Source organism: Pseudomonas sp. CFBP 13710, from assembly GCF_014842235.1.
In the GTDB taxonomy this organism is placed as follows: domain Bacteria; phylum Pseudomonadota; class Gammaproteobacteria; order Pseudomonadales; family Pseudomonadaceae; genus Aquipseudomonas; species Aquipseudomonas baltica.
Genome location: NZ_JACYVJ010000005.1, coordinates 55,301 through 111,917 on the forward strand (window position 1 = coordinate 55,301; position 56,617 = coordinate 111,917).

Consider the following 56,617-nt stretch of genomic DNA (forward strand, 5'->3'; position numbering starts at 1 on the left):
TGGCGCAGGTCCGGTTGTGGCTCGTCGAGTACCACTCGCACTTCCAGCCAGGGGTAGCCCAGGAGGTCGGCCAACAGATCCACGTCCGGCAGTTGCTGTAACTGTTCGCGCACCTGCGGCAAGGGCGCCGGGCCGATGCGCAGCAGGTCGACGGCGCGTGGGATGAGGATCGGTTCCACGCTCACCAGTTGCTCGCCAGCGCATTCGATCTCGAGGATCTGATGCGGGTATTCGATTTCGGAAAATGACAGCGGGATGGGTGAACCGCTGTAGCGAATGCGCGATTCGCCGTTGACCTTCTGCGGCTTGTGCAGATGGCCCAAGGCAACGTAGCTGATGCTGGCATCGAACAGGCTGGCCGGCAGGGCCTCGGCGCTGCCGATCACCAGGCTGCGCTCGGACTCCATCGACACCGAACCGCCGGCCATGTGCGCATGGCTGATGGCAATCAGCGCCTGCCCCGACGAGCGTCGGGCATTGGCGGCGGCAATCAGCATTTCGTGCACACGGGCGATGCCCTGCAGGTAATCCTCGCCCAGGGCTGCGCCGGTCACCTCGGCAGGGCGCAGGAAGGGCAGGGCCAGGCACCAGGCTTGCACTTCGCCCTTGGCATCGGGCAGCGGCAGCAACAGCCGTTCGCTGTCGAGGCGGCCATCCTCGAGCCACATCACCCGGCCCAGCGCATGGGTGCGCAGGCGGCGCATCAACGGCCCAGGCAGTTCAATGCGCGAACCCGAGTCATGGTTGCCGGCGATCATCACGATGGTCAGCTGCGGCTGCTGCTCGTGGGCGCTGACGATAAAGTTGTACAAGCGCTCCTGGGCGCGCACGGGCGGGTTGACCGTGTCGAAGATATCGCCTGCCACCAGCAGCACGTCGGGTTGGCGCTCGGCGAGCTGGCGCAGCAACCAGCGCAGGAAGCTTGCGTGTTCGAAGTCGCGCTCCTGACCGTGCAGGCTTTGGCCGAGGTGCCAGTCGGAGGTGTGGAACAGGCGCATGAAGGCTCCAGGGGGCAGGGAAGGCCGCCATGATAGCCGTTCGGCCCCGGCGTTCCCATGCGCCGCGCTGGGCAGGATGTGACCCACCGATCTTTACGCGTTCTTTACGGCGCCGCCTGGGTATCGATCTCGCGCCTTTACGCCCAGGCCTTGGAGAATGTCGACAAGCGGCGCCCGCCGTGCCTGGAGATATTGCTCATGTCTGTTCTGGACGGCCTGTTCCTGCTGCTGGCCATCGGCTTGTTCGTGTACCTGCTCGTCGCCCTCTTGCGCGCCAGTGGAGGCTAGTCGGTCATGCACAGTCACGATTTCGCATTGATAGCGGCCTTCCTCGCCCTGGTATTGCTGCCCGCGCCCTGGCTCGGACGGTTCTACTACAAAGTCATGGAAGGCCAGCGCACCTGGCTCAGCGTACCGCTGCAGCCAGTGGAAAGGCTTTGCTACCGGTTCGCCGGTATCGACCCGCAACAGCAGCAGAGTTGGCAGCGCTACGCCCTGGCTCTGCTCGCCTTCAATCTGGCCGGGTTCGGCGTGTTGTTCGCCCTGCTCATGCTGCAAGGCTACCTGCCGCTCAATCCCCAGCACCTGCCTGGCCAGGAGTGGACCTTGGCGTTCAACACCGCCGTCAGCTTCATGGCCAACACCAACTGGCAGGCCTACAGCGGCGAAACCTCGCTCAGCTACCTCAGCCAGATGGCCGGGCTGGGTGTGCAGAATTTCCTCAGCGCCGCAACCGGCCTGGCCGTGCTGGTAGCGCTGTGTCGCGGCATCAGCCGGCGCTCGGCCAGTACCCTTGGCAACTTCTGGGTCGATGTGACCCGCGCTACTTTGTATGGCCTGCTGCCGCTGGCGTTGCTGCTGGCCGTTTTCCTCCTATGGCAGGGCGTGCCGCAGACGTTCGCCCCGTACGTGGACGCGCTGACCCTGCAAGGCAACGCGCAGACCATCCCGCTCGGCCCGGCTGCAAGCCAGATCGCCATCAAGCAGTTGGGCACCAACGGCGGCGGATTCTTCGGGGTCAACTCGGCGCATCCGTTCGAGAATCCCACGGCGTGGAGCAACCTGTTCGAATTGGCAGCCATTCTGACCATCCCGGCCGCCCTGGTCTTCACCTTCGGTCATTACGTCAAGGACCTGCGCCAGAGCCGGGCGATTCTGGCCTGCATGCTGACCCTGTTACTGCTGGGCATCGGCTTGTCGCTGTATGCCGAGCAGCAACCCAACCCGCTGCTGGCCAGCGCCATGGTCGAGCAGGCCGCCCCGCTGGAAGGCAAGGAAAGCCGCTTCGGCACCACCGCCAGTGTGCTCTGGTCGGTGACCACCACGGCCGCCTCGAACGGTTCGGTCAACGCCATGCACGACAGCCTCAACCCGCTCTCCGGGATGGTCGCTCTGGTCAACATGATGCTCGGCGAGGTGATTTTCGGCGGTGTCGGCGCCGGTCTCTACGGCATGCTGCTCAACGTGCTGCTGACCGTGTTCCTGGCCGGACTGATGATCGGTCGAACCCCCGAGTACCTGGGCAAGAAGCTGCAGGCACGCGAGGTCCGCTGGCTGGTGGCGAGCCTGCTGGTGATGCCGGTCGGCGTGCTGGTGCTCAGCGCCATCGCCGTCAGCCTGCCGGAGCCGGCGAGCGCCGTGAGCAACCCGGGGCCCCATGGCTTCACGCAGTTGCTGTATGCCTACACCTCGGCCAGCGCCAACAACGGTTCGGCCTTCGCCGGCCTGTCCGCCAACACCGCCTTTCACAACCTGATGCTGGGCCTGGGCATGCTGATCGGGCGCTTCGGCTACATCCTGCCGGTACTTGCCCTGGCCGGGGCGCTGGCCAGCAAGAACGCCAGTGCGCCCAGCGCCGACAGCTTCGCCACCCATGGCCTGCTGTTCATCACCCTGCTGACCGTGACCCTGCTGATAGTGGGCGGCCTGACTTTCCTGCCGGTGCTGGCCCTGGGGCCGATCGCCGAGCACTTGAACCTGCATTTCTGAGGCCTGGACAATGAACCGATCGACCGTTGCCGCTGCCACGCAACCATCACCGCCCGCCGGGGCCACCCTGAGTGCCTTGTGGCGACCGGCGCTGCTGCAGGCCTTCGTCAAGCTCGACCCGCGGCGACTGCTGCGCAGCCCCGTGCTGTTGGTGGTGGAGTTGTGCGCTGTATTGACCACCGGCCTGTGCCTGCTGCCTGACCCAGCGGTGCCGGCCGCGGTCGCCGTACAGATCGCCGTGTGGCTGTGGTTTACCCTGCTGTTTGCCAATTTTGCCGAAGCCTTGGCCGAGGGTCGCGGCAGGGCGCGCGCCGACAGCCTGAAAGCGGGCAGCCAGGGCTTGCAGGCACGCCGACAGTGCGCCGACGGCAGTTTCGAAAACGTCGCCGCCACTGTGCTGCGCAAGGGCGATGTGGTGCGCGTCGAAGCCGGGCAGATGATTCCCGGCGACGGCGAGGTGCGCGAGGGCATCGCTGCGGTCAACGAGGCCGCCATCACGGGCGAATCGGCGCCGGTGATCCGCGAGTCGGGCGGCGATCGCTCGGCGGTCACCGGCAACACCCTGGTGGTGTCCGACTGGCTGGTTATCGAGATCAGCACCGACCCCGGTGAATCGACCCTGGACCGGATGATCGCGCTGGTGGAAGGTGCGAAGCGCCAGAAGACCCCCAACGAAGTGGCGCTGGACATCCTGCTCATCGGCCTGACCATGGTCTTCCTGCTGGTGGTGGTGACCCTGCAGCCCTTTGCCCGCTTCTCCGGGCACAGCTTGCCCCTGGTGTTCCTCCTGGCGCTGCTGGTGACGCTGATTCCGACCACCATCGCCGGCCTGCTGTCGGCCATCGGCATCGCCGGCATGGACCGCCTGGTGCGCCTCAACGTCGTGGCCAAGTCCGGGCGCGCCGTGGAAGCGGCCGGCGACGTCCACGTGCTGCTGCTCGACAAGACCGGCACCATCACCTTCGGCAACCGCCGCTGCAGCGCTTTGTACGCCGCCCCCGGCGTCGGCGCTGCGCAAATGGCCGAAGGAGCGCTGTTGGCGTCGCTGGGCGACGAGACGGCGGAAGGGCGTTCGGTGGTCGAGTTCATCCGTCCGTTGTTCAGCGTCGACGAGCCGTCCGCCGAGCGCTGGCAGTCGGTGCCGTTCAGCGCGCAGACACGCCTGTCCGGCGTCGACCTCGACCAGCAGTGCTACCGCAAAGGCGCAGTCGACTCGCTGCTGGCATACATCGGCCAGTCCAGGGCGCAGCTTCCGGCCGCACTGGCCGACCACATCGAGCGCATCGCGCAAAGTGGCGGCACGCCCCTGCTGGTGTGCCGCGACCGGCAATTGCTGGGCGCAATCCACCTCAAGGACGTGGTCAAGCCGGGCATTCGCGAGCGCTTCGAGCAATTGCGCAAGCTGGGTATCCGCACCGTCATGGTGACCGGCGACAACCCACTGACCGCGGCGGCCATCGCCGCCGAAGCCGGCGTCGACGATGTGCTGGCCGAGGCCACGCCGCAAAAGAAACTGGCGCGCATTCGCCAGGAACAGGCCGATGGGCGGCTGGTGGCAATGTGTGGCGATGGCGCCAACGACGCACCCGCGCTGGCCCAGGCCGACGTCGGCGTGGCAATGAATGACGGTACCCAGGCTGCACGCGAGGCGGCCAACATGGTCGATCTGGACAGCGACCCGACCAAGTTGCTGGACATCGTGCGCATCGGCAAGGAACTGCTGGTCACCCGCGGCGCGCTGACCACCTTTTCCATCGCCAACGACGTCGCCAAGTATTTCGCCATCCTGCCGGCACTCTTTGCCGCGGTGTATCCGTCCCTGGGCGTGCTCAACGTGATGAACCTGGCCAGCCCGCAAAGCGCGATCCTTTCGGCCATCGTCTTCAACGCCTTGATCATCATCGTGTTGATTCCCCTGGCCCTGCGCGGTGTGCGGGTGCAGGCCAACAGCGCTGCGCAGTTGTTGCGGCGCAACGTGCTGATCTATGGCCTGGGTGGCCTGGTGGTGCCCTTCATTGGCATCAAGGCCATCGATATCGTCCTCACCGCTTTACACCTGGTCTGACCCTGGAGCTTGAACGATGAACAGTTTGTTGCGTCCGGCCTTGAGCCTGATTCTGCTGATGACCCTGCTCACCGGCGGGGCCTATCCACTGTTGGTATGGGCCGTGGGCCAGTGGGTGTTTTCCGCTCAGGCCAACGGTAGCCTGGTGCGCGATGCGCAGGGCGAGGTGCGCGGTTCCGCTTTGCTCGCCCAGGCCTTTACCGATGAGCGTTGGTTTCATTCACGGCCTTCGGCGGCGGACTACGGCACACTGGCCAGCGGTGCGAGCAACCTGGCGCCGAGCAATCCCGCACTGGGCACTCGCGTGCTGGCGCAGGCCGATCAACAGTTCGATGCGCAGCAAGGTCCGGTTCCGCTGGCGCTGTTGACCACCTCGGCCAGCGGCCTGGACCCTCATCTGCCACCGGCGGCGGTGAACTACCAGGTGCCACGGGTGGCGCGCGAGCGCGGCCTGGCCGAGTCGACCCTGCGCGCGCTAGTGCAGGCACATACCGAATCTCCCCTCATCGGGCCGGCCGTGGTCAACGTACTGGCTTTGAACCAAGCGCTGGATCGGCTACCGTCGCAGTCCCGATGATGACGAGCCTGCGCCATGAGTGATTCCGGCCGCGCCGATGCCTTGCTGGCCGCCTTGCCCAGCGCTGGGCGTGGGCGTTTGAAAGTGTTCCTGGGGGCCGCCCCCGGCGTCGGCAAGACCTACGCCATGCTGCAGGCCGCCCATGCCCGTCAGCGTCAGGGCATCACCGTACTGGCCGCGGTGGTACAGACCCACGGTCGTGCAGAAACCGAAGCGCTGCTGGTCGGCCTGCCTCAGCAGGCGCTGCTGCGTTGCCAGTACCGCGACGTGATGCTGGAGGAAATGGACCTGGACGCGGTGCTCGCTGCCCGCCCGGCCCTGGTGCTGGTCGACGAACTGGCGCACAGCAATGCCCCCGGCAGCCGCCACGCCAAGCGCTGGCAGGACGTGCAGGAGCTGCTCGCCGCCGGTATCGACGTCTACACCACGGTCAACGTGCAACACCTGGAAAGCCTGAACGACCAGGTCCAGACCATCACCGGCGTGCAGGTGCGAGAAACCCTGCCCGATTGGGTGGTGCAGGAAGCCGACGATCTGCTGCTGATCGACCTGCCGCCGCGCGAGCTGCTCGAACGCCTGCGCGAGGGCAAGGTATACGTGCCCGAGCAGGCGCGGGCGGCCATCGACGCGTTCTTCACCCAGACCAATCTCAGCGCCCTGCGCGAGCTGGCCATGCAAACAGCGGCGGCCCAGGTCGACGACGATCTGCACGAAGGTTATCGCAGCCTCGGCCAGCAGGCTCCCAGCGTCCGGGGACGGCTGCTGGTGGGCATTGCCGGCGACGAGCAGGCCGAGCGCCTGGTGCGCCACGCCAGCCGCGTCGCGCGTCGCCGCCATCTGCCCTGGTCGGTGGTCCATGTGGACAACGGCGCGCTGCTCGACGAAGCGGCGCGCCAGCGCCTGCAGCTGGCCCAGCAGATGGCCGAGCGCCTGGGCGGCGAGGTGGTGGAGCTGCGCGATGCGGAAGTGGCCAGGACCTTGCTGCAGCATGCCGCCGACCGCCGCGCCAATCTGGTGCTGGTCGGCCAGTCACGTCGACGCCGCTTCGGCGCGGGCCTGGCCGAGCGCTTGCTGCGCCAGCCCAGCGGCATCGAGATCAACGTACTGGCGCGCACTCAAGAACATGCGCCGCAACCACGGCGTGCACGGCCTGTTGGACGCTGGCGCGAATATGCCCTGGCGCTGACCGCCACGCTGCTGGCCAGCGGACTGGCCTGGGCGGTGGCGCAGGTGTTGGACCTGCCCAATATCTCTCTGGTATTTCTCGCCGCAGTGCTGCTGGTGGCGGTACGCAGCAGCCCGGGGCCGGCGCTGAGCTGCGCGGCGCTGTCGTTCCTGGCGTACGACTTTCTGTTCATTCCGCCCAACTTCTCCCTGAGCATCCAGCGTCAGGAAGACGTCTTGACCCTGCTGTTCTTTCTGTTGATGGCGGCGCTCACGGGCAATCTGGCGGCCCGCCAGCTTCAGCAGCTCAGTGCCCTGCGCGAAACCCAGGCACACACCGCGCAACTGCTGGAGCTGTCCCGGCTGCTGGCGGCGGCGACCGACCGCCAGGCGGTGTTCAGCGCGGCCGCGCAGCACCTGCACGGTTGGCCTGGGCTGGACATCTGTCTACTCGAGCGCGGCGAGCAGGGCTGGAAGGTGGCCCACAGCAGCACAGCGCAGTTCTCGACCACCGAACTGGCCGCCGCGCAGTGGGCCGGCAACCACGCCCAGCCGGCTGGGCTGGGCACGGCGACGTTGCCGGCCGGGCGCTGGTGGTGGTTGCCGCTGACCCTGGAAGGGCAGGTACTGGCGCTGCTGGCGGTGAGCGAACGGCAGGCCGGGCGGCTCGACGGCCATGGCCGACGCTTGCTCGAGGCGCTGGTGCAGCCGGTGGCCCAGGCACTGGCGCGGGCCAACCTGGCCCAGGATCTGGAGGCGGCGCGCCTGCACGGTGAAACCGAACAGTTGCGCAGTGCCTTGCTGGCCTCGGTGTCCCATGACTTGCGCACGCCGCTGACGGCCATGCGCGGCAGCATCGACAGCCTGCTGGCCCTGGGCACGGCGCTGGCGCCGGACGATCGCCAGGCCTTGCTCGAAGTCACCCGTGACGAAGCCGAGCGCCTGGACCGCTACATTCAGAACCTGCTGGACATGACGCGCCTGGGCCACGGCGCCCTCAAGCTGGCTCGGGACTGGGTGGCAGCCGGCGATATCGTCGCCAGCGCCGTGGCTCGGCTGCGCGCACCCCTGGCGCCGTTGCAGGTCCAGGTGCAGGTGCCTGCGCAACTGCCCTTGCTGCATGTGCATGCGGCGCTGATCGAGCAGGCCTTGGTCAATGTGCTGGAGAATGCCGCTCGGTTCTCGCCGCTCGGCGGGCGCCTGCAGGTGTCGGCCAGCGTGCGCGACGACAGCCTGGTGCTGGCGGTCAGCGACGAGGGCCCCGGCATTCCCGAAGCCGAGCGGGCGAAGATATTCGACATGTTCTACACCGCGGCCCGGGGTGATCGGGGCGGGCAGGGCACGGGGCTGGGCCTGGCGATCTGTCAGGGCATGGTTGGCGCCCATGGCGGTCGTGTCGAAGTGACCAGCGGCATCGATGGCCAAGGCACCTGCATCGCCTTATGCTTGCCACTGCGCGCTCAACCGGGCGCAGACCCGGACACCTGAGCATGAACCTTTCCAGCACCTCTGGGGCCAGCAACGCCCTGGCCAACACGCTTCTGGTCATCGACGACGAGCCGCAGATTCGCAAGTTCCTGCGCATCAGCCTGGCATCACAGGGCTACAAGGTGATCGAAGCGGGCACTGGCGCCGAGGGCCTGAGCCAGGCCGCGCTGATGCGCCCCGACCTGGTGGTGCTGGACCTCGGTCTGCCGGACATGGACGGCCAGCAGGTGCTCGAGCAATTGCGCCAGTGGAGTGCCGTGCCGGTACTGGTGCTTTCGGTCCGCGCCAGCGAGGCGCAGAAGGTCCAGGCCCTGGACGGTGGCGCCAACGACTACGTGACCAAGCCCTTCGGCATTCAGGAGTTCCTCGCCAGAGTCCGTGCGCTGTTGCGTCAGTCCAGCGGCAGCGAAACCTTGGAGTCTGCCTTGCAATTGGGGCCTCTGCAGGTCGACCTGGCGTTGCGCCGAGTCATCCTCAACGACGCGCCGGTGGCCCTGACCCGCAAGGAATATGCAGTGCTGGCACAACTGGCGCGCCATCCAGGGCGCGTCATCACCCAGCAGCAGCTGCTCAAGGATATCTGGGGCCCCACCCATGTCGACGACACCCACTACCTGCGCATCGTCGTCGGCCACCTGCGCCAGAAGCTGGACGACGACCCAGCCGCGCCGCGCTTCATCGTCACCGAGCCGGGCGTAGGCTACCGACTGGCAAGCCCGGACTGACCTGCGCGCCGTTGTACCTGCCCACAATGGCAAGCCATGGACCTGGCAACGGCACTTTTTAGATGGCATACCGTCTGACCCAGCATTACCCTGATGTTTTTCCCGAGGTGTCATCGATGAAAGCCTGGATCTGTGTGCCACTGGTGGCACTGGCCTTGAGTGGTTGTGCTGGCAAGACCGCCTACCGCGACAGCTGCGCCACCCAGCTCGATGGTGCCTGGCATGAACTCGATCTGGCCAAGGCCGAGGGCCTGGCCGGAACCGTCAGCTATTCCAAGGCCCTGTCACTGCTCACCGGGGCCAAGACCCAGCAACAGTTCGAAGCCTTCGAAGGCTGCACCAGCAAGGCCGAGAAGGCGCGTTTCTACATTCGCGAGTCACGCGCCGGACGTTGAAGCACGGTAGTCGCCCAAGGTCGCCGCAAGGCGCCGGGCGCGTTCTGCAGACGTAGTATCGACAAGGAGTGTCTGCCATGCGCAGTCGACTGGATGAGTGCCTGCAAACGGTCAACGAAGTCCTGCTGGGCAAGGAAACCCAGGTTCGCCTGGCGATGACCTGCCTGATCGCCGACGGTCATCTGCTCATCGAGGACCTGCCCGGCATGGGCAAGACCACCCTGAGCCACACCCTGGCCAAGGTGCTGGGCCTGAGTTTTCAGCGCATCCAGTTCACTTCCGATCTGTTGCCCAGCGACATCCTCGGCACTTCGGTGTTCGACAAGGACAGCGGCCGCTTCGTGTTCCACCCCGGGCCGATCTTCGCCGAACTGGTGCTGGCGGACGAAATCAACCGCGCCACCCCGAAAAGCCAGAGTGCCTTGCTCGAGGCGATGGAAGAAGGCCAGGTCACCATCGAAGGCGCCACCCGGCCACTGCCTCAGCCCTTTTTCGTGATCGCCACGCAGAACCCCACGACCCAGGGCGGCACGTTCGCGCTGCCCGAATCGCAGCTGGACCGCTTTCTCATGCGCCTCTCGCTCGGCTACCCGGCCAAGGCCGCAGAGAAAGCCCTGCTGATGGGCGAAGCGCGACGCGATCTGCTGCCGCGCATGAACGCGGTGCTCGATCATGCGCAGTTGGCCGCGCTGCAAGCCCAGGCGCGTGCGGTACGCGCCAGCGACGCTTTGGTGGATTACGTGCTGCGCCTGGTGGAAGCTACCCGCAGCCAGCCCCAGTTTGCCTACGGGCTGTCGCCGCGCGGCAGCCTGGCGCTGCTCGCTGCCGCCAAGGCCTGGGCGTTGCTGATCGGCCGCGACTACGTGATTCCCGAGGACGTGCAAGCCGTGCTGCCGTCGGTGGCCAGTCATCGCCTGCGCGAGCGCGCCGACCCCGCCGGACAAGGGGGAGGGGCGCTGGTTCAGTGGCTGCTGCGGGAGGTGCCTGCGCTGTGAAGCGTCTGCTGGGCGAGCGCTGGCGGCGCTGGCAGGTGCGTCGGCTGCCAGCGGCGCCGCGCATCGAGCTGGATCAGCGCCGAATCTTCATCGTCCCCAGCCGCAGCGGAACGGGCTTCATCGTCGTCTTGCTGCTGATATTCCTCGCCGCGATCAACTACCAGAACAGCCTGGCCTACGCCTTGGTGTTCCTGCTGGGTTCGGTGTTCGTCGTGGCCATCCTGCACACCTATCGCAACCTCAGTGGGTTGCTCGTCAGTGGCAACGGCGCCACTTCGGTGTTCGTCGGCGAGCAGGCACGCTTTGGCTTGCGCCTGGAAAGCGGCGGCAAGGAGCACCAGGCCATTGGCGTTGGCTGGGATGCCCGGCAATTGCAACGCAGCGACGTTGCCCCCGATCATGTACAGGCGCTGGAATTGAGCCTGCCTACCGAGCGCCGCGGCTGGCTGGTAGCACCGCGCATGCGCGTGGAAACCAGCTTTCCGTTGGGGGTGCTGATGGCCTGGACCTGGGTCGATCTGGGCCAGCGCGTGCTGGTGTATCCCCAGCCCCTGCAAGGCGAAGTGCCAACGCTGCACAGCGAATCGGCCGACATCGAAGACCAGGCGCAGCGTTTGCACGGCCAGGGCGTGGATGATTTCCAGGGCCTCAAGCCATACCAGCCCGGTGATTCCTGGCGGCGCATGCACTGGAAGGCCTGGTCGCGCGGTGAAGGACTGTTGGTCAAGGACTTCGCCGACCTTCGCGGCCAGGAGCTGTGCCTGGATTTCGTGGCCCTGGGCGGCGATGTCGAACAGCGCTTGTCGCGGCTCTGCTACTGGGTACTGGCCCTGTCCCGCGAGCAGCGACCGTTCGCCTTGCAGCTGCCCGGCAATCGCCTCGACACCGACAGCGGCGATGCTCATCGCGAAGCGTGCCTGCGGGCGCTGGCGCTGTTTGGAGAGCAGCCATGAGTACGCCCGCCGCCATTCCGCGTGTCAGCCTGACCTGGCTGCTGCTGGCACAATCGCTGGTACTGGTACCGCTGTGGTTGCACGTGCCGTTGTGGCTGCTGGGCTTGTGGTTGGGTTGCACGCTGTGGCGCGTGCAGGTGTTTCGCATGCGTGCGCGCTATCCGGGGCGGCTGATCAAGGTGGCGCTGATGCTCGCGGTGGCCGCCGGCGTCTATCTGTCCAGCGGCACCTGGGTGGGCCTGGAGGCCACCGCCGCGCTGCTGGTGGCCGCGTTCCTGCTCAAGCTGCTGGAGATGCAGACCGCCCGCGACGCCCGCGTGGTGATTTTCCTCGGCCTGTTCTGTCTGGCAGTGGCCTATCTGTTCGATGCCAGCCTGGGCTGGGCGCTCTACAGCGTATTGCCGCTGCTGGCCTTGTTGGCGGCCCTGATCGGTCTGCAGCAGACCCAGCTGATTGCCCGGCCCATGGCGACCTTGAAACTGGCGGGCAGCCTGGTGTTGCAGGCACTGCCGCTGATGCTGCTGTTGTTCGTGTTCTTCCCACGCCTGGAACCGCTCTGGTCGCTGCCGCTGCCCAAGCCGGGCCAGGGCGTGACCGGCCTGTCGGAAAGCATGAGCCCGGCCGACGTCGCCCGTCTCAGCCAGTCCGGCGAAGTAGCCTTTCGTGCCAGCTTCGACGGCGCCATACCGGCCAAGCGCGACCTCTATTGGCGTGCCCTGAGCCTGGATGTCTACGACGGCCGGACCTGGAGCCAGTCGCCGTGGATCCAGACCCAACTGGCAGCGGATTGGCAGCCAACGGGTCCGTCCCTGGATTATCAGATCATCCAGCAGCCCAGCGGCAAGCCCTGGTTGTTTGCGCTGGACGTGGCACGTACCGCGCTGCCCGGCGTGCGCCAGTTGAGCGATGGCCGCCTGCAGCGCCGGCGCCCGGTCGACCAGCCACTGATGTACGCAGTGACGTCGTGGCCGCAGGTGATTCGCGAGCCGCAGTTGGCCGCCCCGGCGCTGCGCACCGCGCTGCAACTGCCGGCCCAGGGCGATCCGCGCACGCGCCAGTGGGCACAGGGTCTGCGTGCCCGTTTCGACACGCCTCAGGCACTGGTGGATGAAATGCTGCGGCAGTTTCGCGAACTGCCTTTTCACTACACGCTCAATCCGCCAGTACTGGGCCGCGACAGTATCGACGAATTCATGTTCGACAGCCGGCGCGGCTTCTGCGCCCACTACGCCGGGGCCATGGTCTATGCCTTGCGTGTGGCAGGGGTGCCCGCGCGGGTGGTGGCCGGCTACCAGGGCGGCGAACTCAACCCGGCGGGCAATTACCTGACCGTGCGCCAGTTCGAAGCCCATGCCTGGGTCGAATACTGGCAGGCAGGCACGGGCTGGCAACGGGCCGATCCCACTGCGGCGGTGGCCCCGGCGCGGGTCGAGCAGGGCCTGCAGCAGGCGCTGTCGGCCGACGAGGAATTCCTTGCCGGCTCACCCTTTTCGCCGCTGCGCTACCCTCATTTGACCTGGCTCAACGACCTGCGCCTGCAATGGGACAACCTCAACTACGGATGGCAGCGCTGGGTGCTGGAGTATCAGGGCGAGCGCCAGATCGAATTTCTCGCTCGCTGGTTCCAGGGCCTGCAACGCTGGGCGCTGCCGATCGGCGGGCTGTCGTTCATGCTGCTGGCCAGTGTCTGGCTGCTCAAGCCCTGGCGCCGGCGGGTCGATCCGCAGCTCAAGGAGTTCGCAGCGTTCGAGCGCCTGTTGCGCCGTCGTGGCCTGGTGCGCCATGCCGGCGAGGGCGCCATGGCCTTCGCCGAGCGCGCAGCCGTTCATTTGCCCGCGCAAAGCGAGGCCATCCTGACCTTCGCCTACGCCTTCATGGCCCAGCGCTATGGTGGTCGACCGGTTTCGCGCGAGCAATTGCTTGCTGCGCTGACCCGCTTGCGCCGGCAACTGGGCCGTACGGCTGGGCGCGTGACTTCGTAGCGCGGCATGCCTGGACGACCGCTTGAACTGGAAATTGGCCGATATGAAAGCTGCGCGCTGACGCCGAGCTGTCTACCATCAAGCCCATCGACAACCACCCCAAGGCCGGCCCATGAACCTTCGCGACTTGCTGGCAAGCGCACGACGTCCACCCCACAGCGTTACCGTACCTCGCGAATGGAGCCAGGGTCGCGCCTGCTACGGCGGGCTCATGGCCGCTTTGCTGCACGAGGCCATGGCGGCGCAGGTCCCTGGCCGGCCGGTGCGTTCGATGGCAATCACGTTCGTGGGGCCAGCCGAACTGGAAGTCCCCATGGATCTACAGGTGGAAATATTGCGCGAGGGCAGTGCGGTGACCTCGGTGCTGGCGCGGGCAGTGCAGAACGGACGCACCATGACCGTGGTCCAGGCCAGCTTCGGTCTACCGCGCGAATCGGCGATCACCCTCAGCGCGATGCCGGTGCCGGCCATGAAAACGCTGGAACAGTCCACCGCGCTGCCATATCTGCCTGGGGTCACGCCCGAGTACATTCGCCATCTGGACATGCGCTGGGGAATCGGCGCGCTGCCATTCAGCAATACGCCGGTCGCCGGGATCGGCGGATGGATGCAGCTGCGTGAGCATGATCGCGATGAGCCGATCACCGAAGCGTTGTTATTGGTATTGGGCGACGCCTGGCCGCCTGCATTGCTGCCCTATTTGAGCAAGCCTGCACCTGGCAGCAGCCTGACCTGGACTATCGAGTTCATTCAACCGATGCCTGCAATGCGCAGCGGCGACTGGTGCCGCTACCAGGCCCTGATCGAGCATGCCCGCGATGGCTACGGGCACACCTCTGCGGCCATGTGGAACCCCGAGGGGGAGCTGCTGGCTATCAGCCGGCAGACGGTGACAGTTTTTGGCTGAGCTCGGCCTGGCTGGGTTCACGCTGGCCGCGGCCCAGGGCGAACGCGGCAACCAGGCCAATGACACCGATGGCCGCTTCGCCAATGCTGGCACAGGCGGCGGCATCGACCAGCATCAAGGCTGAAAGAGCCAGCAATGGCAGGGCAATGGCGCGCGACACACGCAGGCCGTTGTTCGGGTCGTTGACGATCTTCAATGCGGTGGTGTCGTTCATGGCTCAATGCTCCCTGGGCGCGGTGCAACGGGACCTGGATCAACAAGACGATGTCGCTTGAGCCATTTCTGGATGGCATGACCTGTAGAGTCCTGCCACCGGCGAATTGTTCAGCGCTATCCTGGTCCGGATCAGTTGAGAACGATAATAGTCAGCCCTGGCATTGGCCGCGAATCAAGCTTCGCTATCGGCGCCATAGAGGCCAGCTGCGGCGCCGGGGATTTCAGGCAGGGCGAAAAACGCCCGCGCGCAGGCCGTCGTGCTCAGCGCCAGTTCGGCCACGCTTTCACCGCGATGCAGGGCCACTTCACGCAGGACCTCAGTGAGGAAGGCCGGCTCGTTGCGGCCGCTCTTGGGCTTGGGGCGCAAGGTGCGCGGCAGCAGGTACGGGGCATCGCTCTCGAGCATCAACCGCGCGGCAGGAATGCTGCCCACCAGCGGGTGCAGGTGGGTGCCGCGACGCTCGTCGCAGATCCAGCCGGTGATACCGATGTGCAGGTCCAGGTCCAGATAGCCGAACAACGCCTGGCGCTCGCCGGTAAAGCAGTGCACCACGGCAGCAGGCAGGTGGTCGCGGTAGTCCTTGAGAATGTCCAGCAGGCGCTGGTGGGCGTCGCGCTCGTGGAGGAATACCGGCAGCTGCAGCTCTACGGCCAGGGCCAGATGCTCCTGCAGCACCTTTTCCTGCTGTGGGCGCGGCGAGAAATCTCGATTGAAATCCAGGCCGCATTCGCCTACGGCCTTCACCTGCGGCAGGCGCAGCAGGTCGCGCAGGCGTGCGGCGCTGTCGCCGTTCCACTCGCTGGCGCTGTGTGGATGAATGCCCGCAGTGCTGAACAGCCGCTCGCCCGACTCATCCCACCGCTGGCACAGTTGCAGCGCCTGTTCGCTGCCTTCGACGCTGGTCCCGGTGAGCACCAGCTGACAGACGCCCGCCTCGTAGGCCCTCTGCAGGACCGCCTCGTGCTTCTGCGCGAAGCTGTTGTTGGTAAGGTTGACGCCGATATCGATGAGTTGCATGGTGCTACCTCGAAGCAGGAGGCGAAAAGCATACCAGAGCTTGGCGATTGGCAAGAAAGCCAAGAACTTCAAAAGGTTGTGGCGGTCCGTGAGGGGCTGCTCAGGACATTGCCGGGGAACCATGGGCCTTAGATCACTGATTGTCATGCTCTGTCTGGCCCTCGGGCTGCCCTCGGCTGCCGCCGCTCGTCCGGCGGGGCCTCCCCTGGCGGCGCACCCGGCCAAGGTCCGCGACCTGGCGCAGATCCAGTCGAGCAAGGTATTGCGCGTGCTGGTCAACCAGAGCCGCAACAGCTCTGGTCAGGTTCGCGGTCAGGCCATTGGCGTCGAATACCACCGCCTGCAGGCTTTTCAAGGTTATCTCAATGCTCACGCCGGCAAAGGCCAGGCGCTGCAGCTCAAGATCATCCCGCGCGCCAAGGAGCAACTGCTCGGCGCCCTGCAGCGCGGCGAAGGCGACCTGGTCGCGCCGGGCGAGTTGATGGAGCTGCATCCTTCCAGCAAGGTCGCGGCCAGCGATGCGGTGGTCGCCAATGTGCCTTTCGTGCTGGTGGGCGGCAAAGGCGGACGGCGTTACGTACGGGTCGAACAATTGGCCGGCAAGACCCTGGCCCTGTCCAACGGCAGCGCCGCAGGCGCTGCAATCGAACGCTTGAACCAGAAACTGGCGTTGCGCAAGCTGGCGCCCATCGACATCGAATGGGTCGACCCAAGCCTGGCCGCAGAAGACGTACTGGAGATGGTTCAAGCCGGGATCTACCCGTTGACCGTAGTCGAACTGCCCATCGCCGAGCGTTGGGCCAAGGTCATGCCGCGACTGCGGGTAGACCGTCGCGTGGTGCTCAGCGCACCGGGCTCGGTCAGCTGGTACGTGCGCCGCGACGCACCGCAGCTGGGCGCCAGCGTCGATCGCTTCCTGGCCTCTTACAAGGCGCCGAGCGACCAGGATGCCGCCTTCGTCAAGGTCTACCGCGGCTTGTACAAGGTTCACTATCCACTGGCCCGCAGCGACCGCCAGCGCCTCGAAAAGCTGCGCCCGGTGCTTCAGCGGCACGCCCGCGAGCAGCACATGGACTGGCTCAACCTCGCGGCGCTGGCCTTCAAGGAATCCAAGCTCGATCCGGCCGCCCGCGGTGGTGGCGGCGCGACCGGCCTGCTGCAGATCACCCCCTCGGCGGCGCGGCGGGTGGGCGTGGGCAATATCCAGAACCTCGACAACAACGTGCAGGCCGGGGCCAAATACCTGGCGATGATTCGCCGCAAGTTCTTTTCCAGCAACAAACTCAACGAACGTGAACGCATGGCCTTCACCCTGGCCGCCTACAACATGGGCCCTGAGCGGGTGCAGGCAATGCGCAAGGAGGCCCGCCGCCGCGGCCTCAACCCCGATCAATGGTTTTTCCAGACCGAACGCATCGCCATGGAGCAGATGGGCATGGCCTCGGTGAGCTATGTCAACAGTGTGAACAAGTACTACTTGGCATTCGCCCGCGAACGCGACTCACTGGAGCCCGGCGCCCGCAAGCTGGCGTCTGCTCGCTGAACGCCCGGCGTACTGGCAGGGCAGGGCGTTTGCTGTAGGCTACGGCTTTGAGCCTGGCTGGAGACCGTGTTGGCAACGAACATCATTACCCGTGAAGGGCACGAGGCGTTGAGGGCCGAACTCGATCATCTGTGGCGCGTCTATCGTCCGGAGATTACGCAGAAGGTCGCCTGGGCAGCATCGCTGGGCGATCGCAGTGAGAACGCCGACTACCAGTACAACAAGAAACTGCTGCGCGAGATCGATCGCCGGGTGCGCTACCTGCGCAAGCGCCTGGAAGACGTCAAGGTCGTCGATTATTCGCGCGAACAGGAAGGGCGGGTATTCTTCGGTGCCTGGGTCGAGATCGAGAACGATGAGGGCGCGCGCAAGACATTCCGCATCGTTGGCTATGACGAGATCTATGGCCGCAATGACTATATCTCCATTGACTCACCCATGGCCCGTGCCCTGCTGAAGAAGCAGGAGGGCGACGACATCGTCGTGCAGATCCCCGATGGCGAAGCGCTTTGGTACGTAAACCAGATTTCCTACAAACCTGCCTGAATCCGGTGCGCATCCGTCGCAAGCCCTGCGAGTCAGGCGGTTGACTCGTGCCTGCCCGTTCACTAGGATTACCGCTCATGCGCCGATTTAGACAGCTACTTGCGGGGCGCCTGGGGGTTTTCACGAGCCCTCGAAATACCGCTAAAGCGCTGGTTCGGTGATGCCTCCCACCGCTGCCCAGCTCTCCCACATGAAGCGGTCGAGGCTGAGAACACCATCATGAACTGTCCCCGTCCCATCGTTTGCCTTGCGCCGATCCCGGCCAGCCCGTCCCTGCGCAATCCCCGTATCCTGCTGGTTGGCCAGCATCAGCCGAACCTGCTGCGCAGCCTCGATGGCTGGCCGCGTCGCCGTGGCAAGCCCGGTGCGTTCGTAGCGCGTTTCATCGACCAGCACAGCGCCTTGAAGAGCCTGCCCGACAACAGCTTCGAGCTGGCCGTGATCCAGGCACCGTCGGCCCGCGACGCCCACGAAGTGATTGCCCATGCCGTGCGCATCGCCCGGCAGGGGCTCATCACGCTGCGCTGAATCTTCCGCGGCGTTTCAGCCTTCCCTGAGCACCTGCAACGGGCTTGCGTTGAGGGCTCGACGAGTGCCGAACACCCCGGCGCCACCCACCAGCAGCGCGCCGATCAGTGGCAAGCAGAGCAGCCAGGGGTGCGGCGTCCAGACCAGGTCGAAGGCGTAGCGATACAGCACGAAGCTGATCAACTCGCTGCCCAGTGCTGCCAGCACACCACTGGCGGCGCCCAGCAGTCCGAACTCGATGCGCCGCGCCTTGACCAGCAGCTTGCGCTCGGCACCCAGCGCACGAAGCAGCGCCCCTTGGCGGATGCGTTCGTCCAGCGTGGCCTGCAGCCCGGAAAACAACACCGCCATGCCCGCTGCCAGCACGAACAGCAGCACGTACTCCACCGCCAGGGTGACCTGGGCGAGGATGCTGCGCAGCTGTTCCAGCAGCGCCTCGACCCCCAGAATGGTGGCCGCCGGGAATGCCCTGGACAGTTCGACCACCTGTGAATCATGACCAGGCGCAATATAGAAGCTGGTCAGGTAGGTGGTCGGCAGGTCGTCGAACGTGCCGGGCTGGAAGATCATGAAGAAGTTGGGCTGGAAGTTGTTCCAGTCCACCGTGCGCAGGCTGGTTACCACGGCATCGCGGTTGGAGCCGCCGATATTGAACGTCAGACGGTCGCCAAGCTTGAGATGCAGACTCTGCGCCAACCCTTCTTCGACCGACACGCCAGGTACGTCAGAGCGCTGGGCCGCATTCCACCATTGCCCGGCGGTTATCCGGTTGCCATTGGGCAGGTGCTCTGCCCAGGTCAGGCTCAGGTCCCGCTGCACCGCGCGTTCACCGCGTGAGTCTTTTTCGACCAGCTCCTGCACTGGTGCATCGTTGATGTCGACCAGACGCCCCGGCATGACCGGGTACAGCGGCGCCGAGCGGGCGCCGGCCTGCTGCAGGTGGCCGGCAAAGGCATCGCGCTCGTCCGGCAGGATGTTCAGGGCGAAATAGTTCGGCGCGTCCTTGGGTAGCTGGTTCTGCCAGTTGTCCAGCAGCTCGCCGCGCAGCAGTGCGATCAGTGTCATTGCCAGCAGGATCAGGCCGAAGGCCAACGCCTGCCCGGCAGCCGCCAGGGGATGGCGCAGCAGTTGCCCGAGCCCCAGGCGCCATGGCAGGGGTGAACGCGCCAGCAAGCGGCGCAGGCTTTTCAAAGCCAGCAACAACAGGCCACCCAGGATCAGCGCCGCCAACAGGCCGCCGGCGAGCAGGGCGAACGTCAGCACCAGGTCCAGGCTCAACCGCCACATGATCAAGCCCAGCGCCAGCAGCGCGGTGCCATACACCAGCCAGGTGCTTGGCGGCACTGGCAGCAAATCACGACGCAGCACGCGCAAGGGCGGCACCGCGCCCAAGGCCGCCAGGGGCGGCAGGGCGAAACCGGCCAGCGCCACCAGCCCGGTGCCGATGCCGGCCAGCGCAGGAAACAGCCCTCCGGCCGGTACCACGGCTGGCAGCAGTCCGTGCAGCATCTGGAACAGCACCAGCTGCGCCAGCCAGCCGATCAGCGCGCCGCTCAGGCACGCCAGCAGCCCCAGCAGGGCCAGCTGCACGCAGAACATCAGCATCACCTCGCGCCGCGACAGGCCGAGGCAGCGCAGCAGGGCGCTGGCATCGAAACGTCGCGCGGCGAAGCGGCTGGCCGACATGGCCACTGCCACGCCGGCCAACAGCACTGCCACCAGGCTCGCCATGTTCAGGTAGCGCTCGGCCTTGCCCAGGGCGCCGCCGATCTGCTGGTTGCTGTCCCTGGCATCACGCAGGCGCTGGTTGGGTTCGAGTCCCGGCTCCAGCTGCTTCTGATAACCGGCCAACCGTTCGGGAGCGCCGCGCCACAGTTCACGGTAGGTCACCCGGCTGCCCGGTTGCACTACATTGGTCGCAGCCAGGTCCTGCAGGTTGATCATCACCCGGGGCGTGAGGCTGTAGAAATTGCCGGCACGGTCCGGCTCGTAAGTCAGCACCCGTGCCAGGCGCAAGGTCTTGCTGCCTACATCCAGGGTATCGCCCACTTTCAGGTTCAGCGCGGCCAGCAGCCGCGACTCGGCCCAGGCCTCGCCGGGCTTGGGCCCGTCCCCGGCGGTTTCCTCGCCATACGGCTGCGCTGCGCTCTTGAGCTCGCCGCGCAAGGGGTAAGCCTCATCGACCGCCTTGACGCTGGACAGCTGGATACCACTGTCGGCGGCAATCACGCTGGCGAATTCCACCACCCGCGCATGATCCAGGCCAGCGTTGATGCCTGCATCGATCTGCTCCTGACGCGCCGGGCTGCTGCCCTGCAGGATCAGGTCGGCGCCGAGAAACTCGGTGGCGCGCAACTGCATCGCGCCGTTGAGGCGTGCTCCGAAGTAGCCGATTGCGGTACTGGCAGCAACCGCCACCAGCAAGGCGAAGAACAGCACGCGCAGCTCGCCGGAACGCGCATCACGCAACAGCTGACGGGCAGCAAGGGCCACCAGTCGCAACATCGGCAGGCCGGCCATCAGGGCTCCAGGGGCGCGACGAGGCGCCCGGCATCGAGGCGGATCAGGCGGTGGCAGCGATGCGCCAGGCGTTCGTCGTGGGTGACCAGCACCAAGGTGGTACCGCGTTCCTTGTTGAGCTCGAACAGCAGGTCGCTGATGCGCTCGCCGGTATGGCTGTCAAGATTGCCGGTGGGCTCGTCGGCGAACAGCACGTCCGGTTCGGCCGCGAATGCGCGGGCGATGGCGACACGCTGTTGTTCGCCGCCCGAGAGCTGGCGGGGCGAGTGGGTCAGACGCTGGCCCAGGCCGACCCGTTCGAGCAACGTGCGCGCGTGTTCGCGGGCATCCTTGCGGCCGTCGAGCTCCAGCGGCAGCATCACGTTCTCCAGGGCATTGAGGCTGTCGAGCAGTTGGAACGACTGAAACACGAAACCGACGTGTTCGGCTCGTACCCGCGCGCGCTGGTCTTCGTCGAGGGTGCCCAGGTCCTGACCGGCCAGGGTCACGCTGCCCGCACTGGGCAGGTCGAGGCCGGCCAGCAGGCCGAGCAGGGTAGACTTGCCCGAACCCGATGCGCCGACGATGGCCAGGCTGTCGCCTTTGGCCAATTCCAGCGAGAGTTCGTGCAGAATGGTCAGTTCACCTTCCGCGCTGGTGACCACTTTGCTAAGGTTCCGCGCTGTAAGAATGCTTGCGCCCATGGAGAGTCCCGATGCGAATGTGGTTGATGAGTGCTGGCCTGGGCCTGATGTTGGCCGCCCAGAATGCAGCGGCAGGTACGGTACTGATCGTTGGCGATAGTATCAGCGCGGCTTTCGGCCTGGATACCCGTGCCGGCTGGGTCGCGCTGCTCGAGCAGCGCCTGGAACAGCAGGGTTTCAGCGACAAGGTGGTCAACGCTTCGATCACTGGCGACACCTCGGCCAATGGCTCGGCGCGGCTGCCCGCGCTGCTTGCAGCGCACAAGCCGGACCTGGTCGTGCTCGAGCTGGGTGGCAACGATGGCCTGCGCGGGATGCCCGTAACGCAATTGCAACAGAATCTTGCGTCGATGATCGAGGTCTCCCGCAAGGCCGGCGCCGAGGTCCTGTTGCTGGGCATGCAGTTGCCGCCCAACTACGGCGCGCGTTACACCCAGTCGTTCGCCCAGGTCTATCACACGCTGGCAGAAGAGAAAAAAGTGGCCCTGGTGCCATTTCTGCTCGAAGGGGTCGGCGGGGTGCCGACACTGATGCAGGCCGACGGCGTGCATCCCACGGCTGGCGCCCAGGGCAAACTGCTGGAAAACGTCTGGCCGACGCTCAAACCCTTGCTTTGACGCTTTTCTGCGCGCGGGCTTTCGGCTAATGTGGCGCCCCCTGTTTGGAGCCCCCGATGCCGCGTCCCGCCTGGTCCCTGTTTGCCTATCAATTGATCGAGCCCGACGATCAGCTGGACCTGTTCGCCTGCCAGGAAAGTCGCGTGCACCTGGCTGCGCGTCAGCTGGAGCTGGGCGGTTCGGTGGACCGCACCCTGTGTGGAACCTTGCTCCCGGCCCAGCCGCGCTGGCTGGAAGTGCACAAGCTGATCTTTCGTGACCAGCGGCTGTGCAAACTGTGCCGGGCCATCCTGTTCGCCCAGCGCAAGGGCACACGACCGGTATGGCCCGAGCTGCAGTCGATCCCCTGATCGGCGTCCTGACGGCCCCCGTCTACACGCGCCCGGCAACTGCGCGTACAATCGGGGCATTGTCCCGTTCAGTTCGACCAAGGATTTCCTGGATGCCGCCGAGCCTTTCCGTCCTCACCCGCAGCCTGTTGCTGGCCGCCGCATTCGCAGCGACGCCGGCCATGGCGCTGGAATTCCCGTTGCCACCTGCGGGTGAAGACATCATCGGCCAGGTGCAGACCATCACCGCCAAGTACGAGGACACCTTCGCCGACATCGCGACGGCCAATGACCTCGGCTATCTGGAAATGGTCGCCGCCAATCCCGGCGTCGACCCTTGGCTGCCAGGTGCCGGTACACAGATTGTCCTGCCGACTCGCTTCATTTTGCCGCCGGGTCCGCGCGAGGGCATCGTCATCAACCTGGCCGAGTACCGCCTCTACTATTACCCCAAGGGCGAGGACGTCGTGCGTACCTACCCGCTGGGGATTGGCCGGGAAGGGTGGGGCTCGCCCATCGCGCACACCAAGATCATCGCCAAGACCCCGAATCCGACCTGGACGCCGCCGGCCTCGATCAAGGCCGAGCATGCTGCAGACGGTGATCCGCTGCCCAATGTGGTGCCTGCCGGCCCGGACAACCCGCTGGGGCCTTTCAAATTCACCCTCGGCTTGCCGGGCTACCTGATTCACGGCTCGAACAAGCAGTTCGGCATCGGCATGCGCACCAGTCATGGCTGCTTCCGCATGTACAACGACAACGTGCTGGAGCTGGCCAGCATGGTGCCGGTTGGAACTGGCGTGCGCATCATGAACGAGTCCTACAAGTTCGGCATGAGCGGCGGCAAGGTGTATCTGGAAGCCCACGCGCAACTGACCGACAAGGGTGATCCGGTGACCCTGGACAGGCACACCGCCGTTATCAATGCGTTGCTCAACCGTCGCGACTTCGCTCCGGACATCAAGATGAACTGGGACGTGGTCCGTGATGTGGTCGCCGCCGAAGACGGCCTGCCGGTCGAAATTGCCGGGGCGGGTGTCCCGATGATCAGCAGCGCGCCCGGCAGCCCGCCCGCACCCTAGTCGGCTGTTGCTGCGCCCATAAAAAAACCGACCCAGTGGGTCGGTTTTTTTACAGCCTCGGAAAAGGCTGTTACTTGCGGCTGGCCTTGTCGAGCATGCGCAGAGCGCGCTCGTTGGCTTCGTCGGCAGTCTGCTGGGCTTTCTGAGCGGCGGTCAGCGCTTCGTCAGCCTTGCGGTAGGCTTCGTCGGCACGGGCTTGCGAGCGCGCAGCGGCGTCTTCGGTAGCGGTCAGGCGAGCTTCGGTTTCTTTGGTTGCGCTGCTGCAACCGGTAGCCAGAACGGCGGCCAGGGCCAGTGCAGAGAATTTCAGAGCATTGTTCATTGTGTTCCCCTTCGAAGGACATTCTTTTAAGTAGCCATTTCTCATGAATGAGAAACTAGCCGCCTTACATACTACTCATTACTTGTAGTAAGTAAACGGACGCAGCGCAAGAGATGAAAAAAAATCCACCCATGCCCCGAGGTGCGGAACGTAAGCCGCAAACCACGGTCTAGCGCTGGTTGGGCGCAACCCAGGGGCGTGCGCAAGTGCATCGCGTAATTGCCTGATGCATGAACTAAGGCAGGGTTTAAATGTCTTCGGCCGCACGCAGTTGAGGGGTGGCCGGGAAGTCGAAAATGAGTTGCGGCGAAGACAATCAACTCGCCTGTACGCTGATGTTGTTTGCTACCGCTGCAGGCATCACGATTGCGTTTGATGACAAAATCGGCACAGGCCTGCGCAACTGTTTCTTCGTTGTACAAAGAGCGGTAAGGTAGAGGTCTAAATCCAAGACCCGCGAGGAAACGCGATGAGCGAGGCGCTTTCGATCCACCACGACCAGGCCGGTCACCAGTTCGAAATCAATATCGACGGCCACCGTGCGTACCTCACCTATATGGACCTGGGCAAACAGACCCTGGACATCTACCGCACCTTCGTACCCAATGCCTTGCGCGGCCGGGGCATCGCTGCGGCACTCACCGAGCAGGCTCTGGACTACGCCGAGAGCCATGGCTACACGGTGATCCCGTCGTGCTCCTATGTCGAGCGCTACATGGAACGCCACCAGCGCCGTGCGGCCAAGCTGTAGAAAGCCAGGCTGCATCTGCATGCCGCAAGGCCGGGTCAGTGGAAGCTATTGACCCGGCCCTTGGCTTCAGCGGCTCCGCTTGGGCAACACATCCTTGAGTTTGGCGTGCATGCTGCGCAGTGTCTTTTCAGTGCTGGCCCAGTCGATGCACGCATCGGTGACCGATACGCCGTACTGCAGGTCGCCCAAGTCCTTGGGAATCGACTGACTGCCCCAATTCAAATGGCTTTCCACCATCAGGCCGATGATCGACTGGTTGCCTTCCAGGATCTGATTGGCCACGTTCTCCATCACCAGCGGTTGCAGTGCCGGGTCCTTGTTGGAGTTGGCGTGGCTGCAGTCGACCATGATGTTGGCCTTGATGCCTGCTTTTTCCAGCGCCTGCTCGCACACCGCCACGCTGACCGAGTCGTAGTTGGGCTTGCCGTTGCCGCCGCGCAGCACCACGTGGCCGTAGGCATTGCCCTTGGTGGTGACGATGGATACGCCACCTTCCTGGTTGATGCCCAGAAACCGATGCGCACTGGACACCGACTGCAACGCGTTGATGGCCACGGTCAGGCCGCCGTCGGTACCGTTCTTGAAGCCCACGGCCGAGGACAGGCCCGAAGCCATTTCACGGTGGGTTTGCGATTCGGTGGTGCGCGCGCCGATGGCCGACCAACTGATCAGGTCCTGCAGGTACTGCGGCGAAATCGGGTCCAACGCCTCGGTCGCGGTAGGCAGGCCCATTTCGGCCAGATCCAGCAGCAGTTTCCGACCGATGTGCAGACCGTCCTGGATCTTGAACGAGTCGTCCAGGTACGGATCGTTGATCAGGCCTTTCCAGCCAACCGTGGTGCGCGGCTTTTCGAAGTACACGCGCATGACCAGGTACAGGGTGTCCGAGACTTCGGCGGCCAGCGCCTTGAGCCGGCGCGCATATTCGTGCGCTGCATCGATGTCGTGGATCGAGCACGGGCCGATGACCACGAACAGGCGATGGTCACGCCCATCGAGAATATCGCGCACCACTTCACGGCCAGCGGCCACGGTGGTGTGCGCGGCGGCACTGAGCGGGATTTCCCGCTTCAGCTGCGCAGGGGTGATGAGGGTTTCGTTGGAAGCGACGTTAAGGTCGTCGATCGGTAGGTCAGCCATCGTGTTACTCGTCAGGTCACGGGTGCCGGCCGCCAGCGAACCCCGCACGGCGAGGCACAGCATGATTATGAGCGGCGGGGGAGTCGAACCTTAGCGCGTTAGAGCGCATGCAGACAACGGATTTGTGCCATTGCCATGCGCCGACGACCGGTGCACGGCGGACGGCACTGCTACGCTCAAGTATGCCTGTCGCATTGGCTACTTCGGAGGTCGCATGATCCGCTCCATGCTGTACGCCACTGACCTGGGGGTATATGCCCCGTTCGTCATGCAGCACGCCGTAGCCCTGGCGCGCAGTTTCAACGCGCAGCTGTATGTCATCCATGCCGTGGAGCCGATGGGCCTGATCGCCGAATCGGTGCTGCAAAGTTACCTGGACGAGTCCACGCTCGACCGCCTGCACAATCAAGGGCTCAATACCGTCATGGCCGGGATCGAGGAGAAGGTCCTGCAGAGCCTGCGCAGCGACCTGGGTGACGACGAGCCAGGCCTGGCCTTGATCCGCGCCGTGCGCGTGAGGCAAGGGGATCCAGCCGAGGTCATCCTCGATCAGGCCCAGCGACTGGCGGTGGACTTGCTGGTATTCGGCAGTCACAGCCACGGTGCCACTGTTGACGTTCCCCTGGGACGCACTGCGGCCCGCGTGCTGCAGCTGTCCCCGGTGCCGGTCTACATGGTGCCGCTGACCGAGCACCGCAGCCGACCCAGAGGATGAGTCTGGGTTGGTTATTTTTCCTACAAATTTAATAAAAAGTTCTAGATTTATTGTTACAACCTTTAATATAGTTATAACCCGTCGCCGATGACTGGCGGTTTTTCCTGTGTGAGGGATTCATATGAAGCTTCAGCAACTGCGCTACATCTGGGAGGTAGCGCATCATGACCTCAACGTCTCCGCCACGGCGCAAAGCCTGTATACCTCGCAGCCAGGTATCAGCAAGCAGATCCGCCTGCTGGAAGACGAATTGGGTGTTGAAGTCTTCGCACGCAGTGGCAAACACCTGACCCGCGTCACCCCGGCTGGTGAACGCATCATCACCACCGCCGGCGAGATCCTGCGCAAGGTGGAAAGCATCAAGCAGATCGCCCAGGAGTTCTCCAACGAGAAGAAGGGCACGCTCTCCATCGCCACCACCCACACCCAGGCCCGTTATGCATTGCCGACGGTGATCAGCAGCTTCATCAAGCAGTACCCGGATGTGGCCCTGCACATGCATCAGGGCTCGCCGATGCAGATTGCCGAAATGGCCGCCGACGGTACCGTCGACTTCGCCATTGCCACCGAAGGGCTGGACTCGTTCGGCGACCTGATCATGATGCCGTGCTACCGCTGGAACCGCTGCATTGCGGTGCCCCAGGGGCATCCGCTGACCAAGGTGCCGAAGCTGACGCTCGAGGCGCTGGCCGAGTACCCGATCGTCACCTACGTGTTCGGTTTCACCGGTCGCTCCAAGCTCGACGAAGCGTTCTCGCGGCGTGGCCTGGCGCCAAAGGTAGTGTTCACCGCCGCCGATGCCGACGTCATCAAGACCTATGTTCGACTGGGCCTGGGTGTGGGCATCGTGGCCAAGATGGCGGTCGATACCAAGCTCGACAACGACCTGGTGGTACTCGACGCCGATCACCTGTTCGAATCCAGCGTGACCCGCATCGGCTTCCGCCGTGGCACCTTTCTGCGCGGCTTCATGTGCGACTTCATCGAGAAGTTCGCGCCGCACCTCACCCGCGAGGTCATGGCCAAGGCCATCCAGTGCCACAACAAGCAGGAACTGGAAGCCTTGTTCGAAGGTGTCGACTTGCCCGAGCATTGATTGCGTCGCCGCTCCCAGGCATGCCATGCCCGAGCGGCGTCGCGTGGCTCAGATCTTGGCGATCAGATTGCCCGCGTGCAGCCCGCATTCCTTTTGCGTGGCTTCCTCCCACCACCAGCGCCCCTCGCGCTCGTGCTGGTTGGGCAGCACCGGTCGCGTGCAGGGCTCGCAGCCGATACTGATGAAGCCGCGCTCGTGCAGGCTATTGAAGGGCAGCTCGAGCATGCGGATGTAGCCCCACACCTCTTCGCTGCTCATCTGCGCCAAGGGGTTGAACTTGTACAGCGTGCGCTCGGCCGTCGAAAACGCGCCGTCCACTTCCACCGCCGCTACCTGGCTACGGGTGCCTGGGCTCTGATCGCGCCGCTGGCCGGTGGCCCAGGCGCTGACGGTGGACAGCTTGCGCCGCAGCGGCTCGATCTTGCGGATACCACAGCACTCGCCATGACCATCGCGATAAAAGCTGAACAGTCCCTTTTGCTTGACGAAGGGGTCCAGCAGCGCGTTGTCCGGCGAGACCAGTTCAATGGTGATCTGGTAGTGATCGCGGACCTGCTCGATGAAGCGATAGGTTTCCGGGTGCAGGCGGCCGGTGTCCAGGCTGAACACCTTGACGTTCTTGTTCAGTTTCCAGGCCATGTCCACCAGCACCACGTCTTCGGCACCACTGAAGGAAATCCAGAGGTCGTCGCCGAAGTGGGCGAAGGCGAGCTTGAGAATGTCCTGCGGGGACTTGTTCGCGTAGGTCGTCGCCATGTCGGCGACATCGAAGGGTTGGCTCATCAGGCGGCTTCCTGGTCAAAGTGGCGCTTGGCGCTCTATGTGGCGCAATGGTAACAAAAAAACACCGGGCGACATGACCCGGTTCAGAGCCCCGCGAGGGTATCCAGCAGCACGCTCACCTTGAAGATCGACTCTTCGTATTCGGCCTGCCACTGCGAGTCGGCCACGATCGCGCCACCGCCCCAGCAGCAGACCTGGCCGTCCTTGACCAGCAAGGTACGGATGGCGATGGAGCTGTCCATTTCTCCGCGCACATCCAGGTACAGCAACGAACCACAGTAGATGGCGCGTTGGGTTGGCTCTACTTCGTCGATGATCTGCATGGCGCGGATCTTCGGCGCGCCGGTGATCGAGCCACCGGGAAAGCTGCCGGCGATCAGGTCCAGACAGTCCTTGTCCGCGGCCAACTCACCGGTCACGGCGCTGACCAAGTGATGAACGTTCGGATAGCTCTCCAGGGCGAACAGCTGCGGCACCCGCACCGAGCCGATCCGGCAGCTTCGGCCCAGGTCATTGCGCAGCAGGTCGACGATCATCAGGTTCTCCGAGCGGTCCTTGGCACTGGCCAGCAGCTCGCGACCCTGGCGCGCGTCTTCTTCGCGGTCGAGGCTGCGCGGGCGGGTGCCCTTGATCGGCCGGGTTTCGACATGACCAGCCGTGACCTTGATGAAACGCTCTGGCGAAAAGCTCAACAAGGCTGCGCCGCCAGCCAACTGCAGGTAGCCGGAAAACGGCGTAGAGCATGCAGCGCGCACGGCCTGATAAGCGGCCCACGGGTCGCCTGCGCAGGCGGCACGAAAACGCTGGGTCAGATTGACCTGATAGCAGTCTCCGGCCTGGATGTAGGCCTGCACCTTTTCGAATGCCCGCCGGTACTGCTCCGCGGTTCGGTCCGGTGTCATCGAAGAGTGCAGCCGGAAGGCCGGCGCTTCGAGCGCGGTCGGTTGGGCGAACAGGTCGATCAAGCGTTGCCGTTCGCGTGCATCCAGCGCGGGATGGAACATCAATTCGCTGGTCTGCCGGCGATGGTCGCTGATCAGCGCCCAGGCGTAGAGGCCCAGGCTAGCGTGCGGCAGGTCGAGGTCGTCGTGGTTGGGCGCTGGCAGGGTCTCCAGCCTGCGGCCGAAATCGTAGCTCAGGTAGCCGATCAGCCCTCCGGCGAAGGGCAACTCGCAGCCGTCGGGCAATTGCGCCTGGCCCAGTCCGGCAAGCGCGACACGGGCCCGTTGCAGGTACTGCTGGCCGGACTCACCGGCGTGGACGCCGAAGGTCTGCAACGGCCAGGCGCTGATCAGGTCGAAGCGGCCGCGCTGGGCGATCGGCTGCGCGCTGTCGAGCAGCACCGCGCCAGGCGCGTGGCGAACCGCAGCGAAATAGGGCGCCGGGTCGGCCAGGTAGGGCAGGGCGTGAAGCGAGCAGGTTGGCATGATAGGTCGGTGGCCAGTAGCGGGGCTGGGATTGTAATGCAGCCGGGCGCCGCGTGTGCGGGTGGCGTGGCGTCCGCGCTCAGGTCACTGCTGCGGGCACATGACCGAACAGTGCCTGGACGAAGCGCGTGCGCTCTTCGACGGTTTCCACGATGCCTTCGGCCGCCAGCGCTTCCAGGTGTTTTTCCACGGCCTGGGTGCGCAGGGTCAGGCCGCAGTCGTTGGCAATCTGGATGTTCAGCCCGGGGCGGGCGTTGAGCTCCAGGATCAGCGGGCCTTTCTCCTGGTCCAGGACCATGTCGACGCCGATGTAGCCCAGCCCGCACAATTCGAAGCAGCCGGCGGCCAGGCGCATGAAGCCGTCCCAGTTGGGCAACTGCACACCGTCCACGGCGTTGGTGGTGTCGGGGTGCTTGCTGATGATGTTGTTCAGCCAGGTGCCGCGCAAGGTCACGCCCGTGGCCAGGTCGACGCCGACGCCGATGGCGCCCTGGTGCAGGTTGGCCTTGCCGCCCGACTGCCGGGTCGGCAAGCGCAGCATGGCCATTACTGGGTAGCCCATCAGCACGATGATGCGGATGTCCGGTACGCCTTCGTAGCTGATGCTCTTGAAGATCTGGTCGGGGATCACCCGGTATTCGATCAGCGCGCGGTCACGGTGCCCGCCCAGCGAATAGAGGCCGGTGAGGATGCTGGAAATCTGGTGCTCGATGTCTTCGCGGCTGATGATCTTGCCCGACACGGTGCGAAAGCGCTCCTCGAAGCGGTCGGCGACCACCAGGATGCCGTCACCGCCAGCGCCCTGGGCCGGCTTGACCACGAAGTCACTGCGCCCGCCGATGATCTCGTCGAGGCGATCGATCTGTTTTTCCGTGGAGATCACCCCGAACATCTCGGGCACATGGATACCCGCCGCGATGGCGCGTTCCTTGGTGATGATCTTGTCATCGACGATGGGGTACAGGCTGCGCCGGTTGTACTTGAGCACATAGTCGGCGTTACGCCGGTTGATGCCCATGATGCCGCGGGCCTCCAGCGCTTTCCAGGTTTTCCACAGGCCGAACATCAGGAGTCGGCCTGCTTGAGAAAGGCCTTGAAACGCACCAGTTCGGTCAGCCGGTAGCCGCGGTAGCGGCCCATGGCGAGCATGAAGCCCACCAGGATCAGCAGGATCGCCGGGAAGGTGAACACGAAGTACACCAGCTCCGGCACGCTCATCAGGATATGCGCCAGGGAGGCGGCGAACAGCGTGCCCACCGCGACCTTCAAGGCATGCCCGCTGCCGCGCTCTTCCCAGGTGATCGACAAACGCTCGATGGTCATGGTCAGGATCACCATCGGGAACAGCGCCACCGACAACCCGCGCTCCAGGCCCAGCTTGTGGCTGAACAGGCTGATCGCGGCAATCAGCACCACGACGAAAGTGAGCACCACGGACAGCCTGGGCAGCATCTGCAGCTTCAGGTGTTCCAGGTAGGAGCGCAGCGACAGCCCCAGCGCGGTGATCACCGTGAACAGGATGATGCCGAAGCCCAGCTGGGTTTCGCGGAATGCCAGGGCGATCAGCACCGGAGTGAAGGTGCCCAGGGTCTGGATGCCGATCAGGTTGCGCAGGATCAGAATCACCAGCACGCCGATCGGGATCATCACCATGATCATGAAGGTCTGCTGGGTCTGCAGCGGCAGGCCGTACAGGCTGTACTCGAGGAAGTCGGCGTCGGTGTTCTCGTCGGTCAGCTTGGCCAGGCGAATGGCGTTCATCTCGCTGTTGTTCATGGTGAAGGTGACGGTTGCCTTGCGGCCACCCTCGACGCTCACCAGGTTTTCGTCACCCGTCCACCACAGCAGGCGATCCTCGGGCAGGCCCTGCTCGCCGGTATCGGGGTTGAAGTACAGCCAGTCGTTGCCGTTGAAGCTGCGCAGCCACAGTTCCGGTGTCTGCGCCTGGTCGGCGAGCAGGCGCACGGTGTGGACCTTTTCCATCGGCACGTGGGCGATGGACAGCAGCAGGTCGATGATGCGTGCCTTGTGCAAGGTCGAGGTGTCGCCGGCCAGCAGCAGCTTGACGTTGTCGTCGGCCAGATTGTTGACCCGCTTGATGGTTTCGCCGACGAAAGTCTCGACATCGGCTGAATGCTGGCGGATGGGCGCCAGCAATGCTTCGGCGGCGATCTTTTCCGGGCCTTCCACGGCCAGGCTGTCGCGGAAGATCGGCCCCTTGACCTTGATTTTTTCGCCGCTGTAGCGCTTGGTCAGCACCAGGCGGTAGTACAGCGTCTGGTTGCCCGAAGCGCGCCGGGCCGACCAGGTCACCTTGCGGTTGCCGTCCAGACGATTGACGCTGACCCCGTAGTTGTTGGAGATGAAGCTTTCGTTGAGGCTCACATAGTCACGACTCAGTGGCGGCACGAACATCTGCACCTTCACCGGGTCCTTGGCGCTGGCGACGAATTCGACCTTGGCGTCGATGTTCCACAGATCGTCGGTTTCGTCTTCGGTCACCGGGATGCCGAGTACGAGGATCTGATAGGCGGTGATGGCGATGCCCAGCCCCACCAGCGCGGTGATCAGGATCTTCAAGTGCAGGGTTAGAGCGCGCATTGAAATTACTCTGCGATGGTGGCGACAGTGGCGCAGGCGGGTTTGCCGGCAGCGTGTTTGCGGCTGGGGTCGACCAGCGCATCGAAGCGGGTGAGCGCGTCGGAGCCGATCAGCAGCGGGTAGTCGAATGCGGTGCGGTCGGTGAGGTTGACTTCGATGCGGCGCTGGGTATGGCCCATGCACACGTCGAGTTCGATCACCGGCCGCTGGGTGTGGGTCTTGCGTTCGCGGGCACTGCATTCACAATCGTCGGCGCGTCGCTTGATGGAGCTCACGCGCACCAGCGGCCGCTCGATGGGGTGGGAATGGGCATTGTCGATCGCCAGGTAGAAGCGCACCCAGGGTTGGCCATTGCGCTTGAAACGCTTGATGTCACGGGCACTGAGCGAGGCGGTCAATGCGCCCGTATCGAGTTTGGCGGCGACCCGCAGGTCGATGTCGGTCAACTGCGCGTACTCGTTCAAGCCGTAGGTGGTCTTTTCGGCAGCCAGGCCCAGGCCCGGAATGAACGGAATGAATAAAAGGCTGAACAGGCGGGAGAGGGGTTTGAGAGTCATGAATTGAAATTATGAATACCGAATCGGGCACCGCAAAAACGTTTCGCGGGTAACAGGAAGAGAGCACTGCATTCTAGCACGGTGCTTTCGTGCCGCCAGCGCAGGCACGGTCGGGCGAGGCCTTGGAGTGCGAATCGACCGTGAAGTTCGAGGGTCGACCGCTCGGCAGGGGTGGGCGTCACGGGTGCAGGTGCCTATTTGAAGCGCCGTTCGACGCCTTTCTCGACAAGGATCTTGGCGGAGATTTCTTCCACCGAAAAATGGGTCGAGTCGATGTTCGGAATGTTCTCGCGGCGAAACAGACCTTCCACCTCGCGCACCTCGAACTCGCACTGGGCGAAGCTGGCGTAACGACTGTTGGGCTTGCGTTCGTGGCGGATCGCGGTGAGTCGATCGGGGTCGATGGTCAGGCCGAACAGCTTGTGCTGGTGGGCCCTGAGCGCAGGTGGCAACTGCAGGCGCTCCATGTCGTCTTCGGTCAGCGGGTAGTTGGCGGCGCGGATGCCGAATTGCATGGCCATGTACAGGCAGGTCGGGGTCTTGCCGCAGCGCGACACGCCCACCAGGATCAGGTCGGCCTTGTCGTAGTAGTGGGTTCTGGCGCCGTCGTCGTTGTCCAGCGCGAAGTTGACCGCTTCGATGCGTTCCATGTAGTTGGCATTGTGCGCAATGGAGTGGGACTTGCCCACCGAGTACGAGGAATGTGCGCTGAGCTCCATTTCCAGCGGGGCGAGGAAGGTCGAGAAGATGTCGATCATGAAGCCGTTGGAGGTGGCGAGGATCTCGCGGATGTCCTGATTGACGATGGTGTCGAAGATGATCGGTCGCACACCGTCCTTTTCGGCGCAGTTATTGATTTGCTGTACCATGGCCCGAGCCTTGTCCACGCTGTCGATATAGGGCCGCGTGAACTTGCTGAAGGTAATGTTTTCGAACTGCGCCAGTAGACTTTGCCCCAGCGTTTCGGCGGTAATGCCGGTACCGTCGGAGATGAAGAATGCAGATCGTTTCATTGTGCGCCCCGGCCCTTAGGCAACTGACGATTCTTGGATATGATAGGCCCGATTGACGGCCAGCATTGCCAGGCATTCTCGTTCATTTCCGAGGCTGCGGCCACAGCCCCCCGCGTGCGACGATTCGCGCCGGGCATCCCGAGCTTTTCCAACCCAGTCAGTGGAGAGATCACCTTGGTAGAGTACGTAGTTTCCCTCGATAAGCTTGGCAACAATGATGTGGAACACGTGGGGGGCAAGAATGCGTCCCTGGGCGAGATGATCAGCAATCTGGCTGGTGCCGGCGTGTCGGTGCCTAGCGGCTTTGCCACCACCGCCCAGGCCTATCGCGACTTCCTCGACCTGAGCGGGCTCAACGAGCAGATCCACGCGGCCCTCGATGCGCTCGACGTGGACGACGTCAATGCCCTGGCTCGCACCGGCGCGCAGATCCGCCAGTGGGTCATGGAGGCCGAGTTCCCCGAGCGTCTCAACGAAGAGATCCGCATCGCCTTCGCCGAGCTGTCCAAGGGCAACCCGGACATCGCCGTTGCCGTGCGTTCCTCGGCCACCGCCGAGGACCTGCCCGATGCCTCCTTTGCCGGCCAGCAGGAAACCTTCCTCAATATCCGCGGTGTCGAGAACGTCATTCGCGCGGCCAAGGAAGTCTTTGCCTCGCTGTTCAACGACCGCGCCATCGCCTACCGCGTGCACCAGGGCTTCGACCACAAGCTGGTTGCCCTGTCGGCCGGCGTGCAGCGCATGGTGCGTTCGGAAACCGGCACTGCCGGGGTGATGTTCACTTTGGACACCGAGTCCGGGTTCCGTGACGTGGTGTTCATCACCGGCGCCTACGGCCTGGGCGAAACCGTGGTGCAAGGCGCGGTGAACCCCGACGAATTCTATGTGCACAAGCACACCCTGGAGGCCGGTCGTCCGGCGATCCTGCGGCGCAACCTGGGCAGCAAGGCGATCAAGATGGTCTACGGCGACGAAGCGCGCGCCGGACGCTCGGTCAAGGTGGTGGACGTCGACAAGGCCGAACGTGCGCGTTTCTGCCTGACCGATGCGCAGGTCAGCGAGCTGGCCAAGCAGGCGATGATCATCGAGAAGCACTACGGCCGGCCGATGGACATCGAGTGGGCCCAGGACGGCGACGACGGCCAGCTGTACATCGTCCAGGCGCGCCCGGAGACAGTGAAGAGCCGCTCCAGCGCCAACGTGATGGAACGCTACCTGCTCAAGGAAAAGGGCACCGTGCTGGTCGAGGGCCGCGCCATCGGCCAGCGCATCGGCGCCGGCAAGGTCCGCATCATTCACGACGTCTCCGAGATGGACAAGGTCCAGGCCGGTGACGTGCTGGTTTCGGACATGACCGACCCGGACTGGGAACCGGTGATGAAACGCGCCAGTGCCATCGTCACCAATCGCGGCGGGCGAACCTGCCACGCCGCGATCATCGCCCGCGAGCTGGGCATTCCGGCAGTGGTGGGCTGCGGCAACGCCACGCAACTGCTCCAGGACGGCCAGGGCGTGACGGTGTCCTGCGCCGAGGGCGACACCGGCTACATCTTCGAGGGCGAACTGGGCTTCGACATCAAGCAGAATTCGGTCGACGCCATGCCCGAGCTGCCATTCAAGATCATGATGAACGTCGGCAACCCGGATCGCGCCTTCGATTTCGCTCAATTGCCCAATGCCGGTGTCGGCCTGGCGCGCCTGGAGTTCATCATCAACCGGATGATCGGCGTGCACCCCAAGGCGCTGCTCAACTACGACACCCTGACCCCGGAAATCAAGGACAGCGTCGACAAGCGTGTGGCCGGCTACAGCGACCCGGTGAATTTCTATGTCGACAAGCTGGTCGAGGGCATCAGCACCCTGGCTGCGGCCTTCTGGCCGAAGAAAGTCATCGTCCGGCTGTCCGACTTCAAGTCCAACGAATACGCCAACCTGATCGGCGGCAAGCTCTACGAGCCGGAAGAAGAGAACCCGATGCTGGGCTTCCGCGGGGCGTCGCGCTACATCAGCGAGTCGTTCCGCGACTGCTTCGAGCTCGAATGCCGGGCGATGAGGCGGGTGCGCAACGAAATGGGCCTGACCAACGTCGAGATCATGGTGCCGTTCGTGCGCACCCTGGGCGAAGCGTCGCAGGTGATCGACCTGCTCGCCGAGAATGGCCTGGCCCGCGGCGACAACGGTCTGCGCATCATCATGATGTGCGAGCTGCCGTCCAACGCCATCCTGGCCGACGAGTTCCTGGAGTTCTTCGACGGCTTCTCGATCGGTTCCAACGACCTCACCCAGCTCACCCTCGGCCTGGACCGCGACTCGGGGATCATCGCCCACCTGTTCGACGAGCGTAACCCGGCGGTCAAGAAGCTGCTGGCCAATGCCATCCAGGCCTGCAACAAGGCCGGCAAGTACATCGGCATCTGCGGCCAGGGCCCGTCCGATCACCCTGACCTGGCCAAATGGCTGATGGAGCAGGGCATCGAAAGCGTGTCGCTGAACCCGGACTCGGTCCTGGAAACCTGGTTCTTCCTGGCCGAAAAGGAAAGTGCCGTTTAAGCCGTACCACCCCAGACCGGTGTGTCCCTTCCAGCACCCCGGTCTCCTGTACCACCCCAGACCGATGTGTTCTCTCGAACACCCCAGTCCCCTGTATCACCCCAGACCGGTGTGTCCTTTCAAACACCCCGGTCCCCTGTAGCAGCGGCGCAAGCCGCGTCGCCCTTGATCCTGCCCTTCACGCACAGATCAATACTGACGCGGCTGGCGCCCCGGTTACAGCCCCATTCATTCAGACGCAAGTGCCTTATGCAAAGCAGCAGTACCCTCTTTCCCGTCGCGCTGCTCAGTGCCGAGCGTCGCGGCGACCTCAGCGAAGACATCTACCGCATCAAGGCCGCCAACAGCCCCGACCCCAGTGTCGAGCTGGCGTTGACGCGCCTGGGCCTGGCCGATCAACCTGGTGCTCGCGGGGTGCCGGTGATCCTTCTGCATGGCAGCTTTTCCAACCGGCGCTTCTGGTACTCGCCCAAGGGCATAGGCTTGGGGCCTTGGCTGGCACGTCGCGGGTTCGACGTATGGATAGCCGAAATGCGCGGCCACGGACTGTCGCCGCGCAACCAGCACTACGCGAGCAATACCGTGGCCGACTACGCCCGCTACGATCTTCCGGTCATCGGTGCATTCGTCGCCGAGGTCAGTGCTCAGACGCCGCATTGGATCGGGCATTCGCTCGGCGGCATCACCCTGGCCGCCGCCTTGGGTGGCGGCTATCTGCAAGGCGATCTGGCAGCGTCTGCGGCCCTGTTCGGTGCCCAGGTCAGTCGACGTCACTGGCAGTTGCGGATTCCTCCGCTGAACTGGGCTGCGCGCCGCCTGCTCAAGCGCTATCCACACATTTCCGGGGCCCGCCTCAAACGCGGCCCGGAAGACGAGCCGGTGGGCGTTGGCCTGGAGTGGATGCGCTGGAAAGGCCTGTTCGGCCGTTTCGGCGATGCCGAGCGGGACTGGTGGCAGGGGCTGGGCGAAGTGAAACTGCCCATCCTCGCCGTTGCGGCGGTCGGTGACCTGCAGGATCCAAGCTGGGACTGCCGCCAGCTGTTCGAGCAATTTGCCGGGAGCCACAACCAGTTCGTCAACCTGGGCCGCGCCCAGGGCTTCGGCGACGACTTCGACCACGTGCGCATGCTGGTCAGCGCGCAAGCCCAGGCCGAGGTCTGGCCGCTGGTCGGGACCTGGCTGAGCGACCCCTACCGGCCGCTGCTGCCCGGCGCGACACCGTTGGCGACGACCTGAGCATGGTCTAGGCTGTGAGGGCCGCGCCGCGTCCGGTGCAGGCTACTGGCTCTTGCAGCCGCCATTCGCCCCAGGAGCAATGCCATGCATTATCTGACCCCCGACCTGTGTGATGCCTACCCCGACGTCGAGGTGCTCGAGCCGATGTTCAGCAATTTCGGTGGCCGCGACTCTTTCGGCGGCCAGATCGTCACCATCAAGACCTTCGAAGACAACTCGCGAGTACGCGAGCAGGTGGCTCTGGATGGCACCGGCAAGGTGCTGGTGGTCGACGGTGGAGGCTCGCTGCGCAAGGCGCTGCTGGGCGACATGCTTGCCCAGAAAGCCGCGGAGAACGGTTGGGAAGGCCTGGTCATCTATGGGTGCGTGCGTGACGTCGACATGCTCGCGCAAACCGATGTCGGTGTGCAGGCCCTGGCCAGTCATCCGATGCCGACCGTCAAGCGGGGTTTGGGTGATCTCGATGTGAAGGTCAGCTTCGCCGGTGTCACATTCGTTCCCGGCCACTATCTGTATGCCGACAACAACGGCATCATCGTCTCGCCAGAGGCGTTGAGCATGCCCGAATGACAATTTTCCATCAGTAACGGGGACACGATGTACGAGGAAGAAAATGCGCAATGGGGGCTGGTGCATGCCCTGTTGCTGGACGGCAAGGGAGGTGCGCGGTCGGTTGCCCGGACCGATATCGACGGGCTGCAGCTGCAACCTCACCAGAGCCTGTGGCTGCACTGGGATCGCAGCCATCCCCAGACCCGTGACTGGTTGCGCCGCAATAGTGGCCTGAGCGAATTCAGCTGCGACCTGCTGCTGGAGGAAAACACCCGCCCGCGCCTGGTCCCGTTGCCCGACGATGAACTGCTGCTGTTCCTGCGTGGGGTCAATCTCAATCCAGGAGCCGAGCCCGAGGACATGGTCTCGGTGCGGATCTTCGCCCAGGCCCAGCGCATCATTTCCCTGCGACTGCGGCCACTGCGCGCGACCGACGACCTGCTCGAACAGTTCGCCGCCTGCAAGGGCCCGAAAACCGCTTCGGAGTTGATTCTGTACCTGGCTCAGCACTTGACCGAAAAGGTCCAGGCACTGGTCGAAGACCTCTCCGACATCGTCGATATGGAGGAAGACAAACTCGACGCCGACGAACGGTACACGCCCGAGCACGGCAGCATTTTGCAGCTGCGCCGAAGGGCGGCCGGACTACGGCGCTTCCTCGCGCCGCAACGCGATATCTTTGGCCAGTTGGCGCGCAACAAGGTGCCCTGGTTCGTCGACGACGACGCCGACTACTGGAACGAACTCAACAACAGCCTGACCCGTTATCTGGAAGAGCTGGAACTGGCGCGCGAGCGCGTGGGGCTGGTGCTCGAGGCCGAAGACCGGCGTCAGAGCGAGCGCATGAATCGCACCATGTATCGCTTCGGCATCATCACCGGGATCTTTCTGCCGATGAGCTTTCTGACCGGTCTACTGGGCATCAACGTCGGCGGCATTCCCGGTTCCGACAGCCCCTATGGTTTCACCATTGCCTGCGCATTGATGGTGGCCGTAGCGTTGGGCCAATGGTTGTTGTTTCGACGCTTGCGCTGGGTCTGACACGGAATTTACCCTGTGCTCGCCGAGACCTTTGTGACTCACCGCCGCAGGGTCTCGTCTTTGAATGAAATTCGCGAGGTATGCATGCCTGATCCGTTCGAAGAATCCCTGCGAGACATGCTCAACGCTCACGCGCCGGGTCGCGACGACCGCGCCGCGCTGGGGCGAGTGCTCAAGACTGCCAATCGCCAGGTCGGCGCGGGCGATCTCTTCAGCCTGATAGGGCGCTGGGGTCAGGCATTCATGATCGCGGTGAACAGTGGTTCGGCGAATATCGCGCCGGTGTCTCGTCGTACGGATTCCGCCGCTGCGGATAAGGCTGATTGATCAATGGAACTGGACCCCTGGACTCAAAGCCTGGTGGCGGCGATGACCGCCCTGTGGACCAAGGTCGCCAATTTCATCCCCAACCTGTTCGGGGCGTTGGTGGTGGTACTGCTGGGCTTCCTGGTCGCCAAGCTGCTCGACACATTGTTGTCCAAGCTGCTGGCCAAGTTCGGGCTCGACCGCCTGATGGCGGGGACCGGCCTGACCAAACTGCTGGGCCGTGGCGGCCTCAGGGTGCCGATCTCGACCCTTATCGGCAAGATCGTCTATTGGTTCGTGCTGCTGATTTTCCTGGTGTCGGCCGCCGAGTCGCTGGGGCTGCAGCGAGTTTCGGCGACCCTGGACATGCTGGCGCTGTACCTGCCCAAGGTGTTCGGTGCAGCCTTGGTGTTGCTGGTCGGTGTACTGCTGGCGCAACTGGTCAATGGCGTGGTACGCGGCGCTGCCGAAGGGGTAGGGCTCGATTACGCAGGTGGCCTGGGACGTGTGGCGCAGTGGTTGGTGATCATCATCAGCATTTCGGTGGCCATCAGCCAGCTGGAGGTCAAGACCGACCTGCTGAACCACGTGATCGTCATCGCCTTGATTACCGTTGGTCTGGCCGCAGCACTGGCCATGGGGTTGGGCAGCCGTGAAATCGCCAGTCAGATACTGGCCGGGATCTACGTGCGGGAACTGTTTCAAGTGGGCCAGCAGGTGCAGGTTGGAGGGGTCGAAGGGCAGATCGAGGAAATCGGCACCGTCAAGACGACAGTGATGACCGACGACGGCGAGCTGGTTTCGATGTCCAACCGCGAGCTGCTGGAACAGCGGGTGAGTAGCCGATAGGTCAACGTTTTGCTAATGTATGCCGCCGCAAAAAGGCTGAGCGATCATGCCTTGGCGGACAATGACCTGACCTTCGGGGACCTGACCTTCGGGCCGACCTGTTTTGAATAAAGTACATACGCTGCCCGTGCGCTACGACCCCCGCGAGCTCTCTGACGAGGAGTTGGTGGCGCGTTCGCACGAGGAGCTGTTCCATGTCACGCGGGCCTATGAAGAGCTGATGCGTCGCTACCAGCGAACCCTCTTCAACGTCTGTGCAAGATATTTAGGGAACGATCGTGACGCTGACGATGTCTGTCAGGAAGTGATGTTGAAGGTGCTGTACGGGCTAAAGAATTTCGAGGGTAAGTCGAAATTCAAGACGTGGCTTTACAGCATCACCTATAACGAATGCATCACGCAGTACCGGAAGGAAAGGCGCAAGCGCCGCTTGATGGATGCCCTGAGTCTCGATCCGCTCGAGGAGGCATCCGAAGAGAAGGCGCCCAAGTCGGAGGAGCGCGGTGGTCTCGACCGATGGCTGGTGTTCGTGAACCCGATAGACCGGGAGATTCTTGTGCTGCGATTCGTCGCGGAGCTGGAATTCCAGGAAATCGCCGACATCATGCACATGGGCTTGAGCGCCACCAAAATGCGGTACAAGCGGGCCTTAGATAAGCTCCGCGATAAATTTGCAGACCTGTCCGAAACTTAGTTCGGCGCAAAGGTCTCTAACCTACCGGCAAGGTCTGCTAGACTTGCCGTCAAGCTGCCCCGGATGAGGGGCGCTTAACAATCACCAGATGGGGATTTAACGGATGAAACTGAAAAACACCTTGGGCCTTGCCATTGGTTCTCTCGTTGCCGCAACTTCATTCGGCGTATTGGCACAAGGCCAAGGCGCAGTTGAAATCGAAGGCTTCGCCAAGAAAGAATACTACGACAGCGCTCGCGACTTCAAAAACGACGGCAACCTGTTCGGTGGCTCGGTTGGTTACTTCCTGACCGACGACGTTGAATTGCGTCTGGGTTACGACGAAGTCCACAACGTTCGCAGCGACAGCGGCAAGAACATCAAGGGCTCCAACACAGCTCTGGACGCTCTGTACCACTTCAACAAGCCAGGCGACATGCTGCGTCCGTACGTTTCGGCTGGTTTCTCTGACCAGAGCATCGGTCAGAACGATCGCAACGGCCGTAACGGTTCCACCTTCGCCAACCTGGGCGGCGGTGCCAAGCTGTACTTCACTGACAACTTCTACGCCCGTGCCGGTGTTGAAGCTCAGTACAACATCGACCAAGGCGACACCGAGTGGGCGCCAAGCGTCGGTATCGGCGTGAACTTCGGTGGCGGCTCCAAGCCTGCTCCAGCCGCTGCTCCAGCTCCAGTAGCTGAAGTGTGCGCTGACTCCGACAACGACGGCGTCTGCGACAACGTCGACAAGTGCCCTGACACCCCTGCCAACGTTACCGTTGACGCTGATGGCTGCCCAGCCGTCGCCGAAACCGTTCGCGTTGAGCTGGACGTCAAGTTCGACTTCGACAAGTCGGTCGTGAAGACCAACAGCTATGGCGATATCAAGAACCTGGCTGACTTCATGAAGCAGTACCCACAGACCACCACCACTGTTGAAGGTCACACTGACTCCGTCGGTCCTGATGCCTACAACCAGAAGCTGTCCGAGCGTCGCGCTGCTGCTGTCAAGCAAGTGCTGACCGGTCAGTACGGTGTTGAATCCAACCGCGTAAACTCGGTTGGTTACGGCGAAACCCGCCCAGTGGCTGACAACGCCACCGACGCTGGCCGCGCTGTAAACCGTCGCGTAGAAGCTGAAGTAGAAGCTCAAGCTAAGTAATTAGCTACCGCTTCAACGAAAAGCCCGGCTCATGCCGGGCTTTTCTTTGCCTGCGATTTGGCCTGTGCCCCCCCGCCACCATACCTAACCGGCCGCGGATCTGGCACAATCGCACCCCTCTATCGCTTCCTCGGAGCCAAGCCCGCCTATGTACAATCTGGCCCGCCAGCTGCTGTTCAAATTGTCCGCTGAAACCTCCCATGACTTGTCGCTGGACCTTATCGGCGCCGGTGGCCGTCTGGGTCTCAATGGCCTGCTTGCCAAGCCGCCGGCGCGCCTGCCGGTCACGGTCATGGGTCTGCAGTTCGACAATCCGGTGGGACTGGCAGCGGGGCTGGACAAGAACGGTGCGGCCATCGACGGCTTCTCCCAGCTGGGTTTCGGCTCGGTGGAAATCGGCACGGTGACCCCACGTCCACAGCCGGGCAATCCAAAGCCGCGTTTGTTTCGCCTGCCTGAAGCCTGCGCAATCATCAACCGCATGGGCTTCAACAACCTGGGTGTCGACAACCTGGTCGAGCGCGTCAAGGCGGCCAAGTACCGGGGCGTGCTGGGTATCAATATCGGCAAGAACCTCACCACCCCGGTCGAGCGCGCCGTGGACGACTACCTGATCTGTCTGGACAAGGTCTACGACCACGCCAGCTACATCACCGTCAACATCAGCTCGCCCAATACCGCCGGCCTGCGCAGCCTGCAGTTCGGTGACTCGCTCAAGCAGTTGCTAGACACGCTGGCAGCACGGCGCGTGGTGCTGGCCGGGCAAAGTGGACGGCATGTGCCACTGGCGATCAAGATCGCCCCGGACATGAGCGATGAAGAAACCGCACTGGTGGCGCAGGCGCTGGTCGACGCAGGTATGGATGCAGTGATCGCCACCAATACCACCCTCAGCCGGGTCGGTGTCGAGGGGCTGGTTCACGCAGACGAAGCCGGTGGGTTGTCGGGAGCGCCGGTGCGGGAGCAAAGCACTCACATCGTCAAGGTGCTGGCGCAGACCTTGAACGGCAGATTGCCGATCATTGCAGCAGGCGGGATCACAGAGGGTGGGCATGCGGCCGAAAAAATTGCCGCGGGTGCCAGTCTGGTGCAGATTTATTCGGGCTTCATCTACAAGGGGCCTGCACTGATCCGCGAGTCGGTGGACGCCATCGCGGCGCTGCGCGCCAGGCAATGATTCGAGGCGCGATAGGGGCCTCGCAGAGGCCCCTGGGCGCTAGCCCGCCGCCCTGGTTGGGCGTGCATGGTGAAAAGGAAAAAGAGTGTCAGCCGACGGCGTGAAGTTCGTTGAGCCTATGGATCCCCGCAGTGCCGGTCATACCGTCCCAGTTGTCGCCGCGTCCTTCGCGCCAGCCGTTGATCCAGGCTTGGCGTACCGACGGTAGAGTAAAAGGGCAAAGCTCGCGGGATTTGCCATGGATGCCATACTGGTATCCGCGTAGAAATGCTCGTTCCAACGGATCACGCTTAAGTCTTCTCATAGGGTGTTGCCCTCTGTCTATTGACTGTAATGTCCCGTTGGCCTCGTGTGAGGCCAGGCAGATGATCTGCCGGTATCGCGCTCGCTGCCGGCGTGGCGAGCAGTGATGTCTTCGCCATTGCGGCGACGACCTGAGGTGATTTCTAAACGTTGAACTGCGCGATGTGAATGATCGTTTTGTCATAAGCACGTAACTATTTCGCGGTATGGGCAATAAGTAAGCAGGTACTTCAAGCTTCACTCAACTGCTAGCCCGTCCAAGACAAGGCTTGCAGTATGCAATGAGGTCAATATGCCATTGCGAATCATCTCGATTCCAGAGACGTGAAAAATCGACGAAGGGTCGCGCAGGCGATGCCTTTTTCAGCAGAATCAGGTTCTGCCCCGGCTTCTCGCTTATCAAGGCGGCGGGTGGGGTGGATTGACACCACGGTGGTGTCGCTCGGGCGCTCCATTGCGTAAGGCGCCTGGTTGAACCTCGAGACGGCAATGCGCTTGCCGTCTCATCAATGCCCAAATGGGCCAGGAAGTACCATGTCGGACCGTTTTGAACTGTTTCTCACATGCCCCAAGGGCCTCGAAGGCTTGCTTGCCGAAGAAGCCACCGCCCTGGGCCTGGAAGAAACCCGCGAGCACACCTCCGCAGTGCGCGGCATGGCCGACATGGAAACCGCCTACCGGCTGTGCCTGTGGTCGCGGCTGGGCAACCGCGTGCTGCTGGTGCTCAAGCGCTTTGCCATGAAAGATGCCGAAGACCTCTATCACGGCGTTCTGGATGTCGAGTGGCAGGACCACCTGCTGCCCGACGGCACCCTGGCCGTGGAGTTCAGCGGGCATGGTTCGGGCATCGACAACACTCACTTCGGTGCGCTGAAGGTCAAGGATGCCATTGTCGACAAGCTGCGCACGCCCAGCGGCGAGCGTCCCAGCGTCGACAAGCTCAACCCGGACCTGCGCGTGCATCTGCGCCTGGACCGCGGCGAGGCGATTCTCTCGCTCGATCTGTCCGGACACAGCCTGCACCAGCGTGGCTACCGCCTGCAGCAAGGCGCTGCGCCGCTCAAGGAAAACCTTGCAGCCGCCATTCTGATTCGTGCGGGCTGGCCGCGCATCGCTGCCGAGGGCGGCGCACTGGCCGACCCGATGTGTGGTGTGGGGACCTTTCTGGTAGAGGCGGCCATGATTGCCGCCGACATCGCACCCAACCTCAAGCGTACGCGCTGGGGCTTCAGCGCCTGGCTCGGTCATGTTCCGGCCACCTGGCGCAAGCTGCACGACGAGGCGCTGGCAAGGGCCGAAGCCGGGTTGGCCAAGCCAGCCTCGTGGATTCGCGGCTACGAAGCCGACCCGCGGTTGATCCAGCCAGGCCGCAACAACGTGGAACGCGCCGGCCTCAGCGACTGGATCAAGATCTACCAGGGCGAGGTGGCGACGTTCGAGCCGCGCCCCGATCACAACCAGAAAGGCCTGGTCATCTGCAACCCGCCGTACGGCGAGCGGCTGGGCGATGAGGCCAGCTTGCTGTACCTGTACCAGAACCTGGGCGAACGCCTGCGCCAGGCCTGCCTGAACTGGGAAGCGGCGGTGTTCACCGGTGCCCCCGACCTGGGCAAGCGCATGGGTATCCGCAGCCACAAGCAGTATTCGTTCTGGAACGGCCCGTTGCCGTGCAAGCTGCTATTGATCAAGGTGCTGCCAGACCAGTTCGTCACCGGTGAGCGACGTACGCCCGAGCAGCGCCAGGCCGCGCGTGAGCAAGCCGAGCAGGTGGATACCGCGCCAGCGCTGGCCGATCCGTATGCACGAGTGAACAAGAACGGCAATCCGGTCAAGCCGGCCCCGGCGCCCGCGCCCGTGGTTGAACAGGCGCGGCTCAGCGAAGGCGGGCAGATGTTCGCCAACCGCTTGCAGAAGAACCTCAAGACCCTGGGCAAATGGGCACGTCGCGAGGGTATCGATTGCTACCGTGTGTACGATGCGGACATGCCTGAATATGCCATGGCCATCGATCTGTACCACGATTGGGTGCACGTGCAGGAATACGCCGCGCCCAAGTCGATCGACCCTGAGAAGGCTTCGGCACGCCTGTACGACGCCCTGGCGGCGATTCCGCAGGCACTGAACATCGACAAGAGCCGGGTCATCATCAAGCGCCGCGAGCGCCAGAGCGGGACGCGCCAATACGAGCGCCAGAGCGCTCAGGGCCAGTTCACCCAGGTGCAGGAGGGCGGCGTGCAGTTGTTGGTGAACCTGACGGACTACCTGGATACCGGGCTGTTTCTCGATCATCGGCCAATGCGCCTGCGCATTCAGAAAGAGGCAGCGGGCAAGCGTTTCCTCAACCTGTTCTGCTACACCGCCACGGCGAGCGTGCATGCGGCCAAGGGCGGTGCGCGCAGCACGACCAGCGTCGACCTGTCCAAGACCTATCTGGATTGGGCACGGCGCAACCTGTCGCTCAATGGTTTCTCGGACAAGAACCGCCTGGAGCAGGGCGATGTGATGGCCTGGCTACAGGCCAGTCGTGACGAATACGACATGATTTTCATCGACCCGCCGACCTTCTCCAATTCCAAGCGCATGGAAGGGGTGTTCGATGTGCAGCGCGACCACGTCGAGCTGCTGGACCTGGCGGTCGCAAGGTTGGCACCGGGGGGCGTGGTGTATTTCTCCAACAACTTCCGCAAGTTCCAGCTGGACGCCAATTTGGCCGAGCGCTATGCGGTCGAGGACATCACGGCGCAGACAGTGGATCAGGATTTCGCGCGCAACGGCAAGATCCACAGGGCCTGGAAGATTCAGGCGCGGTGATTCACCGAGAGAGGGCGCTGCCTTTGCAAGCAGCGCGCCTCCCTTCCAGAGGGTTTGGGTGGATTACTGGATGTTGGGCGAAGTAGACGCGGCTTTTGGCTGCGAATACAGATCCAGCAGTGCCTGATCCAGCACCGACGAGGCGCCCCACGGGCGTGGGTCGTTGAGAATGGCGACCACCGCCCAGGTGTTGCCATTGCTGTCGCGGCTGTAGCCGGCGATGGCGCGAACGGTGTTCAGGGTGCCGGTCTTGATGTGGCCTTCACCTTGCAGGGCCGTGCGCTTGAGGCGCTTGCGCATGGTGCCGTCCATGCCGACGATCGGCATCGACGCCATGAACTCGGCAGCGTACGGACTTTTCCAGGCCGCCTGCAGCAAGGTGGCCATCTCCCGCGCGCTGACGCGCTCGTCACGCGACAGCCCCGAGCCGTTCTCCATCACCAGATGCGATGCGGTGATGCCCTTTTTCGCCAACCACCCGCGAATCACCCGTTGCGCGGCCTTGGCGTCGTCGCCGTCGGCCTCGTTGCGGTAGCGTTCGCCCAAGCTGAGGAACAGTTGCTGGGCCATGGTGTTGTTGCTGTACTTGTTGATGTCGCGAATGATTTCCACCAGGTCAGGCGAGAACGCCCGCGCCAGTACTCGCGCGGTCTTTGGCACGGTGCCTACGCGATCACCTCCCTGAATGCTGCCGCCCAGTTCGTTCCAGATGGCCCGTACCGCACCGGCCGCATAGCTCTGGTGGTCGAGCAGCGACAGGTAGGTCTGCGAACTGCAGCCTTCGGCCAACTGACCGCTGACCACGACGGTCATGCCGTCGGCCTGGGAGATCGGGTTGTAGCGCACGTCGCCCGTGCACTTGGTGCCGGGCAGGGCCTTGACCTGGTTGTCGATGCGGATGGTTGCGATCGGCGGTTCAACCGACACCAGCACCTTGCCGGTGTCGTTGCGGGTGACGAAGCGCAGCGCCTTGAGGTTGACCAGCAGCGAATCCGGACGCACCAGGAACGGTGCGTTTTCGTCGCCGCCGTCGTCGTTGAACGCTGGCAGTTGCGGCTGCACGAAATGGCTGCGGTCCAGCACCAGGTCACCCGTCACTTGGCGCACGCCGTTGGCGCGCAGGTCGCGCATGAGCAGCCAGAGCTTTTCCATGTTCAGCTTGGGGTCGCCGCCGCCTTTGAGGTAGAGGTTGCCGTTGAGCACGCCGTTGCTCAGGGTGCCGTCGGTAAAGAATTCGGTCTTCCACTGGTAGGTCGGCCCCAGCAACTCGAGTGCTGCATAGGTGGTGACCAGCTTCATGGTCGAAGCCGGGTTGACCGACACGTCGGCGTTGAACACGGTCGGGCTGCCGGGGCCGTTGAGCGGCAGCATGACCAGTGACAGTGCATCGTTCTGCAGCTTGCTGGCCTTGATGGCTTGCTGAACCTTGGGCGGCAGGGTGGTGTTCAGGGGGGCGGCAGCGATGGGAAGTGCCAGTGGCAACATCAGGCCGGCGAGCAGTATTGGACGAAGAGATTTGATCATGTGCGTGAAAACCCTGCAGGCGAGGGGTGACGAAAACGAGGGCCATATAAGGAAATGAAGACCCCCACTACGGGTGAAACGCCAGCATTATGCCCCAAGCGTTGCGTGCTTTGGCCAGCCACGATCGGGATCGGGTGAATTTTTCCGGTGAAAGCGACCGACAGATCTATCTGTTAGCAAGCTAACCATTGCCTTGACATTGTCTGCCTAAGCAGTAACATTATGTTTCGAAGATGTGTTCACACTGTCGGGACAGCTTGCCAGCCCATGAATCACTACACCCCCGAGACCTTCCATACCTGCAATCTGGGCCTGCTGCTGGGCCGTGGATCGGCGTTGAAGGACCGTTTGCTGGACGCGCACCTGGTGCCTTACGGGGTGACCGCGGCGCAATTCAAGGTGCTGATCATCAATGCGCGGTTCGGTATCGGCACACCGGCGGAAATGTCCCGCTACCTGTCGCTGGACAGCGGTTCGATGACACGCATGCTCGACCGCCTGGAACACAAGCAGCTGATCAGGCGCCAGCGCAGCGCCGCCGATCGACGCCAGGTGCAGCTGGTGCTGACCGAAGAGGGGCAGGCACTGGCGGCACGCTTGCCGGTCATCGGTGCCAATGCCATGAACGAGCTGGTGGGCATGCTCGAACGCGAAGAAATCGTCGAATTGGAACGGATTCTCACGAAGCTGCTGCAGGCTTCCGGGGACCCCCTGTTGGCGCTGGGTACCGCCGCTGGGTGAACCCGCCGCCGTGAGACCCCGGACCGACCTGCTCGATGCAACACCGACCGAACCCTTTCAGGTGAACTGCCATGGCCAATGCCACTGCCACTGATTCCAATGCCACCCAGCAACCGCCCGCAGCGCCGTCGGCCGACGACAAGGCGCCGGGCAACCGTCGCAAGCGCAAGCTCTGGCTGTTCATCCTGCTCGCCCTGGTGGTGCTCGGCGGTCTGGGCGTCTGGGCCTGGTACACCCTGTACGGGCGCTGGAGCGAAAGCACCGATGATGCCTACGTGAATGGCAACGTGGTGGAAATCACCCCGTTGACCACGGGCACGGTGATCAGCATCGGCGCCGACGACGGCGACCTGGTCCACGAGGGCCAGCCGCTGGTGCAGTTCGACCCGAACGATTCGCAGATCGACCTGCAGAACGCCCAGGCCAACCTGGCCAAGGCGGTACGCCAGGTGCGTGGCTTGTACAGCAACGTTGACGGCATGAAAGCCCAGGTCGCTGCACGCAAGGCAGAAGTGCAACGCGCGCAGGACAACTATGGCCGACGCAAGAACCTGGCGTCCGACGGGGCGATCTCGCAGGAAGAGCTGTCCCACGCCCATGACGATCTGATTTCCGCGCAAAGCGCCTTGAGCAACACCCAGCAGCAACTGGCAACTTCGACCGCGCTGGTGGATGCCACGCAGGTGTCCAATCATCCCGACGTACGTGCCGCGGCAGCGCAGTTGCGCCAGGCCTATCTGGCCCATGCCCGCACCACCTTGATCGCCCCGGTGACCGGCTATGTGGCCAAGCGCACCGTGCAATTGGGGCAGCGCATCGAGCCGGGCACCGCGACCATGGCGGTGATCCCGCTCGACCAGCTGTGGATCGACGCCAACTTCAAGGAAACCCAGCTGCGCCACATGCGCATCGGCCAGCCGGTGGACATCACCAGTGACCTGTACGGCGACGAGGTGAAGTACAGCGGCACCATCGACAGCCTGGGCGCCGGTACCGGCAGTGCGTTCGCCCTGCTGCCGGCGCAGAACGCTACGGGCAACTGGATCAAGATCGTGCAACGGGTGCCGGTGCGGGTGCACATCAACCCCGCGCAGTTGCGCGAGCACCCGCTGCGCATCGGCCTGTCGACGGTGGTCGATGTGAACCTGCACGACCAGAGCGGGCCGGTATTGGCCCAGCAACCCCCGCAGCAGGCGTCCTTCACCACCAATGTCTACGACAAGCAGTTGGGTGAGGCGGACGCCATGATCGCCCAGTTGATCCACGACAACAGCGCAGCGCCCGGTACCACGGCCACGCGCTGATTCGCCTGCGCCGGGCCCTGAAGGGCGGGCGCGGCATCGCATTGCAAAGGGTGGATCATGGATTCCAAAGCCTCGTTCACGCCGCCAAGCCTGTTGCTCTGCACCATCGGCCTGTCGCTGGCGACCTTCATGCAGGTGCTCGACACCACCATCGCCAACGTCGCTCTGCCGACCATTTCCGGCAACCTGGGGGTCAGCTCCGAGCAGGGCACCTGGGTCATCACTTCGTTTGCGGTGAGCAACGCCATCGCCTTGCCACTGACCGGCTGGCTGAGTCGACGCTTCGGTGAAGTGAAGCTGTTTCTCTGGGCCACGATGCTGTTCGTGCTGGCCTCGTTCCTGTGCGGTATTTCCACCTCGATGCCCGAGCTGGTCGGCTTTCGCGTGGTGCAGGGGCTGGTGGCAGGGCCGTTGTACCCGATGACGCAAACCCTGCTGATCGCCGTGTATCCACCGGCCAAGCGCGGCATGGCCCTGGCGCTGTTGGCGATGGTAACGGTGGTGGCGCCGATCGCCGGGCCGATCCTGGGTGGCTGGATCACCGACAGCTACAGCTGGCCGTGGATCTTCTTCATCAATATTCCCATCGGCTTGTTCGCCTGTGCTGTGGTGCGTCAGCAGATGGCCAAGCGGCCGGTGCACCTGAGCAGGCAGCCCATGGACTATGTCGGCCTGATCACGTTGATCATCGGCGTCGGTGCATTGCAGGTGGTGCTGGACAAGGGTAACGATCTGGACTGGTTCGAGTCCGGGTTCATCATCGTCGGCTCGGTCATATCGGCCGTAGCCTTGACGGCGTTCGTCATCTGGGAGCTGACCGATGAGCATCCAGTGGTGAACCTGCGGCTGTTCGCGTTCCGCAACTTCCGCATCGGTACCTTGGTGCTGGTGTTCGGCTATGCCGGGTTTTTCGGCATCAACCTGATCCTGCCGCAGTGGCTGCAGACCCAGATGGGCTACACTGCCACCTGGGCGGGCCTGGCGGTGGCACCTATTGGTATCCTGCCGGTGCTGATGTCGCCCTTTGTCGGCAAGTACGCACACAAGTTCGATTTGCGTCTGCTCGCGGGCCTCGCGTTCGTGGCTATCGGTACCAGTTGCTTCATGCGTGCCGGTTTCAACAGCCAGGTGGACTTCCAGCATGTGGCACTGGTGCAGCTGTTCATGGGCGCCGGCGTGGCGCTGTTCTTCATGCCCACCTTGAGCATTCTGCTGTCGGACCTGCCACCGCAGCAGATTGCCGACGGGTCGGGCCTGGCGACGTTCCTGCGTACGCTGGGTGGCAGTTTCGCCGCATCGTTGACGACCTGGATCTGGATTCGCCGCGCCGATCAGCATCATGCCTACCTGACCGAGAGCATCAGCACCTACGATCCGGTGACCCGCCATGCGCTGGAGCAAATGGGCGGCAACACGCCTCAGGCGTATGCGCGGATGGAGCAGATGGTCAACAGCCAGGCCTACATGTTGAGTACGGTGGACTATTTCACCCTGATGGGATGGATCTTCGCCGGGCTGGTGCTGTTGGTCTGGCTGGCCAAGCCACCGTTCACCGCCAAGGCCGGGCCGGCTGCCGGTGGTGGGCATTGAAAACCGTGGCGCCTGTTCGCGGCCACTGACCGCTCCTACGGAGGCACCGCGATCTACCTGTAGGAGCGGTCAGTGGCCGCGAACAGGACAGCGCGGTGTATCAGACCGCCTGGGCCGGGAAATCGAACGGCGCCAGGTTGAAGCCCCGGTCATCCACCTGCAGCACCCACCCTTGACGATCCCAGTCCCCCAGCACGATACGCTGTGCCGGCAGATCACCGATCTGCAGCTCGTGCACTGCCGGACGATGGGTATGCCCGTGAATCAGGGTGGTCACACCGTGTTGGCACATCACCCGCGGCACCTCTTCAGGGGTGACATCGACGATGTCATGGGCTTTCATCTGGGTCTGCGCCCGGCTTTCATTGCGCAGCTTGCGGGCAAGCGTGTGACGCGTGCCCAGCGGCAGGTTGCGCAGGATGAACAGGGTCAGCGGGTTGCGCAGCACGCGGCGCAGGCGCATGTAGCCTTCGTCGCGCGTGCACAGGCTGTCGCCGTGCATCAACAGCACCGCCTGGCCGTTCAAGCGCACCATGCTCGGGTCCGCCAGCAGGCTGCAACCGGCCTTCCTGCAGAAGCTCGAGCCGATCAGGAAGTCGCGGTTGCCGTGCATCAGGAAAATCTTCGTGCCACCGTCGCTGAGCGCACGCAGCGCTGCGCAGATGGACGATTGGAAAGGGGTCATGGCGTCGTCGCCGATCCAGGCTTCGAAGAAGTCGCCCAGAATGTACAGCGCCTCGGCTGAGCGCGCACGCCCGCCGAGGAAATCCAGAAACGCCCGGGTAATGTCCGGGCGTTCTTCCTGCAAGTGCAGATCAGAGATCAGCAGTATCACTCAGCGATCTCGGCTTTCTCGATGATCACGTCTTCAGCGGGTACGTCCTGGTGACCGGCCTTGGAGGTGGTGGACACGCCCTTAATCTTGTCGACCACGTCCTGGCCTTCGACCACTTCACCGAACACTGCGTAGCCCCAACCCTGGGTGGTTTTCGCGGTGTGGTTGAGGAAGCTGTTGTCGCCCACGTTGATGAAGAACTGCGCCGAAGCCGAATGCGGCTCCATGGTGCGGGCCATGGCCACCGAGTACTTCTTGTTCGGCAAGCCATTGTCGGCTTCGTTCTGGATGCTCGGGCGCTTGTCCTTCTTCTCTTTCATGCCAGGCTCGAAACCGCCGCCCTGGATCATGAAGTTGCCGATCACGCGGTGGAACACGGTGTTTTCGTAGTGGCCGGCCTGCACGTACTCGAGGAAGTTGGCCACGGTCAGCGGGGCCTTTTCGGCGTTCAGTTGCAGGACGATAACGCCGTGGTTGGTGGTCAGTTTGACTTTGGACATGGGTCTCTCTCTGTTCTGTGGAGAATGTTCTGTGGAAATTCGCTAGCGACGGCGCCCAGTTTACAGGCGACGATGCCTATTCAAAGGCTGTTTTTTGCCGCGCTGCAGGATTTACCCGATAGTTTGTCGGGGCTGGCCTGTCAGCCGGTTGACCGCTTCGGCTATGATAAGCGCTTTGATTTGGTCGGCCTACCCTGGCTGCCGCCGCATCGTTCGTTCAAGGATTCCAATGAGCAAGCCCACCGCCGACAACGCTCCCAACTCCAAAGGCAATGGCCCTGCCGTGCCCGCCAACTTCCTGCGCCCGATCGTCCAGGCCGACCTGGACGCCGGCAAGCACAGCCAGATCGTCACCCGCTTCCCGCCGGAGCCCAACGGTTATCTGCACATCGGCCATGCCAAGTCGATCTGCGTGAACTTCGGCCTGGCGCAGGAATTCGGCGGTGTCTGCAACCTGCGTTTCGACGACACCAATCCGGCCAAGGAAGATCAGGAATACATCGACGCCATCAAGCGCGACATCAAGTGGCTGGGCTTCGAGTGGGCCGGTGAAGAGCGTTACGCCTCGCAATACTTCGACCAGCTGCACGATTGGGCCGTGGAGCTGATCAAGCAGGGCGACGCCTACGTCTGCGACCTGACCCCCGAGCAGGCGCGCGAGTACCGCGGCAACCTGACCGAGCCTGGCCGCAACAGCCCGTTCCGCGAGCGCAGCGTCGAGGAAAACCTCGACCTGTTCGCGCGCATGAAGGCTGGCGAGTTCAAGGACGGCGAGCGCGTGCTGCGTGCGCGGATCGACATGGCCTCGCCGAACATGAACCTGCGCGACCCGATTCTCTACCGCATCCGCCACGCCCATCACCACCAGACCGGCGATGCGTGGTGCATCTACCCCAACTACGACTTCACCCACGGTCAGTCCGACGCCATCGAAGGCATCACGCACTCCATCTGCACCCTGGAATTCGAAGGGCATCGTCCGCTGTACGAATGGTTCCTCGACCATCTGTCGGTGCCGGCGCACCCGCGTCAGTACGAGTTCAGCCGCCTGAACCTCAATTACACGCTGACTTCCAAGCGCAAGCTCAAGCAGCTGGTCGACGAACAGCACGTGCAGGGCTGGGACGATCCGCGCATGTCGACCCTCTCCGGTTTCCGCCGTCGCGGCTACACCCCGGCGTCGATCCGCAACTTCTGCGACATGATCGGCACCAACCGTTCCGATGGCGTGGTCGACATGTCGATGCTCGAATTCAGCATCCGTGACGACCTCGACCGCAACGCACCGCGCGCCATGTGCGTGCTGCGCCCGCTCAAGGTAGTGATCACCAACTATCCCGAAGGCCAGGTCGAGCAGCTCGAGCTGCCGCGCCACCCCAAGGAAGACATGGGCGTGCGCGCCTTGCCGTTCGAGCGCGAGCTGTACATCGACCGCGACGACTTCATGGAAGAACCGCCCAAGGGCTACAAGCGCCTGGAGCCCAACGGCGAAGTGCGCCTGCGTGGCAGCTACGTGATCCGTGCCGACGAAGCGATCAAGGATGCCGACGGCAACATCGTCGAGCTGCGCTGCTCGTACGACCCGGACACCCTGGGCAAGAATCCGGAAGGGCGCAAGGTCAAGGGCGTGATCCACTGGGTTCCGGCCGCGGCCAGCGTCGAGTGCGAAGTGCGCCTGTACGATCGCCTGTTCCGCTCGGCCAACCCGGAGAAGGCCGAAGACGGCGCGACGTTCCTCGACAATATCAATCCCGACTCCCTGCAGGTACTGCGTGGCTGCCGCGCCGAACCGTCGCTGGCCAACGCGGCGCCGGAGGATCGTTTCCAGTTCGAACGCGAAGGCTATTTCTGCGCCGACCTGGTCGACACGCAACCGGGTCGTCCGGTGTTCAACCGTACCGTCACCCTGCGTGACTCGTGGGGCTGAGCCTCGCCAGGCCAAGTTGAGGAATCGTTGTGCTGAACATCTACAACACGCTGAGCAAGAGCAAAGAGGTCTTCACGCCGCTGGATGGCAACAAGGTGCGCATGTACGTGTGCGGCATGACCGTGTACGACTACTGCCACCTGGGCCACGGTCGCAGCATGGTCGCGTTCGATCTGGTCACGCGCTGGCTGCGCTACAGCGGCTATGAGCTGACCTACGTGCGCAACATCACCGACATCGACGACAAGATCATCAACCGTGCGCGGGACAACGGCGAAAGCTTCGATGCCCTGACCGCGCGCATGATCGATGCGATGCACGAGGACGAGGCGCGCCTGAACATCCTCAAGCCGGATCAGGAGCCGCGCGCCACCGAGCACATCCCGGGCATGCTGGCGATGATCCAGACCTTGATCGACAAGGGCTATGCCTATGCGCCGGGCAACGGCGACGTGTACTACCGGGTCGGCAAGTTCCAAGGCTACGGCAAACTGTCGCGCAAGAAGATCGAAGACCTGCGCATCGGGGCGCGCATCGAAGTGGAAGAGGCCAAGCAGGACCCCCTCGATTTCGTCCTGTGGAAGGGCGTCAAGCCCGGCGAGCCGAGCTGGGAGTCACCGTGGGGCCCAGGCCGTCCTGGCTGGCACATCGAATGCTCGGTGATGTCGACCTGCTGCCTGGGCGACACCTTCGACATTCATGGTGGCGGCAACGACCTGGAATTCCCGCACCACGAGAACGAGATCGCCCAGAGCGAGGCGGCCACCGGCAAGCCGTACGCCAACGCCTGGCTGCATTGCGGGATGATCCGCATCAACGGCGAGAAGATGTCCAAGTCGCTGAACAACTTCTTCACCATTCGCGATGTGCTGGAGAAGTATCAGCCCGAGGTGGTGCGCTACCTGCTGGTTTCCAGCCATTACCGCAGTTCGATCAACTATTCCGAAGACAGCCTGAAGGAAGCCAAGGGCGCGCTGGAGCGGTTCTACCATGCGCTCAAGGGCTTGCCGAAAGTGGCGGCAGCGGGGGGCGAGCTGTTCGTCGAGCGCTTTGCCAATGCCATGAACGATGACTTCGGCACACCGGAGGCCTGCGCCGTATTGTTCGATCTGGTGCGCGAGATCAACCGGTTGCGTGACAGTGATGTCGACGCAGCTGCGGGCTTGGCCGGTCGCCTGCGCGAATTGGGCGACCTGCTCGGGGTATTGCAGCTCGATTCCGACGAATTCCTCCAGGCCGGCGCTGCCGGACGCGTGGATGCGGCGCACGTGGACGCGCTCATCGCCGCACGTCTGGCGGCGCGGGCCGGCAAGGACTGGGCCGAATCCGACCGCATCCGCGACCAGCTCACCGCGCTGGGCGTTGTGCTGGAAGACGGCAAGGGCGGCACCACCTGGCGCCTGGCGGACTGATACAGCAACATTCGCCGTAGGAGCGGTCATCGGCCGCGAACCGGGCACTGCGGTGTACCAGTTGGACCGCGTCGCGCCTTTCGCGGCCACGGACCGCTCCTACGGATTTTGCGTAAGAGCGGTCATCGGCCGCGAACCGGGCACTGGGGTGTACCAGTTGGACCGCGTCGCGCCTTTCGCGGCCACGGACCGCTCCTACGGATTTTGCGTAGGAGCGGTCCGTGGCCGCGAAACGGGCGACTCGGTGCGTGGCCTAGCGCTCGATCGAGCGGCTCCAGCGGGCGTTCCAGGCGGGGCGCAGCTGGTTGACCTGATCCCAGTCGATGGCCACTGCCGTTTCCAGGTATTTCTCCATCGCCTGCACCTGCCCACGGGTCTTGTCGGTGGTTGGGGTATTGG

The 56,617-nt window shown here is 63.8% G+C and carries 53 protein-coding genes (2 of these 53 cut by a window edge); 35 read left to right on the forward strand and 18 right to left on the reverse strand.

Going from position 1 to position 56,617, the window contains the following annotated elements; translation table 11 throughout:
- On the reverse strand, window positions 1-998 hold the 5' portion of the coding sequence (locus IFT44_RS13355) for an exonuclease SbcCD subunit D C-terminal domain-containing protein (RefSeq protein ID WP_192176032.1). It extends 244 nt beyond the left edge of the window; 998 of the gene's 1,242 nt are visible here — the first part of the coding sequence; the start codon lies at window positions 996-998; its stop codon lies off the left edge, out of view.
- Window positions 999-1,196: 198 nt separating this feature from the next.
- On the opposite strand from IFT44_RS13355, the gene IFT44_RS13360 reads away from it, so the two are divergent.
- The 11 genes from IFT44_RS13360 to IFT44_RS13410 all read left to right on the forward strand — a co-directional run bounded on the left by IFT44_RS13360 (window position 1,197) and on the right by IFT44_RS13410 (window position 14,238).
- Complete coding sequence (locus tag IFT44_RS13360) at window positions 1,197-1,286, forward strand: potassium-transporting ATPase subunit F (RefSeq protein WP_082223535.1); 90 nt, start codon at window positions 1,197-1,199, stop codon at window positions 1,284-1,286.
- 6 nt (window positions 1,287-1,292) lie between these two features.
- A complete protein-coding gene (gene kdpA / locus IFT44_RS13365; protein WP_192176033.1) occupies window positions 1,293-2,987 on the forward strand; it encodes a potassium-transporting ATPase subunit KdpA in 1,695 nt (564 codons plus the stop codon).
- 10 nt (window positions 2,988-2,997) lie between these two features.
- The gene (kdpB, locus tag IFT44_RS13370) at window positions 2,998-5,052 is read left to right on the forward strand and encodes a potassium-transporting ATPase subunit KdpB (protein WP_192176034.1); all 2,055 of its coding nucleotides are present in this window, start codon (window positions 2,998-3,000) and stop codon (window positions 5,050-5,052) included.
- Between the two features lie 16 nt (window positions 5,053-5,068).
- Window positions 5,069-5,629 carry a potassium-transporting ATPase subunit KdpC gene (kdpC, locus tag IFT44_RS13375; RefSeq protein ID WP_192176035.1) on the forward strand — a complete coding sequence of 187 codons (561 nt, stop codon included), beginning with the start codon at window positions 5,069-5,071 and terminating at the stop codon, window positions 5,627-5,629.
- A 15-nt stretch (window positions 5,630-5,644) separates the two neighbouring features.
- Window positions 5,645-8,281, forward strand: coding sequence for a sensor histidine kinase (locus IFT44_RS13380; RefSeq protein WP_192176036.1), 2,637 nt, complete (start codon window positions 5,645-5,647; stop codon window positions 8,279-8,281).
- Between the two features lie 2 nt (window positions 8,282-8,283).
- Window positions 8,284-9,006: a response regulator gene (locus IFT44_RS13385; protein ID WP_192053124.1), complete on the forward strand. Its 723-nt coding sequence runs from the start codon at window positions 8,284-8,286 to the stop codon at window positions 9,004-9,006.
- A 116-nt stretch (window positions 9,007-9,122) separates the two neighbouring features.
- Complete coding sequence (locus tag IFT44_RS13390; protein WP_122476107.1) at window positions 9,123-9,401, forward strand: hypothetical protein; 279 nt, start codon at window positions 9,123-9,125, stop codon at window positions 9,399-9,401.
- Window positions 9,402-9,478: 77 nt separating this feature from the next.
- Entirely contained in the window at window positions 9,479-10,396 is a 918-nt protein-coding gene (locus tag IFT44_RS13395) for an AAA family ATPase (protein WP_192176037.1), read from the forward strand.
- A complete protein-coding gene (locus IFT44_RS13400; RefSeq protein WP_446730954.1) occupies window positions 10,366-11,349 on the forward strand; it encodes a DUF58 domain-containing protein in 984 nt (327 codons plus the stop codon). The genes IFT44_RS13395 and IFT44_RS13400 overlap by 31 nt, the downstream gene beginning before the upstream one ends.
- Complete coding sequence (locus IFT44_RS13405) at window positions 11,346-13,331, forward strand: transglutaminase TgpA family protein (protein WP_192176039.1); 1,986 nt, start codon at window positions 11,346-11,348, stop codon at window positions 13,329-13,331. Before IFT44_RS13400 ends, IFT44_RS13405 begins: the two co-directional genes overlap by 4 nt.
- A gap of 112 nt (window positions 13,332-13,443) precedes the next feature.
- Window positions 13,444-14,238: an acyl-CoA thioesterase gene (locus IFT44_RS13410; protein WP_122476101.1), complete on the forward strand. Its 795-nt coding sequence runs from the start codon at window positions 13,444-13,446 to the stop codon at window positions 14,236-14,238.
- Here IFT44_RS13410 and IFT44_RS13415 read toward each other — a convergent pair.
- Together IFT44_RS13415 and IFT44_RS13420 are read right to left on the reverse strand one after the other, a co-directional pair.
- Window positions 14,207-14,452, reverse strand: coding sequence for a hypothetical protein (locus IFT44_RS13415; RefSeq protein ID WP_122476099.1), 246 nt, complete (start codon window positions 14,450-14,452; stop codon window positions 14,207-14,209). The two genes, IFT44_RS13410 and IFT44_RS13415, sit on opposite strands and share 32 nt — an antisense overlap.
- 174 nt (window positions 14,453-14,626) lie before the next feature.
- A complete protein-coding gene (locus IFT44_RS13420) occupies window positions 14,627-15,472 on the reverse strand; it encodes a TatD family hydrolase (protein WP_192176040.1) in 846 nt (281 codons plus the stop codon).
- Window positions 15,473-15,593: 121 nt separating this feature from the next.
- On the opposite strand from IFT44_RS13420, the gene IFT44_RS13425 reads away from it, so the two are divergent.
- From IFT44_RS13425 to IFT44_RS13435, 3 genes are all read left to right on the forward strand, one after another.
- Window positions 15,594-17,015, forward strand: coding sequence for a transglycosylase SLT domain-containing protein (locus tag IFT44_RS13425; protein ID WP_122476097.1), 1,422 nt, complete (start codon window positions 15,594-15,596; stop codon window positions 17,013-17,015).
- A gap of 69 nt (window positions 17,016-17,084) precedes the next feature.
- Window positions 17,085-17,561: a transcription elongation factor GreB gene (gene greB, locus IFT44_RS13430; RefSeq protein ID WP_122476096.1), complete on the forward strand. Its 477-nt coding sequence runs from the start codon at window positions 17,085-17,087 to the stop codon at window positions 17,559-17,561.
- A gap of 219 nt (window positions 17,562-17,780) precedes the next feature.
- Window positions 17,781-18,089 (forward strand): class I SAM-dependent methyltransferase, encoded by a 309-nt coding sequence (locus tag IFT44_RS13435; protein WP_122713797.1) that lies wholly within the window; start codon window positions 17,781-17,783, stop codon window positions 18,087-18,089.
- 15 nt (window positions 18,090-18,104) lie between these two features.
- Here IFT44_RS13435 and IFT44_RS13440 read toward each other — a convergent pair whose 3' ends face one another.
- Complete coding sequence (locus tag IFT44_RS13440; RefSeq protein WP_192176041.1) at window positions 18,105-20,609, reverse strand: ABC transporter permease; 2,505 nt, start codon at window positions 20,607-20,609, stop codon at window positions 18,105-18,107.
- A complete protein-coding gene (locus IFT44_RS13445; RefSeq protein WP_192053139.1) occupies window positions 20,609-21,292 on the reverse strand; it encodes an ABC transporter ATP-binding protein in 684 nt (227 codons plus the stop codon). The genes IFT44_RS13440 and IFT44_RS13445 overlap by 1 nt, the downstream gene beginning before the upstream one ends.
- Window positions 21,293-21,303: 11 nt before the next feature.
- On the opposite strand from IFT44_RS13445, the gene IFT44_RS13450 reads away from it, so the two are divergent.
- The 3 genes from IFT44_RS13450 to IFT44_RS13460 all read left to right on the forward strand — a co-directional run bounded on the left by IFT44_RS13450 (window position 21,304) and on the right by IFT44_RS13460 (window position 23,320).
- Window positions 21,304-21,909, forward strand: a complete 606-nt coding sequence (locus IFT44_RS13450; protein ID WP_185794452.1) for an arylesterase — start codon at window positions 21,304-21,306, stop codon at window positions 21,907-21,909.
- A gap of 56 nt (window positions 21,910-21,965) precedes the next feature.
- The gene (locus IFT44_RS13455) at window positions 21,966-22,259 is read left to right on the forward strand and encodes a hypothetical protein (RefSeq protein WP_122476088.1); all 294 of its coding nucleotides are present in this window, start codon (window positions 21,966-21,968) and stop codon (window positions 22,257-22,259) included.
- A gap of 92 nt (window positions 22,260-22,351) precedes the next feature.
- Window positions 22,352-23,320, forward strand: coding sequence for a L,D-transpeptidase family protein (locus IFT44_RS13460; protein ID WP_122476086.1), 969 nt, complete (start codon window positions 22,352-22,354; stop codon window positions 23,318-23,320).
- A gap of 70 nt (window positions 23,321-23,390) precedes the next feature.
- On the opposite strand, the gene IFT44_RS13465 is transcribed toward IFT44_RS13460, so the two are convergent.
- Complete coding sequence (locus IFT44_RS13465) at window positions 23,391-23,642, reverse strand: Lpp/OprI family alanine-zipper lipoprotein (protein ID WP_122476084.1); 252 nt, start codon at window positions 23,640-23,642, stop codon at window positions 23,391-23,393.
- Window positions 23,643-24,111: 469 nt separating this feature from the next.
- Between IFT44_RS13465 and IFT44_RS13470 the strand changes: the two genes are divergently transcribed.
- Complete coding sequence (locus IFT44_RS13470; protein ID WP_122476082.1) at window positions 24,112-24,393, forward strand: GNAT family N-acetyltransferase; 282 nt, start codon at window positions 24,112-24,114, stop codon at window positions 24,391-24,393.
- 66 nt (window positions 24,394-24,459) lie between these two features.
- Here the strand turns inward: IFT44_RS13470 and IFT44_RS13475 are convergent, their stop codons facing one another.
- A complete protein-coding gene (locus IFT44_RS13475; RefSeq protein WP_122476765.1) occupies window positions 24,460-25,533 on the reverse strand; it encodes a 3-deoxy-7-phosphoheptulonate synthase in 1,074 nt (357 codons plus the stop codon).
- Window positions 25,534-25,747: 214 nt separating this feature from the next.
- Here IFT44_RS13475 and IFT44_RS13480 point away from each other — a divergent pair, with 214 nt between their 5' ends.
- On the forward strand, window positions 25,748-26,248 hold the full coding sequence (locus IFT44_RS13480) for a universal stress protein (RefSeq protein WP_122476081.1): 501 nt from the start codon (window positions 25,748-25,750) through the stop codon (window positions 26,246-26,248).
- A 121-nt stretch (window positions 26,249-26,369) separates the two neighbouring features.
- The gene (cysB, locus tag IFT44_RS13485) at window positions 26,370-27,344 is read left to right on the forward strand and encodes an HTH-type transcriptional regulator CysB (RefSeq protein ID WP_192137964.1); all 975 of its coding nucleotides are present in this window, start codon (window positions 26,370-26,372) and stop codon (window positions 27,342-27,344) included.
- 48 nt (window positions 27,345-27,392) lie between these two features.
- On the opposite strand, the gene IFT44_RS13490 is transcribed toward cysB, so the two are convergent.
- The 6 genes from IFT44_RS13490 to ppsR all read right to left on the reverse strand — a co-directional run bounded on the left by IFT44_RS13490 (window position 27,393) and on the right by ppsR (window position 33,725).
- Entirely contained in the window at window positions 27,393-28,127 is a 735-nt protein-coding gene (locus tag IFT44_RS13490; protein WP_192176042.1) for a phosphoadenylyl-sulfate reductase, read from the reverse strand.
- Window positions 28,128-28,210: 83 nt separating this feature from the next.
- Complete coding sequence (gene pabB, locus IFT44_RS13495) at window positions 28,211-29,554, reverse strand: aminodeoxychorismate synthase component I (protein ID WP_192176043.1); 1,344 nt, start codon at window positions 29,552-29,554, stop codon at window positions 28,211-28,213.
- 79 nt (window positions 29,555-29,633) lie between these two features.
- Entirely contained in the window at window positions 29,634-30,620 is a 987-nt protein-coding gene (locus IFT44_RS13500; RefSeq protein WP_192058114.1) for an alpha-L-glutamate ligase-like protein, read from the reverse strand.
- Window positions 30,620-32,155, reverse strand: coding sequence for an osmotic stress tolerance membrane protein RloB (gene rloB, locus IFT44_RS13505; RefSeq protein ID WP_122476074.1), 1,536 nt, complete (start codon window positions 32,153-32,155; stop codon window positions 30,620-30,622). Before rloB ends, IFT44_RS13500 begins: the two co-directional genes overlap by 1 nt.
- 5 nt (window positions 32,156-32,160) lie before the next feature.
- A complete protein-coding gene (gene rloA, locus IFT44_RS13510) occupies window positions 32,161-32,712 on the reverse strand; it encodes a retropepsin-like aspartic peptidase RloA (RefSeq protein WP_122476073.1) in 552 nt (183 codons plus the stop codon).
- A 194-nt stretch (window positions 32,713-32,906) separates the two neighbouring features.
- Window positions 32,907-33,725 carry a posphoenolpyruvate synthetase regulatory kinase/phosphorylase PpsR gene (gene ppsR, locus IFT44_RS13515; RefSeq protein WP_122476071.1) on the reverse strand — a complete coding sequence of 273 codons (819 nt, stop codon included), beginning with the start codon at window positions 33,723-33,725 and terminating at the stop codon, window positions 32,907-32,909.
- A gap of 174 nt (window positions 33,726-33,899) precedes the next feature.
- On the opposite strand from ppsR, the gene ppsA reads away from it, so the two are divergent.
- The 9 genes from ppsA (at window position 33,900) to IFT44_RS13560 (ending at window position 43,271) form a co-directional block, all read left to right on the forward strand.
- Window positions 33,900-36,275, forward strand: a complete 2,376-nt coding sequence (gene ppsA / locus IFT44_RS13520) for a phosphoenolpyruvate synthase (protein WP_192176104.1) — start codon at window positions 33,900-33,902, stop codon at window positions 36,273-36,275.
- A gap of 249 nt (window positions 36,276-36,524) precedes the next feature.
- Window positions 36,525-37,511 (forward strand): alpha/beta fold hydrolase, encoded by a 987-nt coding sequence (locus IFT44_RS13525; RefSeq protein ID WP_122476068.1) that lies wholly within the window; start codon window positions 36,525-36,527, stop codon window positions 37,509-37,511.
- Between the two features lie 84 nt (window positions 37,512-37,595).
- Complete coding sequence (gene rraA / locus IFT44_RS13530) at window positions 37,596-38,081, forward strand: ribonuclease E activity regulator RraA (RefSeq protein WP_122476067.1); 486 nt, start codon at window positions 37,596-37,598, stop codon at window positions 38,079-38,081.
- Window positions 38,082-38,108: 27 nt separating this feature from the next.
- Window positions 38,109-39,104, forward strand: coding sequence for a zinc transporter ZntB (locus tag IFT44_RS13535; RefSeq protein WP_122476065.1), 996 nt, complete (start codon window positions 38,109-38,111; stop codon window positions 39,102-39,104).
- 84 nt (window positions 39,105-39,188) lie between these two features.
- Entirely contained in the window at window positions 39,189-39,431 is a 243-nt protein-coding gene (locus tag IFT44_RS13540) for a CrfX protein (protein ID WP_122476063.1), read from the forward strand.
- Between the two features lie 3 nt (window positions 39,432-39,434).
- A complete protein-coding gene (locus tag IFT44_RS13545; RefSeq protein WP_185794460.1) occupies window positions 39,435-40,259 on the forward strand; it encodes a mechanosensitive ion channel family protein in 825 nt (274 codons plus the stop codon).
- Window positions 40,260-40,362: 103 nt separating this feature from the next.
- Window positions 40,363-40,953: an RNA polymerase sigma factor SigX gene (sigX, locus tag IFT44_RS13550; RefSeq protein ID WP_122476059.1), complete on the forward strand. Its 591-nt coding sequence runs from the start codon at window positions 40,363-40,365 to the stop codon at window positions 40,951-40,953.
- 103 nt (window positions 40,954-41,056) lie between these two features.
- Entirely contained in the window at window positions 41,057-42,094 is a 1,038-nt protein-coding gene (locus tag IFT44_RS13555) for an OmpA family protein (protein ID WP_192053153.1), read from the forward strand.
- 148 nt (window positions 42,095-42,242) lie between these two features.
- The gene (locus IFT44_RS13560) at window positions 42,243-43,271 is read left to right on the forward strand and encodes a quinone-dependent dihydroorotate dehydrogenase (protein WP_122476055.1); all 1,029 of its coding nucleotides are present in this window, start codon (window positions 42,243-42,245) and stop codon (window positions 43,269-43,271) included.
- An 88-nt stretch (window positions 43,272-43,359) separates the two neighbouring features.
- Here the strand turns inward: IFT44_RS13560 and rmf are convergent, their stop codons facing one another.
- On the reverse strand, window positions 43,360-43,575 hold the full coding sequence (gene rmf / locus IFT44_RS13565) for a ribosome modulation factor (RefSeq protein WP_008368461.1): 216 nt from the start codon (window positions 43,573-43,575) through the stop codon (window positions 43,360-43,362).
- 533 nt (window positions 43,576-44,108) lie between these two features.
- On the opposite strand from rmf, the gene rlmKL reads away from it, so the two are divergent.
- Window positions 44,109-46,385, forward strand: a complete 2,277-nt coding sequence (gene rlmKL / locus IFT44_RS13570) for a bifunctional 23S rRNA (guanine(2069)-N(7))-methyltransferase RlmK/23S rRNA (guanine(2445)-N(2))-methyltransferase RlmL (protein WP_122476053.1) — start codon at window positions 44,109-44,111, stop codon at window positions 46,383-46,385.
- 63 nt (window positions 46,386-46,448) lie between these two features.
- On the opposite strand, the gene dacB is transcribed toward rlmKL, so the two are convergent.
- Window positions 46,449-47,909: a D-alanyl-D-alanine carboxypeptidase/D-alanyl-D-alanine endopeptidase gene (gene dacB / locus IFT44_RS13575; protein ID WP_192176044.1), complete on the reverse strand. Its 1,461-nt coding sequence runs from the start codon at window positions 47,907-47,909 to the stop codon at window positions 46,449-46,451.
- 267 nt (window positions 47,910-48,176) lie between these two features.
- On the opposite strand from dacB, the gene IFT44_RS13580 reads away from it, so the two are divergent.
- From IFT44_RS13580 to IFT44_RS13590, 3 genes are all read left to right on the forward strand, one after another.
- Complete coding sequence (locus IFT44_RS13580) at window positions 48,177-48,650, forward strand: MarR family winged helix-turn-helix transcriptional regulator (RefSeq protein WP_192176045.1); 474 nt, start codon at window positions 48,177-48,179, stop codon at window positions 48,648-48,650.
- A 71-nt stretch (window positions 48,651-48,721) separates the two neighbouring features.
- Window positions 48,722-49,954, forward strand: a complete 1,233-nt coding sequence (locus tag IFT44_RS13585; RefSeq protein WP_192102338.1) for an HlyD family secretion protein — start codon at window positions 48,722-48,724, stop codon at window positions 49,952-49,954.
- 57 nt (window positions 49,955-50,011) lie between these two features.
- A complete protein-coding gene (locus IFT44_RS13590; protein WP_192102337.1) occupies window positions 50,012-51,544 on the forward strand; it encodes a DHA2 family efflux MFS transporter permease subunit in 1,533 nt (510 codons plus the stop codon).
- A gap of 100 nt (window positions 51,545-51,644) precedes the next feature.
- Here the strand turns inward: IFT44_RS13590 and lpxH are convergent, their stop codons facing one another.
- Both lpxH and IFT44_RS13600 read right to left on the reverse strand, forming a co-directional pair.
- Window positions 51,645-52,379, reverse strand: a complete 735-nt coding sequence (gene lpxH, locus IFT44_RS13595; protein ID WP_192176046.1) for a UDP-2,3-diacylglucosamine diphosphatase — start codon at window positions 52,377-52,379, stop codon at window positions 51,645-51,647.
- Entirely contained in the window at window positions 52,376-52,879 is a 504-nt protein-coding gene (locus IFT44_RS13600; RefSeq protein ID WP_122476043.1) for a peptidylprolyl isomerase, read from the reverse strand. Before IFT44_RS13600 ends, lpxH begins: the two co-directional genes overlap by 4 nt.
- Window positions 52,880-53,108: 229 nt before the next feature.
- On the opposite strand from IFT44_RS13600, the gene IFT44_RS13605 reads away from it, so the two are divergent.
- The gene (locus IFT44_RS13605; protein ID WP_122713769.1) at window positions 53,109-54,806 is read left to right on the forward strand and encodes a glutamine--tRNA ligase/YqeY domain fusion protein; all 1,698 of its coding nucleotides are present in this window, start codon (window positions 53,109-53,111) and stop codon (window positions 54,804-54,806) included.
- A 29-nt stretch (window positions 54,807-54,835) separates the two neighbouring features.
- Complete coding sequence (gene cysS, locus IFT44_RS13610) at window positions 54,836-56,218, forward strand: cysteine--tRNA ligase (RefSeq protein ID WP_192137958.1); 1,383 nt, start codon at window positions 54,836-54,838, stop codon at window positions 56,216-56,218.
- 253 nt (window positions 56,219-56,471) lie between these two features.
- Here the strand turns inward: cysS and IFT44_RS13615 are convergent, their stop codons facing one another.
- A protein-coding gene (locus IFT44_RS13615; RefSeq protein ID WP_192176047.1) for an ABC transporter substrate-binding protein crosses the window boundary here: on the reverse strand, window positions 56,472-56,617 show its end. Its footprint extends 895 nt past the window's final position; 146 of the gene's 1,041 nt are visible here — the last part of the coding sequence; its start codon lies beyond the right edge, outside the window — the gene reads right to left on this strand; its stop codon occupies window positions 56,472-56,474.

Coding starts and splice junctions, on each gene's coding strand:
- rloB (WP_122476074.1), bottom strand. CDS start 32,155: ATGCGCGCTCTAACCCTGCACTTGAAGATCCTGATCACCGCGCTGGTG.
- IFT44_RS13390 (WP_122476107.1), top strand. CDS start 9,123: ATGAAAGCCTGGATCTGTGTGCCACTGGTGGCACTGGCCTTGAGTGGT.
- IFT44_RS13385 (WP_192053124.1), top strand. CDS start 8,284: ATGAACCTTTCCAGCACCTCTGGGGCCAGCAACGCCCTGGCCAACACG.
- cysB (WP_192137964.1), top strand. CDS start 26,370: ATGAAGCTTCAGCAACTGCGCTACATCTGGGAGGTAGCGCATCATGAC.
- IFT44_RS13460 (WP_122476086.1), top strand. CDS start 22,352: ATGCCGCCGAGCCTTTCCGTCCTCACCCGCAGCCTGTTGCTGGCCGCC.
- IFT44_RS13405 (WP_192176039.1), top strand. CDS start 11,346: ATGAGTACGCCCGCCGCCATTCCGCGTGTCAGCCTGACCTGGCTGCTG.
- IFT44_RS13600 (WP_122476043.1), bottom strand. CDS start 52,879: ATGTCCAAAGTCAAACTGACCACCAACCACGGCGTTATCGTCCTGCAA.
- IFT44_RS13480 (WP_122476081.1), top strand. CDS start 25,748: ATGATCCGCTCCATGCTGTACGCCACTGACCTGGGGGTATATGCCCCG.
- kdpA (WP_192176033.1), top strand. CDS start 1,293: ATGCACAGTCACGATTTCGCATTGATAGCGGCCTTCCTCGCCCTGGTA.
- IFT44_RS13470 (WP_122476082.1), top strand. CDS start 24,112: ATGAGCGAGGCGCTTTCGATCCACCACGACCAGGCCGGTCACCAGTTC.
- IFT44_RS13475 (WP_122476765.1), bottom strand. CDS start 25,533: ATGGCTGACCTACCGATCGACGACCTTAACGTCGCTTCCAACGAAACC.
- IFT44_RS13580 (WP_192176045.1), top strand. CDS start 48,177: ATGAATCACTACACCCCCGAGACCTTCCATACCTGCAATCTGGGCCTG.
- rmf (WP_008368461.1), bottom strand. CDS start 43,575: ATGAGAAGACTTAAGCGTGATCCGTTGGAACGAGCATTTCTACGCGGA.
- IFT44_RS13450 (WP_185794452.1), top strand. CDS start 21,304: ATGCGAATGTGGTTGATGAGTGCTGGCCTGGGCCTGATGTTGGCCGCC.
- IFT44_RS13500 (WP_192058114.1), bottom strand. CDS start 30,620: ATGTTCGGCCTGTGGAAAACCTGGAAAGCGCTGGAGGCCCGCGGCATC.
- IFT44_RS13605 (WP_122713769.1), top strand. CDS start 53,109: ATGAGCAAGCCCACCGCCGACAACGCTCCCAACTCCAAAGGCAATGGC.
- rlmKL (WP_122476053.1), top strand. CDS start 44,109: ATGTCGGACCGTTTTGAACTGTTTCTCACATGCCCCAAGGGCCTCGAA.
- IFT44_RS13395 (WP_192176037.1), top strand. CDS start 9,479: ATGCGCAGTCGACTGGATGAGTGCCTGCAAACGGTCAACGAAGTCCTG.
- IFT44_RS13560 (WP_122476055.1), top strand. CDS start 42,243: ATGTACAATCTGGCCCGCCAGCTGCTGTTCAAATTGTCCGCTGAAACC.
- pabB (WP_192176043.1), bottom strand. CDS start 29,554: ATGCCAACCTGCTCGCTTCACGCCCTGCCCTACCTGGCCGACCCGGCG.
- IFT44_RS13535 (WP_122476065.1), top strand. CDS start 38,109: ATGTACGAGGAAGAAAATGCGCAATGGGGGCTGGTGCATGCCCTGTTG.
- IFT44_RS13490 (WP_192176042.1), bottom strand. CDS start 28,127: ATGAGCCAACCCTTCGATGTCGCCGACATGGCGACGACCTACGCGAAC.
- IFT44_RS13545 (WP_185794460.1), top strand. CDS start 39,435: ATGGAACTGGACCCCTGGACTCAAAGCCTGGTGGCGGCGATGACCGCC.
- IFT44_RS13525 (WP_122476068.1), top strand. CDS start 36,525: ATGCAAAGCAGCAGTACCCTCTTTCCCGTCGCGCTGCTCAGTGCCGAG.
- kdpB (WP_192176034.1), top strand. CDS start 2,998: ATGAACCGATCGACCGTTGCCGCTGCCACGCAACCATCACCGCCCGCC.
- IFT44_RS13445 (WP_192053139.1), bottom strand. CDS start 21,292: ATGGGCGCAAGCATTCTTACAGCGCGGAACCTTAGCAAAGTGGTCACC.
- rloA (WP_122476073.1), bottom strand. CDS start 32,712: ATGACTCTCAAACCCCTCTCCCGCCTGTTCAGCCTTTTATTCATTCCG.
- dacB (WP_192176044.1), bottom strand. CDS start 47,909: ATGATCAAATCTCTTCGTCCAATACTGCTCGCCGGCCTGATGTTGCCA.
- IFT44_RS13360 (WP_082223535.1), top strand. CDS start 1,197: ATGTCTGTTCTGGACGGCCTGTTCCTGCTGCTGGCCATCGGCTTGTTC.
- IFT44_RS13425 (WP_122476097.1), top strand. CDS start 15,594: ATGGGCCTTAGATCACTGATTGTCATGCTCTGTCTGGCCCTCGGGCTG.
- IFT44_RS13590 (WP_192102337.1), top strand. CDS start 50,012: ATGGATTCCAAAGCCTCGTTCACGCCGCCAAGCCTGTTGCTCTGCACC.
- IFT44_RS13555 (WP_192053153.1), top strand. CDS start 41,057: ATGAAACTGAAAAACACCTTGGGCCTTGCCATTGGTTCTCTCGTTGCC.
- IFT44_RS13585 (WP_192102338.1), top strand. CDS start 48,722: ATGGCCAATGCCACTGCCACTGATTCCAATGCCACCCAGCAACCGCCC.
- IFT44_RS13380 (WP_192176036.1), top strand. CDS start 5,645: ATGAGTGATTCCGGCCGCGCCGATGCCTTGCTGGCCGCCTTGCCCAGC.
- IFT44_RS13465 (WP_122476084.1), bottom strand. CDS start 23,642: ATGAACAATGCTCTGAAATTCTCTGCACTGGCCCTGGCCGCCGTTCTG.
- IFT44_RS13540 (WP_122476063.1), top strand. CDS start 39,189: ATGCCTGATCCGTTCGAAGAATCCCTGCGAGACATGCTCAACGCTCAC.
- kdpC (WP_192176035.1), top strand. CDS start 5,069: ATGAACAGTTTGTTGCGTCCGGCCTTGAGCCTGATTCTGCTGATGACC.
- ppsR (WP_122476071.1), bottom strand. CDS start 33,725: ATGAAACGATCTGCATTCTTCATCTCCGACGGTACCGGCATTACCGCC.
- IFT44_RS13440 (WP_192176041.1), bottom strand. CDS start 20,609: ATGGCCGGCCTGCCGATGTTGCGACTGGTGGCCCTTGCTGCCCGTCAG.
- IFT44_RS13420 (WP_192176040.1), bottom strand. CDS start 15,472: ATGCAACTCATCGATATCGGCGTCAACCTTACCAACAACAGCTTCGCG.
- IFT44_RS13455 (WP_122476088.1), top strand. CDS start 21,966: ATGCCGCGTCCCGCCTGGTCCCTGTTTGCCTATCAATTGATCGAGCCC.
- IFT44_RS13435 (WP_122713797.1), top strand. CDS start 17,781: ATGAACTGTCCCCGTCCCATCGTTTGCCTTGCGCCGATCCCGGCCAGC.
- rraA (WP_122476067.1), top strand. CDS start 37,596: ATGCATTATCTGACCCCCGACCTGTGTGATGCCTACCCCGACGTCGAG.
- IFT44_RS13415 (WP_122476099.1), bottom strand. CDS start 14,452: ATGAACGACACCACCGCATTGAAGATCGTCAACGACCCGAACAACGGC.
- IFT44_RS13410 (WP_122476101.1), top strand. CDS start 13,444: ATGAACCTTCGCGACTTGCTGGCAAGCGCACGACGTCCACCCCACAGC.